The sequence below is a fragment of the Streptomyces hesseae genome, assembly GCF_031845785.1.
Classification (GTDB): Bacteria; Actinomycetota; Actinomycetes; order Streptomycetales; family Streptomycetaceae; genus Streptomyces; species Streptomyces hesseae.
Genome location: NZ_JAVRFI010000025.1, coordinates 1 through 57456 on the forward strand (window position 1 = coordinate 1; position 57456 = coordinate 57456).

General features: G+C 72.7%; 49 protein-coding genes and 2 tRNA genes. 32 read left to right on the plus strand and 19 right to left on the minus strand.

Annotation, left to right across the window (positions count from 1 at the left end; all coding sequences use genetic code 11):
- The 4 genes from RM609_RS28125 to RM609_RS28140 form a co-directional block, all read right to left on the minus strand.
- A partial coding sequence (locus RM609_RS28125; protein WP_311614392.1) for an ABC transporter permease occupies window positions 1-973 on the minus strand: 973 nt, incomplete at its 3' end.
- Window positions 970-1737 carry a molybdate ABC transporter substrate-binding protein gene (gene modA, locus RM609_RS28130; protein ID WP_311614393.1) on the minus strand — a complete coding sequence of 256 codons (768 nt, stop codon included), beginning with the start codon at window positions 1735-1737 and terminating at the stop codon, window positions 970-972. The genes RM609_RS28125 and modA, both read right to left, overlap by 4 nt.
- A 12-nt stretch (window positions 1738-1749) precedes the next feature.
- Window positions 1750-2145, minus strand: a complete 396-nt coding sequence (locus RM609_RS28135; protein ID WP_126915918.1) for a TOBE domain-containing protein — start codon at window positions 2143-2145, stop codon at window positions 1750-1752.
- 101 nt (window positions 2146-2246) lie between these two features.
- Window positions 2247-4874, minus strand: a complete 2628-nt coding sequence (locus RM609_RS28140) for a flippase-like domain-containing protein (protein WP_438828558.1) — start codon at window positions 4872-4874, stop codon at window positions 2247-2249.
- Window positions 4875-5137: 263 nt separating this feature from the next.
- Here RM609_RS28140 and RM609_RS28145 point away from each other — a divergent pair, with 263 nt between their 5' ends.
- The 5 genes from RM609_RS28145 (at window position 5138) to nudC (ending at window position 14750) form a co-directional block, all read left to right on the plus strand.
- The gene (locus RM609_RS28145) at window positions 5138-5482 is read left to right on the plus strand and encodes an MGMT family protein (RefSeq protein WP_311614395.1); all 345 of its coding nucleotides are present in this window, start codon (window positions 5138-5140) and stop codon (window positions 5480-5482) included.
- A 212-nt stretch (window positions 5483-5694) separates the two neighbouring features.
- Entirely contained in the window at window positions 5695-9012 is a 3318-nt protein-coding gene (locus RM609_RS28150; protein ID WP_311614396.1) for an ATP-dependent helicase, read from the plus strand.
- A gap of 31 nt (window positions 9013-9043) precedes the next feature.
- Entirely contained in the window at window positions 9044-12256 is a 3213-nt protein-coding gene (locus tag RM609_RS28155; protein WP_311614397.1) for an ATP-dependent helicase, read from the plus strand.
- Window positions 12257-12303: 47 nt separating this feature from the next.
- Window positions 12304-13743 carry a dipeptidase gene (locus tag RM609_RS28160; protein WP_311614398.1) on the plus strand — a complete coding sequence of 480 codons (1440 nt, stop codon included), beginning with the start codon at window positions 12304-12306 and terminating at the stop codon, window positions 13741-13743.
- 65 nt (window positions 13744-13808) lie between these two features.
- Entirely contained in the window at window positions 13809-14750 is a 942-nt protein-coding gene (nudC, locus tag RM609_RS28165) for an NAD(+) diphosphatase (RefSeq protein ID WP_311614399.1), read from the plus strand.
- Window positions 14751-14838: 88 nt separating this feature from the next.
- Here the strand turns inward: nudC and RM609_RS28170 are convergent, their stop codons facing one another.
- Window positions 14839-15081: a mycoredoxin gene (locus RM609_RS28170; RefSeq protein ID WP_311614400.1), complete on the minus strand. Its 243-nt coding sequence runs from the start codon at window positions 15079-15081 to the stop codon at window positions 14839-14841.
- Window positions 15082-15257: 176 nt separating this feature from the next.
- Between RM609_RS28170 and RM609_RS28175 the strand changes: the two genes are divergently transcribed.
- The 5 genes from RM609_RS28175 to RM609_RS28195 all read left to right on the plus strand — a co-directional run bounded on the left by RM609_RS28175 (window position 15258) and on the right by RM609_RS28195 (window position 19021).
- Window positions 15258-17465 (plus strand): ATP-dependent DNA helicase UvrD2, encoded by a 2208-nt coding sequence (locus tag RM609_RS28175; protein WP_311614401.1) that lies wholly within the window; start codon window positions 15258-15260, stop codon window positions 17463-17465.
- A gap of 146 nt (window positions 17466-17611) precedes the next feature.
- On the plus strand, window positions 17612-17905 hold the full coding sequence (locus RM609_RS28180; RefSeq protein WP_311614402.1) for a hypothetical protein: 294 nt from the start codon (window positions 17612-17614) through the stop codon (window positions 17903-17905).
- A 131-nt stretch (window positions 17906-18036) separates the two neighbouring features.
- Window positions 18037-18399, plus strand: a complete 363-nt coding sequence (locus RM609_RS28185; protein WP_311614403.1) for a WhiB family transcriptional regulator — start codon at window positions 18037-18039, stop codon at window positions 18397-18399.
- Window positions 18396-18716 carry a putative WhiB-interacting protein gene (locus tag RM609_RS28190; RefSeq protein ID WP_311614404.1) on the plus strand — a complete coding sequence of 107 codons (321 nt, stop codon included), beginning with the start codon at window positions 18396-18398 and terminating at the stop codon, window positions 18714-18716. Before RM609_RS28185 ends, RM609_RS28190 begins: the two co-directional genes overlap by 4 nt.
- Window positions 18717-18808: 92 nt before the next feature.
- The gene (locus RM609_RS28195; protein ID WP_311614405.1) at window positions 18809-19021 is read left to right on the plus strand and encodes a hypothetical protein; all 213 of its coding nucleotides are present in this window, start codon (window positions 18809-18811) and stop codon (window positions 19019-19021) included.
- Window positions 19022-19053: 32 nt separating this feature from the next.
- Here the strand turns inward: RM609_RS28195 and RM609_RS28200 are convergent, their stop codons facing one another.
- Both RM609_RS28200 and RM609_RS28205 read right to left on the minus strand, forming a co-directional pair.
- On the minus strand, window positions 19054-20418 hold the full coding sequence (locus RM609_RS28200) for an ABC1 kinase family protein (RefSeq protein ID WP_311614406.1): 1365 nt from the start codon (window positions 20416-20418) through the stop codon (window positions 19054-19056).
- The gene (locus tag RM609_RS28205) at window positions 20411-21616 is read right to left on the minus strand and encodes a ThiF family adenylyltransferase (protein ID WP_311614507.1); all 1206 of its coding nucleotides are present in this window, start codon (window positions 21614-21616) and stop codon (window positions 20411-20413) included. Before RM609_RS28205 ends, RM609_RS28200 begins: the two co-directional genes overlap by 8 nt.
- Before the next feature lie 253 nt (window positions 21617-21869).
- Here RM609_RS28205 and RM609_RS28210 point away from each other — a divergent pair, with 253 nt between their 5' ends.
- From RM609_RS28210 to RM609_RS28225, 4 genes are all read left to right on the plus strand, one after another.
- Window positions 21870-22466, plus strand: a complete 597-nt coding sequence (locus tag RM609_RS28210; RefSeq protein WP_311614407.1) for a M48 metallopeptidase family protein — start codon at window positions 21870-21872, stop codon at window positions 22464-22466.
- A gap of 105 nt (window positions 22467-22571) precedes the next feature.
- Window positions 22572-24365: a TerD family protein gene (locus RM609_RS28215; protein WP_311614408.1), complete on the plus strand. Its 1794-nt coding sequence runs from the start codon at window positions 22572-22574 to the stop codon at window positions 24363-24365.
- A 17-nt stretch (window positions 24366-24382) separates the two neighbouring features.
- Window positions 24383-25084, plus strand: coding sequence for an AIM24 family protein (locus tag RM609_RS28220; protein WP_438828559.1), 702 nt, complete (start codon window positions 24383-24385; stop codon window positions 25082-25084).
- Window positions 25085-25103: 19 nt separating this feature from the next.
- Complete coding sequence (locus RM609_RS28225; protein ID WP_311614409.1) at window positions 25104-25862, plus strand: AIM24 family protein; 759 nt, start codon at window positions 25104-25106, stop codon at window positions 25860-25862.
- A 94-nt stretch (window positions 25863-25956) separates the two neighbouring features.
- Here the strand turns inward: RM609_RS28225 and RM609_RS28230 are convergent, their stop codons facing one another.
- Both RM609_RS28230 and RM609_RS28235 read right to left on the minus strand, forming a co-directional pair.
- Complete coding sequence (locus RM609_RS28230) at window positions 25957-26478, minus strand: NUDIX hydrolase (RefSeq protein ID WP_311614410.1); 522 nt, start codon at window positions 26476-26478, stop codon at window positions 25957-25959.
- Window positions 26475-27908, minus strand: a complete 1434-nt coding sequence (locus tag RM609_RS28235) for a zinc-dependent metalloprotease (RefSeq protein WP_311614411.1) — start codon at window positions 27906-27908, stop codon at window positions 26475-26477. The genes RM609_RS28230 and RM609_RS28235 overlap by 4 nt, the downstream gene beginning before the upstream one ends.
- Before the next feature lie 204 nt (window positions 27909-28112).
- On the opposite strand from RM609_RS28235, the gene RM609_RS28240 reads away from it, so the two are divergent.
- The 4 genes from RM609_RS28240 (at window position 28113) to RM609_RS28255 (ending at window position 31477) form a co-directional block, all read left to right on the plus strand.
- Complete coding sequence (locus RM609_RS28240) at window positions 28113-29279, plus strand: SDR family oxidoreductase (protein ID WP_311614412.1); 1167 nt, start codon at window positions 28113-28115, stop codon at window positions 29277-29279.
- 217 nt (window positions 29280-29496) lie between these two features.
- Window positions 29497-29988: a molybdenum cofactor biosynthesis protein MoaE gene (locus tag RM609_RS28245; RefSeq protein ID WP_311614413.1), complete on the plus strand. Its 492-nt coding sequence runs from the start codon at window positions 29497-29499 to the stop codon at window positions 29986-29988.
- Window positions 29989-30129: 141 nt separating this feature from the next.
- Window positions 30130-30303 carry a hypothetical protein gene (locus tag RM609_RS28250; RefSeq protein WP_164737834.1) on the plus strand — a complete coding sequence of 58 codons (174 nt, stop codon included), beginning with the start codon at window positions 30130-30132 and terminating at the stop codon, window positions 30301-30303.
- A gap of 85 nt (window positions 30304-30388) precedes the next feature.
- A complete protein-coding gene (locus tag RM609_RS28255) occupies window positions 30389-31477 on the plus strand; it encodes a YlbL family protein (protein WP_311614414.1) in 1089 nt (362 codons plus the stop codon).
- A gap of 36 nt (window positions 31478-31513) precedes the next feature.
- Here the strand turns inward: RM609_RS28255 and RM609_RS28260 are convergent, their stop codons facing one another.
- The gene (locus RM609_RS28260; RefSeq protein WP_311614415.1) at window positions 31514-32098 is read right to left on the minus strand and encodes a PPA1309 family protein; all 585 of its coding nucleotides are present in this window, start codon (window positions 32096-32098) and stop codon (window positions 31514-31516) included.
- A gap of 191 nt (window positions 32099-32289) precedes the next feature.
- On the opposite strand from RM609_RS28260, the gene RM609_RS28265 reads away from it, so the two are divergent.
- The 4 genes from RM609_RS28265 (at window position 32290) to RM609_RS28280 (ending at window position 37687) form a co-directional block, all read left to right on the plus strand.
- Window positions 32290-35178, plus strand: a complete 2889-nt coding sequence (locus tag RM609_RS28265; protein ID WP_311614511.1) for a UPF0182 family membrane protein — start codon at window positions 32290-32292, stop codon at window positions 35176-35178.
- Between the two features lie 45 nt (window positions 35179-35223).
- Window positions 35224-35297, plus strand: a tRNA-Met gene (locus tag RM609_RS28270).
- Between the two features lie 247 nt (window positions 35298-35544).
- On the plus strand, window positions 35545-37518 hold the full coding sequence (locus RM609_RS28275) for a tetratricopeptide repeat protein (protein WP_311614416.1): 1974 nt from the start codon (window positions 35545-35547) through the stop codon (window positions 37516-37518).
- Between the two features lie 95 nt (window positions 37519-37613).
- A tRNA-Met gene (locus RM609_RS28280) sits at window positions 37614-37687 on the plus strand.
- 42 nt (window positions 37688-37729) lie between these two features.
- Here RM609_RS28280 and RM609_RS28285 read toward each other — a convergent pair.
- Window positions 37730-38146, minus strand: coding sequence for a Fur family transcriptional regulator (locus RM609_RS28285; protein ID WP_311614417.1), 417 nt, complete (start codon window positions 38144-38146; stop codon window positions 37730-37732).
- Between the two features lie 160 nt (window positions 38147-38306).
- Between RM609_RS28285 and RM609_RS28290 the strand changes: the two genes are divergently transcribed.
- Window positions 38307-39782: a catalase gene (locus RM609_RS28290; protein WP_311614418.1), complete on the plus strand. Its 1476-nt coding sequence runs from the start codon at window positions 38307-38309 to the stop codon at window positions 39780-39782.
- A gap of 105 nt (window positions 39783-39887) precedes the next feature.
- On the opposite strand, the gene RM609_RS28295 is transcribed toward RM609_RS28290, so the two are convergent.
- Together RM609_RS28295 and hisN are read right to left on the minus strand one after the other, a co-directional pair.
- A complete protein-coding gene (locus RM609_RS28295) occupies window positions 39888-40295 on the minus strand; it encodes a CBS domain-containing protein (RefSeq protein WP_311614419.1) in 408 nt (135 codons plus the stop codon).
- Window positions 40296-40505: 210 nt separating this feature from the next.
- Window positions 40506-41312, minus strand: coding sequence for a histidinol-phosphatase (gene hisN, locus RM609_RS28300; RefSeq protein WP_311614420.1), 807 nt, complete (start codon window positions 41310-41312; stop codon window positions 40506-40508).
- A 137-nt stretch (window positions 41313-41449) separates the two neighbouring features.
- Here hisN and RM609_RS28305 point away from each other — a divergent pair, with 137 nt between their 5' ends.
- Complete coding sequence (locus RM609_RS28305) at window positions 41450-42067, plus strand: TetR/AcrR family transcriptional regulator (RefSeq protein WP_311614421.1); 618 nt, start codon at window positions 41450-41452, stop codon at window positions 42065-42067.
- An 18-nt stretch (window positions 42068-42085) separates the two neighbouring features.
- On the opposite strand, the gene RM609_RS28310 is transcribed toward RM609_RS28305, so the two are convergent.
- The 4 genes from RM609_RS28310 to RM609_RS28325 form a co-directional block, all read right to left on the minus strand.
- On the minus strand, window positions 42086-42409 hold the full coding sequence (locus RM609_RS28310; protein ID WP_311614422.1) for a DMT family transporter: 324 nt from the start codon (window positions 42407-42409) through the stop codon (window positions 42086-42088).
- A gap of 114 nt (window positions 42410-42523) precedes the next feature.
- Window positions 42524-43531 carry a ribosome small subunit-dependent GTPase A gene (rsgA, locus tag RM609_RS28315; RefSeq protein ID WP_311614423.1) on the minus strand — a complete coding sequence of 336 codons (1008 nt, stop codon included), beginning with the start codon at window positions 43529-43531 and terminating at the stop codon, window positions 42524-42526.
- A 16-nt stretch (window positions 43532-43547) separates the two neighbouring features.
- A complete protein-coding gene (gene aroA / locus RM609_RS28320) occupies window positions 43548-44894 on the minus strand; it encodes a 3-phosphoshikimate 1-carboxyvinyltransferase (protein ID WP_311614424.1) in 1347 nt (448 codons plus the stop codon).
- A gap of 27 nt (window positions 44895-44921) precedes the next feature.
- On the minus strand, window positions 44922-45638 hold the full coding sequence (locus RM609_RS28325) for a M50 family metallopeptidase (protein ID WP_311614425.1): 717 nt from the start codon (window positions 45636-45638) through the stop codon (window positions 44922-44924).
- A gap of 41 nt (window positions 45639-45679) precedes the next feature.
- On the opposite strand from RM609_RS28325, the gene RM609_RS28330 reads away from it, so the two are divergent.
- The 8 genes from RM609_RS28330 (at window position 45680) to def (ending at window position 53783) form a co-directional block, all read left to right on the plus strand.
- On the plus strand, window positions 45680-46525 hold the full coding sequence (locus RM609_RS28330) for an SOS response-associated peptidase (protein ID WP_311614426.1): 846 nt from the start codon (window positions 45680-45682) through the stop codon (window positions 46523-46525).
- Between the two features lie 26 nt (window positions 46526-46551).
- On the plus strand, window positions 46552-47193 hold the full coding sequence (locus RM609_RS28335) for an alpha/beta hydrolase family protein (RefSeq protein ID WP_438828555.1): 642 nt from the start codon (window positions 46552-46554) through the stop codon (window positions 47191-47193).
- A gap of 272 nt (window positions 47194-47465) precedes the next feature.
- Window positions 47466-48146 carry a sigma-70 family RNA polymerase sigma factor gene (locus RM609_RS28340; RefSeq protein WP_438828560.1) on the plus strand — a complete coding sequence of 227 codons (681 nt, stop codon included), beginning with the start codon at window positions 47466-47468 and terminating at the stop codon, window positions 48144-48146.
- On the plus strand, window positions 48143-48466 hold the full coding sequence (rsrA, locus tag RM609_RS28345; protein WP_311614429.1) for a mycothiol system anti-sigma-R factor: 324 nt from the start codon (window positions 48143-48145) through the stop codon (window positions 48464-48466). Before RM609_RS28340 ends, rsrA begins: the two co-directional genes overlap by 4 nt.
- A gap of 166 nt (window positions 48467-48632) precedes the next feature.
- On the plus strand, window positions 48633-49970 hold the full coding sequence (locus RM609_RS28350; protein ID WP_311614431.1) for an HD-GYP domain-containing protein: 1338 nt from the start codon (window positions 48633-48635) through the stop codon (window positions 49968-49970).
- A 587-nt stretch (window positions 49971-50557) separates the two neighbouring features.
- Window positions 50558-51823 carry an HD-GYP domain-containing protein gene (locus RM609_RS28355; RefSeq protein WP_438828556.1) on the plus strand — a complete coding sequence of 422 codons (1266 nt, stop codon included), beginning with the start codon at window positions 50558-50560 and terminating at the stop codon, window positions 51821-51823.
- 234 nt (window positions 51824-52057) lie between these two features.
- Window positions 52058-53050 carry a tetratricopeptide repeat protein gene (locus RM609_RS28360; RefSeq protein ID WP_229357584.1) on the plus strand — a complete coding sequence of 331 codons (993 nt, stop codon included), beginning with the start codon at window positions 52058-52060 and terminating at the stop codon, window positions 53048-53050.
- Between the two features lie 91 nt (window positions 53051-53141).
- Window positions 53142-53783, plus strand: coding sequence for a peptide deformylase (gene def / locus RM609_RS28365; protein WP_311614434.1), 642 nt, complete (start codon window positions 53142-53144; stop codon window positions 53781-53783).
- 115 nt (window positions 53784-53898) lie between these two features.
- Here def and RM609_RS28370 read toward each other — a convergent pair whose 3' ends face one another.
- The gene (locus tag RM609_RS28370; protein WP_311614435.1) at window positions 53899-54915 is read right to left on the minus strand and encodes a ribonucleotide-diphosphate reductase subunit beta; all 1017 of its coding nucleotides are present in this window, start codon (window positions 54913-54915) and stop codon (window positions 53899-53901) included.
- Complete coding sequence (locus tag RM609_RS28375; protein WP_311614436.1) at window positions 54915-57323, minus strand: ribonucleoside-diphosphate reductase subunit alpha; 2409 nt, start codon at window positions 57321-57323, stop codon at window positions 54915-54917. Before RM609_RS28375 ends, RM609_RS28370 begins: the two co-directional genes overlap by 1 nt.
- Window positions 57324-57456: the final 133 nt, after the last annotated feature.

Sequence of the window (57456 nt, forward strand, 5' to 3'; positions counted from 1 at the left end):
GAGTCCGGCGGGTGGTGTGGAGGGCCACCGGGTCGGGGGCGCTCAGGGCGCGGCCGGGTCGGGGAGGGCCCTCGGGGACTGCATGATTTACGGCCGTTGCCGTACTCGGTTCTGGGCACTCCGCACTTGGCCGCAAATCACGCTTTACGTCCCTTGCCGGGCCCTCCCCGCCCCGGCCCCGCCCTCCCGTCGTCGGCGTCTGCGGCCAGCGGCCCCGGAGGGTGAGGAGGACCGCTGTCGCGATGGCGAGGAGGAGAAGGCTGACCGCCGTTGCTCCTTCCGGGTCGTCCTGGAGGAGCAGGTAGACCTGGAGGGGGAGCGTCTGGGTGATGCCGGGGAGGTTGCCCGCGAACGTGATCGTCGCCCCGAACTCGCCCAGCGCGCGCGCCCAGCAGAGCGCCGCTCCGGCGAAGAGGCCCGGCGCGATCATGGGGAGGGTGATCGTGCGGAAGGTCCTCAACGGCGACGCTCCCAGGGACGTCGCCGTCTCCTCGTAGCGGGGGTGGAGGCCGCTGAGCGCGCCCTCCAGGCTGATCACCAGGAAGGGCATGGCCACGAAGGTCGACGCCACGACCGCCGCCGTGGTCGTGAAGGGGATCGTGACGCCGAACCATTCGTCCAGCCAGGCCCCCAGGACGCCCCGGCGGCCGTAGCCCTGGAGGAGGGCCACGCCCGCGACGGTCGGCGGCAGGACCATCGGGAGCATCACCAGGGAGCGGACGAGCGCTTTGCCCGGGAAGTCCACCCGGGCCAGCAGCCAGGCGAGGGGCACCCCGAGGGCGAGGGAGAGCGCCAGGGAGTACGCCGAGACCGTGAGGCTCAGGGTGAGGGCCTGGGTGACCTCGCCGGAGGTGAGCCGGGACGGGAGGGTGCCCCATGGCGTGCGGGTGAGGACGCCCGCCAGGGGGAGGAACAGGAAGCCGACGGCGAGGGCGGAGGGGATCGCCAGGGTCAGGGGCGTGCGGGCCCTCATGGCTGCTGGAAGCCCGCCTCGCGGAGGAGCTTCCGGGCCTCGGACGAGCTGAGCCACTTCACGAAGTCGGCCGACTCCTTGGTGTGCTTCGAGCCCTTTAGGGTCGCGGCGGGGTAGGCGGCCACGGCGTTCTGGGCGTCGGGGATGGTGACGGTCGCGACCTTGCCCTTGGCGGCGGTGGCGTCCGTGACGTACACGATGCCCGCGTCCGCCTCGCCCAGCGTGACCTTGCTCAGCACGGCGCGGACGCTGGGCTCCTGGGAGACCGGCTTGACGTCGACGTGCTGCTGGTCGAGGACCTTCTTGCTGTAGCGGCCCGCGGGCACCTCGGGGGCGGCCAGGACCACCTTGAGGCCGGACCGGGAGAGGTCGGAGAGGCCCTGGACCTTCTGGGGGTTGCCGGGGGCCGTGGCGATCGTCAGGCGGTTCTTCGCGATGGTGGTGGGGGCGTTCGTCTGCTGGGCGAGGCCGTCCATCGTCTTGGCGTCGGCCGTCACCAGCGCGTCGGCGGGCGCGCCCTGGCGCACCTGGGCGGCGAGCTCCTGGGAGCCGGCGAAGGAGAAGTTCACCTTGGTGCCGGGGTGCTCCTTCTCGTAGACGGCCTTGGCTTCCTTGAAGACGTCCGTGAGGGAGGCGGCGGCGAGCACCGTGAGGGTGGTCTGCTGCTTGGCGTCGTCGCTCTTGTCGCCGCTGCCGCCGCAGGCCGTGGCCAGGGGGAGGAGAAGCGCTGCCGCCAGGGCCGTGCGTGCGAGGGTGCGGGGCATTGTCTCTCCTGGTCAGGCGCGGTCGATGTGCACGTTGGTGGCCTTCACCCGGGCCACGGCCTCCATGCCCACGGCCAGGCCCAATTCCTCCACGGCCTCGCGGGTGAGGAGGGAGACCAGCCGGTGCGGCCCGGCCTGGATCTCCACCTGCGCGGCCACGTCGCCGAGCTTCACGGCGGTGATGATCCCCGGGAAGGCGTTGCGCGCGCTGGTGTGCGGCTCGTCGTCGCTCTCGTTCGCCTCGGCGGCGAGGCTCACGGAGAAGGCGGCCAGATCAGGGCCCTCGACGATCCGCTTGCCGGCCTCGTCACGACGGGTGGGGATCCTGCCCGCGTCGGCCCAGCGGCGGACGGTGTCGGGACTGACGCTCAGGAGGCGGGCTGCCTGCCCGATGGTGTACGACCGCATGTGCGGCACGGTATGTCGATTCAGCTCGCATCTGCAAGGCTTGGCCTGCAGCCCCTCCGGCGTTTGAGGAGCGGGGTCCGGGGCGGCGCCCCGCAAGCCCCCTAGATCGCACCCTTCCGCGTCAGGTGACTGAACGACGCCCACCCCGGCAGCACCGGCAGCCACAGCGTCATGAGACGGAACAGCAGCACGGCGGGAGCCGCCTGCTCCGCCGGCAGCCCCGCGAAGGTCAGCGCACCCGTGAGCGCGAACTCCACCGCTCCCACGCCACCCGGCGTCGGCGCCGCCGACCCCAGTGCGTTGGCGGTGAGGAAGACGACCGCGATGCTCGCGTAGCTGAGGTCGCCCCCGAAAGCCCGGATCGACGCGTCCAGGCACATCACGTTCGTCGCCGTCAGCAGCAGCATTCCGCCGATGCCGAAGCAGAGCTTCTGCGGCCGCTGGAGCACGTCCAGCATGCGCGGCACGACGCCCGCGAACAGCGACCGCACCCGGGTCGAGACGAACTTCCGCAGCACCGGGATCGCGGCGACCACCAGCACCAGGACCGCGGCCGTCAGCAGGCCGCCGATCACGGTCCGGGAGGGGCCCAGGGAGGAGCTGCGTTCCGTGCCGGTCACATAGCCGAAGGACAGCAGCAGCATGATGTGGCAGGCCAGGCTGAAGAGCTGGGACGCGCCGACGCTCGCCACGGCCAGGCCCGGGCGGATGCCCGCCCGCTGGAGGAAGCGGGTGTTCAGGGCCACGCCGCCCACCGCGGCCGGGGCGACGATCTTCACGAACGAGCCCGCGACCTGCGCCAGGACCGTCCGGCCGAAGGTCACCTTCTCCGGTACGAAGCCGAGGAGGCTCATCGCGGCGGCCACGTAGGTCAGCGCCTGGAAGGCCACGGCCATCGCGACCCACGCCCAGTTGGCCTTGTCGACGAGATCGCCGAACTTGATGTGCGTGAGCTGGGACAGCAGGAAGTACGCGGCGATCGCGCCCGCGGCGAAGCTGATCAGCGTCCGGGGCTTGATGCGCTCCAGGCGGACCGGCTCTATCGGCGCCTGCGGCCGGATGAGCAGGACCTGGCGGCGGATCTGGGCGAGCAGGTCCTCCTCGCGGGCCTCCTCGATGGCCTCGTCGATCGCCTTCTTCTCCGCCTGGCGCTCGGCCTTGAGCGCCTTGCGGCTGGCGTCGGCGGGCTCGGCCTCGGCGGCGCGGGTGGCGTCCCGGGTCTCCTTGGCGAGGCGGGCGTTCTCCAGCACCCGGTCCCGTTCGCGCTGCGCCCGCTCGCGGGCGAGCTGCCGCAGGGTCGCGCGGTTGACGCGGGTGAGGGCGAGGGGCTGGAGGAGCGGGAGGCTGTCGGCGACGGCGTCCGGGCCGAGGACCTCCACGGCCGTGGCCACCGCCCGCTCGGCGCCGACCCGCAGGCCGAGGGTGACGAGGAGCTGGGCGACGTCCATGCGGAGCACCAGGTCGCCGGCCGCGATCTCGCCGCCGCGCAGGTCCGTGAGGACCACATTGCCGGAACGATCCACCAGAAGGGCGTCGCCGTCGAGTCTGCGGTGGGCGATACGGCGTGACTGGAGCGCCTTGAGCTGGTGCCAGGCGCCCCGCATCAGCTCGTCGGTGATCTCCTCGGTGGGGACGGAGACCAGGGGACGGCCGCCGATGTGCTCGTAGATGAGCATCACGGCGTCCGGGCCCAGCTCGGAGGTGGCGATGAGCTTGGGCGCGTTCGCGCCGGCGGCGATGGCCGCGTAGGCGAGCAGCGCCTCCTGTTCGAGGGCCTGGCGCAGCGACTGGAGGCTGCGGCGCTGGGTGATCCCGCGCAGGGCCAGGCGCTGCCAGACGCGGTAGAAGAAGCCCTGGGCCTGTTGCTCGCGGTCGACGACGGTGACGTCGAGGGGTGGCCCGTCCTCCATGGTGACGATGTAGCGGCGGCCCCGGTCGGGGTGCTGCTCGGCGGTCTCGTTGTCCTCGGCGCGCAGCGCGGTCTCCGGCCGGAAGCCGACGCGCCGCAGCCCGGCGAGGAGGTGCTGGCCGGTGGGGCGGACGTTGGGGGAGCCGACGGCGTAGAGGGTGGCGTAGGCGACGGTCCAGCCGATCAGGACGGTGATGGCGATGGAGAACGGCGTGGTGTAGCCGTTGACCAGCACCGCGAAGGCGTCCAGGAGGAGTACGGCCCACATGGCCACGCGCCAGCGCGGCCGCCGGGACATGCCGACGGCCGTCATATAGGCGATCACGGGCGCGAGATAGCCGTGCACCGGGTCGGTGAAGCCGCCGCCGGGGGCGCGCTGGGTGAGCGCCGCGCGGATGGATTCGGGTGCCGACTCGGCCACCCACAGGTCGGTGGCCAGGGACACGCCGTGGGCCAGCACGGCGGCCAGGACGCCGTCGGCGATGCGCAGCCCGTCGCGTTTGATCAGCCGTTCGATGGCGAAGGCCACCGGGACGATGAAGACCGCGATGTTCGCCGTGAGCCCGGCGAAGCTGGCCAGCAGATGGGGCGCCTTGCCGGTGCTCGCGCTGATGTCCTGCGCCAGGCCGGAGGTGGTGGCGTGGGCGAAGGCGGCGAGCGCGAGCACGAGGGCGATGCCCACGATGCCCAGGAAGAGCCGGACCAGGTCGGCCGGGCGGTGGACACGGGCGGGGAGCAGCGGCTCGTCGCCGGAGACCTTGTCGATGTGGCCCTCACCGTCCTCGCACGGATACGCGCCGCGGTCCCTGTCGCAGGGCAGCACGTCGCGGGCGCGGGCCTCGTCCGGAGGCTGCGCGCCCTGCTGCTTGTCGGTCTCTTCTCGGTCTCGTATCACCAGTCACCGCCCGGAAGATGGTGGCATGGCCCGGCCGGGCAAGGGGGTATCAGGGTGCATTTCGGGGGGCGCGGACTCCGGATCGTACGCCCTGTAGTGCGATGACGCACTCTGGGTGATCTTGCGGACGGCCTGGTTCCGCTGGTCGGGACGGCCCGTCCGGGGTGCGATGCGGCAGTATGCACCGGATGGACGAGCTTCCCGAGTACGCGGAACGGGTGCTGGCCGTCGCCGAGCTGATTCCGGCGGGCCGGGTGATGACCTACGGAGACGTCGCCGAATGGCTCGAAGAGGGCGGCCCCCGGCAGGTCGGCCGCGTCATGGCCCTCTACGGCGGGGCCGTGCCCTGGTGGCGTGTCGTCCGGGCGGACGGGGTGCTGCTGCCGGGCCATGAGCGGGAGGCCCTGGCCCACTACCGCGCCGAGGGCACCCCGCTGCGGGAGCCGGGCCGCGCGGCCGACGGCCGGATGCCCCGGCTCGTCATGACCCGCGCCCGCTGGGACGGCGGTGCGGATGTGACTCCGCACACCTGACGGCCCGAGGACCGCCGCCGCCGGGCCGCGCCCCGGCCCGTGACCGCAAGGCGTTACCCGAACGGATGAGATCACCGAAGAGGGACGGAGGCTCTTGGGACGCACTGCGCCACACGGGTCTCCTGGCGTAGCGTCGGGGGTCGCCCTTCTCGCCGTGACGCGTCCCGGCCGACCGACCACCCGTACCTCCCCCCTCAGGACCGGCAACACACGTGAGCTCCTCGTCGTCCCACCAGCGGCCCGCCACTGGCGCGTACCGCCTCGTGCGCACGCCGCCGGGCCCGGTCGTCCCTCCTGAGCTGGACGCGTGCCAGCGCGCGGTGGTTGACCACGGGCGGGGACCGCTGCTGGTGCTCGCCGGTCCGGGCACGGGCAAGACGACCACGCTCGTCGAGGCGGTGGCCGAACGGGTACGGCGGGGTACCGACCCCGCGCGGATCCTCGTGCTGACCTTCAGCCGCAAGGCCGCCGTCGAACTGCGCGACCGGATGACGGCCCGCCTCGGCGGCGCCCAGGGCCCGCAGGCCACCACCTTCCACTCCTACTGCTACGCGCTGGTGCGCGCCCACCAGGACGTCGAGCTGTTCGTCGAGCCCACCCGGCTGCTGTCCGGCCCGGAGCAGGACGTCATGGTGCGCGAGCTGCTGGAGGGCGAGCTGGAGCTGGGCAAGGAGGGCCGCGGCCGGGTCCGCTGGCCCGACGAACTGCGCGCCTGCCTGACCACCCGCGGCTTCGCCGACGAGATGCGCGCCGTCCTCGCCCGCAGCCGGGAGCTGGGCCTGGGCCCCGGCGAGCTCGACGCCTTCGCCCGCCGCGCGGGCCGCCCCGACTGGCGCGCGGCCGCCTCCTTCCTCGCCGAGTACCTGGACGTCCTCGACGCGCGCGGCGTCCTCGACTACGCCGAGCTCGTCCACCGCGCCGTCCTCCTCGCCGGGCGCCCCGAGGTCGCGGCAGAGCTGGGCCGGAGCTACGACGCGGTCTTCGTCGACGAGTACCAGGACACCGACGCCTCCCAGGCGCGGCTGCTGCGCGCGCTGGCGGGCGGCGGCCGGACCCTGATCGCCTTCGGCGACCCCGACCAGTCCATCTACGCCTTCCGGGGCGCGGACGTCGGCGGCATCCTCGAATTCCCGCACGACTTCCCGCGTACCGACGGCACGCCCGCCCCGGTCGCGGTCCTCACCGCCTCGCGCCGCTCCGGCGCCGCCCTGCTCGCCGCCACCCGGCTGCTCACCCACCGGATGCCGCTGACCCGGCTGCCGGCCGCCGCCGTACGGGCCCACCGCGAGCTCGCGGCCGTACGGGACGGGGGGCGGGTGGAGGCGTACACCTACCCGACGGCGGGCGCCGAGCTCGACAACATCGCCGACATCCTCCGCCGCGCCCACCTGGAGGACGGCGTCCCCTGGCAGGACATGGCCGTCCTCGTCCGCGCGGGCTCCCGCTCGATACCGTCCCTGCGCCGCGCCCTGACCTCGGCGGGCGTCCCCATCGAGGTCGACGGCGACGACATCCCCCTGCGCCACGAACCGGCGGTGGCGCCGCTGCTGACGGCGTTGCGGGCGGTGGCGGAGTCGACCGCCTCGGCCACAACGGCGCCCATGACGGATGCCGCAACGGTTGGGCGGGTGGGAGATACCGCGCCGGAGGCGCGGAACTGGCTCACGCCGGAGACGGCGCTGCACCTCCTCTCATCGCCCCTGGGCGGCATGGATGCCGCAGACCTCCGCCGTCTCGGCCGCGCCCTCCGCGAGGAGGAACGCGCGGCGGGCGAGGGCATGCCGCGCCCCTCGGACACCCTCATCGCCGAAGCCCTCGCCGAGCCCGCCCGCCTGGTCGCGCACGACCCGTCGTACGCGCGCCCCGCCCAGCGCCTGGGCGCCCTCCTGGCAGGCGCGCGCGCCCTCCTGGCACGCGGCGGCACGGCCGAGGAAGCCCTCTGGCACCTCTGGGACGGCACCCCCTGGCCCACCCGGCTGCGCCGCGCCGCACACCGCGGCGGCCCGGCCGGCCGCAACGCCGACCGCGACCTCGACGCCGTCTGCGCCCTCTTCGAGACCGCCGCCCGCGCCGAGGAGCGCACCGGCGGCCGCGGCGCCCTGAACCTCCTCGACGAGCTGGACGCCCAGGACATCGCCGCCGACACCCTCACCCGCAGGGCCGTGCGCCCCGACGCCGTACGGCTGATGACCGCGCACCGCTCCAAGGGCCTGGAGTGGCGGCTCGTCGTCGTCGCGGGCGTCCAGGAAGGCCTCTGGCCCGACCTGCGGCGCCGCGGCTCGCTCCTGGAGGCCGACCGCATCGGCCGCGACGGCATCGCCGAGCCGCTGGGCGCGGGCGCCCTCCTCGCCGAGGAGCGCCGGCTGTTCTACGTGGCCGCCACCCGCGCCCGCGACCGGCTCGTGGTCACGGCGGTCAAGGCGGCCGCCGAGGACGGCGACCAGCCCTCCCGCTTCCTGGCCGAGCTGGGCACCGAGCCCGTCGACGTCACCCAGCGCCCGCGCCGCCCCCTGGCCGTCGCCGCGCTCGTCGCCGAGCTGCGCGCCACCACCGTCGACCCCGCCGCCTCCGACGCCCTGCGGGCCGCCGCCGCCGAACGGCTCGCCCGGCTCGCCGCCCTGCGCGACGAGGAGGGCCAGCCGCTCGTCCCCGCCGCGCACCCCTACCGCTGGTGGGGCCTGGACGAGCCCACCCACAACGAGGTGCCGCTGCGCGACCCGGGGCGGCCCGTCGCGCTGTCCGGCTCCGCCCTCGGCCAGCTCACCGAGGACGGCTGCTCCCTCCAGTGGTTCCTGGGCCGCGAGGTGAAGGCGGACGCCCCCGCCACCGCCGCCCAGGGCTTCGGCAACGTCGTCCACGTCCTCGCCGACGAGGTCGCCTCCGGCCGCACCCCGGCCGACCTCGCCGTGCTGATGGAGCGGCTGGAGACCGTCTGGGAGTCCCTGGCCTTCGACGCCCCCTGGAAGTCGCGGCAGGAGATGGAGCAGGCCCGCGCCGCCCTGGAGCGCTTCCTGCGCTGGCACGTGATGGAGCGCGCCCGCGACGCCGTCGCCACCGAGCACCCCTTCGACGTCACCCTCAAGGCCCAGCAGTACCAGGTGCGCGTCCGCGGCTCCATGGACCGCGTCGAGCAGGACGCCCAGGGCCGCGCGTACGTCGTCGACTTCAAGACCGGCAAGAGCGCGCCCTCCGCCAAGGACGTCGAACGCCACCCCCAGCTCGCCGTCTACCAGCTCGCCGTCGCCGAGGGTGCCGTGGACAACGCCTTCGGCGGCGTCCGGCCCCGGCCCGGCGGCGCCGAACTCGTCCACCTGCGCCAGGGAGCGGCCAAGAAGGACGGCGGGGAGACCCTCCCCAAGGTCCAGGCGCAGGAGCCCCTCGACGGCGAATGGGTCGGCGATCTGCTCGCCGAGGCCGCGGGCCGGGTCCTCGAGGAACGTTTCACCCCCCGTCCCGGCCAGCAGTGCGCCCACTGCTCGTTCCGCGCCTCGTGCAGTGCCCGGCCCGAGGGCCGGCAGATCGTGGAGTGAGATGTCAGTGGCTCCCTCTAGCGTTACCGGCGTGACCCCGCGCCTGACCGATCCCGAGCAGCTCAAGGAGCTCCTCGGCATCCCCTTCACCCCGGAGCAGACGGCCTGTATCACCGCGCCGCTCGCCCCGCAGGTCATCGTGGCCGGAGCCGGGTCCGGCAAGACCACGGTCATGGCCGCGCGCGTCGTCTGGCTGGTCGGCACCGGGCAGGTCGCGCCCGAGGAGGTCCTCGGCCTGACGTTCACCAACAAGGCGGCGGGCGAGCTCGCCGAGCGCGTCCGCAAGGCCCTCGGCCGGGCCGGTGTCGACACGGAGCCTTCAGAGAAGGAGACCGGCGGCGAGCCCCGGATCTCCACCTACCACGCCTTCGCCGGCCAGCTCCTCAAGGAACACGGCCTGCGCATCGGCCTGGAGCCCACCTCCCGCCTCCTCGCCGACGCCACCCGCTTCCAGCTCGCCGCCCGCGTCCTGCGCTCCTCCCCGGGCCCGTACCCGGCCCTCACCCGCCCCTTCGCCGACCTGGTCACCGACCTGCTGGCCCTCGACGGCGAACTCGCGGAGCACCTGGTCGAGCCGAAGGGCCTACGGGCGTACGACCGCGAACTCCTGGAGACCCTCGCCGGCGCCCGGCTCACCAACGCTGACCTGCGCAAGATCCCCGAGACGGCGCGCGCCCGCCTGGAGCTCCTGGAACTCGTCGAGGCGTACCGCCGGGAGAAGCGCTCCCGCGACCTCCTCGACTTCGGCGACCAGATCGCCCGCTCCGCCGAGCTGGCCCGCACCCGGCCCGAGGTGGGCCGCGTCCTCCGCGAGCAGTTCAAGGTCGTCCTCCTCGACGAGTACCAGGACACGTCCGTCGCCCAGCGACTGCTGCTGGCCGGCCTCTTCGGCGCCGGCACGGGCCACGCGGTGACCGCCGTCGGCGACCCCTGCCAGGCCATCTACGGCTGGCGCGGCGCCTCCGTGGCCAACCTCGACGACTTCCCGCAGCACTTCCCGCACACCGACGGGCAGCCCGCCCGGCGCTACTCCCTCAGCGAGAACCGCCGCAGCGGCGGCCGCCTCCTGGACCTCGCCAACACCCTGGCGGCCCCCCTCCGCGAGCGCCACGAGGGCGTCGAGGCCCTGCGCCCGGCCCCGGGCGCCGAGCGCGACGGCGTCGTCCGCTGCGCCCTGCTGCCCACCCACGCCGAGGAGCTCGACTGGCTCGCGGACTCCCTCGCCCACCTCGTCCGCACCGGCACCCGCCCGGGCGACATCGCCGTCCTGTGCCGCACGGCCACCGACTTCGCCGAGATCCAGGGCGCCCTCGTCCGGCGCGACGTCCCCGTCGAGGTCGTCGGCCTCTCGGGGCTGCTCCACCTGCCCGAGATCGCCGACCTGGTCGCGGTCTGCGAGGTCCTCCACGACCCCACCGCCAACGCCTCCCTGGTCCGCCTGCTGACGGGCCCCCGCTGGCGCGTCGGCCCCCGGGACCTGGCCCTGCTGGGCCGCCGCGCCCGTACGCTCGTGCCCTACGGCCCCACCGGCGCGGACCCGGACCGCCGCCTCGCCGAGGCCGTGGAGGGCGTGGACCCCACGGAGACGACGTCCCTGGCCGACGCCCTGGACACCTTCCTGTCGGCCGACCCCGGCGACGACCTGCCCTTCTCCGCCGAGGCCCGCGTCCGCTTCGCCCGCCTGGCGGCCGAGCTCCGCGACCTGCGCCGCAGCCTCGGCGACCCGCTGATGGACGTCCTCCACCGTGTCCTGGCCACCACGGGCCTGGAGGTCGAGCTGTCGGCCTCCCCGCACGCGCTGGCGGCCCGCCGCCGCGAGACCCTCACCCAGTTCATGGACGTCGCCGCCGGCTTCGCCGCCCTGGACGGCGAGGTCACCCTGGTCGCCTTCCTCGGCTTCCTGCGCACGGCCGCGCAGTACGAGAAGGGTCTCGACAACTCCCTGCCCGGCGGCGAGGACACCGTCAAGATCCTCACCGCGCACAAGTCCAAGGGCCTGGAGTGGGACGTGGTGGCGGTCCCGGGCCTGGTGGCGAAGACCTTCCCCAGCGAGCAGTCCCGCGACTCCTGGACGTCCCAGCCCAAGGTCCTCCCGCACGCCCTGCGCGGCGACACCGACACCCTCCCCGACGTCACCGACTGGACCGCCAAGGGCCTGACGGCCTTCAAGGGCGCGATGAAGGCCCACCAGCACACCGAGGAACTGCGGCTGGGCTACGTCACCTTCACCCGCCCCCGCAGCCTCCTCCTGGGCTCCGGCCACTGGTGGGGCCCGAACCAGAAGCGGACGCGCGGCCCGTCGGAGTTCCTGGAGGCCCTCCGCGCCCACTGCGAGGCGGGCCACGGCGAGATCGAGACCTGGGCGGACGCCCCGGCCGAGGACGCCGAGAACCCGGCACTCCACCAGGAGACGGACCACGCCTGGCCCCTGCCCCTGGACGGGGCTTCCCTGGCCCGCCGCCGAGAGGCGGCCGGGGCGGTCCTGGCGCACCTGAAGGACCTGGAGGAGGGCTCCGCCGGCCCCACTACGCAATCGCTCCCCCCGGAGGAGACCCGCGCCGTCGCCTCCTGGGACCGCGACCTGAACGCCCTCGCCGGCGAGCTCCGGCGCACCCGCGCCAAGGTCCACGACGTGCTGCTGCCGTCCAGCCTGACCGCCACCCAGCTGATGCACCTGGCCGCCGACCCCGACGGTTTCGCGAGCGACCTCGCGCGCCCCATGCCGCGCCGCCCCCAGCCCGCCGCCCGCCGGGGCACCCGCTTCCACGCCTGGCTGGAGTCCCGCTTCGAGGCCCTCCCGCTGCCCTTCCTGGGCCCGGAGGAGCTCCCGGGGGGCGTCGACCCGGGCGAGATCGCCGACGAGCGGGACCTGGCCGAGCTCAAGGAGGCCTTCCAGCGCACCCCGTACGCGCGCCGCACCCCGTACCGGGTGGAGGCCCCCTTCCAGCTCACCCTCGCGGGCCGCACGATCCGGGGCCGCATTGACGCGGTGTACCGCGAACGGAACACGAACGACGCCGGCGGCGACCGCTACGAGATCGTCGACTGGAAAACCGCCCGCGCGCAGACCGCCGACCCCCTCCAGCTGGCGATCTACCGTCTGGCCTGGGCGGAGCAGCACGGACTGCCGCTCTCCTCCGTGACGGCCGCTTTCGTGTACATCCGCGACGGCGAGAAGGCGATCCCGCCGGACCTGCCGGACCGCGCCGGGCTGGAACGGATCCTCCTGGGGGAGGACGTGTGAGGAAACCCGGTCCTGGTCGCCCCGCGTGTCCGGATAGGCTCGATGGCATGAGCAATGCCCCGGACAACGCCGTCCGCGCGTACATCGACGAGCACCGCGCCGCCTTCCTCGCCGACCTGGCCGAGTGGCTGCGCATCCCTTCCGTGTCGGCCGACCCGGCCAACGCGGGCGATGTGCGCCGCAGCGCCGAGTGGCTGGTGGCGAAGCTCAAGGAGACGGGCTTCCCGACGGCGGAGCTCTGGGAGACGGGCGGCGGCGACGGCGCCCCCGCCGTGTTCGCGGAGTGGCCCTCCGGCGTGGCGGACGCCCCCACGGTCCTGGTCTACGGCCACCACGACGTCCAGCCCGCCGCCCGCGAGGACGGCTGGCACACGGACCCGTTCGTGCCGACGACGATCGACGGCCGGCTGTACGCGCGCGGCGCGGCCGACGACAAGGGCCAGGTGTTCTTCCACACCCTGGGCGTCCGCGCCCACCTGGCGGCCACCGGCCGTACCGCCCCGGCCGTCAACCTCAAGCTGATCATCGAGGGCGAGGAGGAGTCGGGCTCGCCGAACTTCCCCGCGCTGATCGCCGCGCACGCCGACCGGCTCGCCTGCGACGCCGTGATCGTCTCGGACACGGGCATGTGGTCGGAGGACACCCCGACGGTGTGCACGGGCATGCGCGGCCTGGCCGAGTGCCAGATCGACCTGTACGGCCCGGACCAGGACATCCACTCCGGTTCCTTCGGCGGCGCCGTGCCCAACCCGGCCACGGAGGCCGCCCGCCTGGCGGCCGCCCTCCACGACGAGGACCGCAGGGTGACGATCCCGGGGTTCTACGACGGGGTCGTGGAGCTGACCGACCAGGAGCGCGAGCTGATCGCCGAGCTGCCGTTCGACGAGAAGCGCTGGCTGCGTGCCGCGCACTCGCACGGCACCCTCGGCGAGGCGGGCTACACCACACTGGAACGCGTGTGGGCGCGCCCCACGGCGGAGGTCAACGGCATCGGCGGTGGCTACCAGGGCCCCGGCGGCAAGACGATCGTCCCGTCGTCGGCCCGGCTGAAGCTGTCCTTCCGGCTGGTCGCGGGCCAGGACGCCGACCGCGTCCAGGAGTCCGTGCGCGACTGGGTGGCGGCCCGCCTCCCACAGGGCGGCGGCATCCGGCACGAGATCACGTTCACCGGCTCGACCCGCCCCTGTCTGACCCCGCTGGACCACCCGGCGCTCCAGTCGGTCGTACGGGCCATGGCCAAGGCCTTCGGCCAGAAGATCCGTTTCACGCGCGAGGGCGGCTCGGGCCCGGCGGCGGACCTCCAGGACGTCCTGGGCGCCCCGGTGCTGTTCCTCGGCATCTCGGTGCCGTCGGACGGCTGGCACGCGCCGAACGAGAAGGTCGAGCTGGACCTGCTCATGAAGGGCGTGGAGACCGCGGCCCACCTGTGGGGGGACCTGGCCGAAACGGCCCGCACGGGCACGGGCACCGGCCGCGCCGGCGCCTAGTGGCGCCGCGCGGGCCCGTGCCCGAGAAGCACAAACACTGTCAAGAGGGGGAGTTGGAAGCAGCCGTGACCACCTGGACCGAATTCACCGCCACCCGGCCCGATACGCTCGACGTCGCACTGAGCGGCGCGAGCGGCATCGACCGTGCCGCGCACCACCGTCTGGACGAGGCGTGGCTCGCCGCGGCGTGGAGCCACCCCACGACGCGGGTCTTCGTGGTCTCCGGCGGTCAGGCGCTGATCGACGACACCCCCGACGGCCGCACCGAACTGGTGATGACGCCCGCCTTCGAGGCGCCGGTCACCGAGACGCACCGCTACTTCCTCGGCAAGGACGAGGACGGCGTGGCCTACTTCGCGCTCCAGAAGGACGCGCTGCCCGGCCGCATCGACCAGTCCGCGCGCCCGGCGGGCCTGCGGGAGGCCGGCCTGCTGCTGTCCCCGCGCGACGCGGGCCTGCTCGTCCACGCCGTGGCCCTGGAGAACTGGCAGCGCCTCCACCGCTTCTGCTCGCGCTGCGGCGAGCGTACGGTGATCGCGGCCGCGGGCCACATCCGCCGCTGCCAGGCCTGCGGCGCCGAGCACTACCCCCGTACCGACCCGGCCGTGATCATGCTGGTCACGGACGCGAAGGACCGGGCGCTGCTGGGCCGCCAGATGCACTGGCCGGAGGGCCGTTTCTCGACGCTCGCGGGCTTCGTGGAGCCGGGGGAGTCCATCGAGCAGGCGGTGCGCCGTGAGGTCGCCGAGGAGGCGGGCGTCGTCGTCGGCGACGTGGAGTACGTCGCCAGCCAGCCCTGGCCGTTCCCGTCCAGCCTGATGCTGGGCTTCATGGCCCGGGCGACGTCCTCGGACATCCAGGTGGACGGCGAGGAGATCCACGAGGCGCGCTGGTTCTCCCGCGACGAGCTGCGAGCCGCGTTCGAGAGCGGCGAGGTCCTGCCCCCGACCGGCATCTCCATCGCCGCCCGCCTGATCGAGCTCTGGTACGGCGAGCCGCTCCCGTAGGAAGCGCCGCCGGCGAGGGCGGGGCAGGTGCCGAGCGCGAGGAAGCCCCCGCCGTGGCGGGGGCTCCTTGCCTCGGGAGACCGGGGGATCAGGCGCTGATCTTCGCCTTGACCTGCGCCAGCGAGGGGTTGGTGAGCGTGGAGCCGTCGGCGAAGAGCACGGTGGGGACCGTCTGGTTCCCGCCGTTGGCCTTCTCCACGAAGGCGGCCGACTCGGGGTCGAGCTCGATGTTGATCTCGTTGTAGGCGATGCCCTCGCGGTCCAGCATGGTCTTCAGACGGCGGCAGTAGCCGCACCAGGTGGTGCTGTACATCGTCACGGTGCTCGACATGCGACCCGCGCTCCTTCTTCCTCGGGGGAGATTCCGGAGGAAGAACGCACACCTGGGGCGCAGCATTCCCGAGCGTTCCTGAGCGTTCCCGGCGCATCCCCGGATTAGTACGACCGCCCTGCCCCGCCTGTGGACGACATTCCCGGTTGCCCCGCCGGACCTGGCAGCATGGCGGGGTGACAGCAGCAACGCACTCCACTCTCTTCCCCCAGGTGCCGGACTCGGCCGACGCGGTGCTCGACGGGCTCGACCCCGAGCAGCGCGAGGTCGCCACGGCCCTGAGCGGTCCGGTGTGCGTGCTGGCCGGCGCCGGTACGGGCAAGACGCGTGCGATCACCCACCGCATCGCCTACGGCGTCCGGTCCGGTCTGCTCCAGCCCTCGAGTGTGCTCGCCGTCACCTTCACCAACCGGGCGGCGGGCGAGATGCGCGGCCGGCTGCGTCAGCTGGGCGCGGGCGGCGTCCAGGCCCGTACGTTCCACTCGGCCGCCCTGCGCCAGCTCCAGTACTTCTGGCCCAAGGCCGTGGGCGGCGAGCTGCCCCGGCTGCTGGAGCGCAAGGTCCAGGTGGTGGCGGAGGCCGCGGCCCGCTGCCGGATCCGGCTCGACCGCAATGAGCTGCGCGATGTGACGGCCGAGATCGAGTGGGCGAAGGTCACTCAGACCGTTCCCGAGGACTATCCGGCCGTCGCCGCCAAGACCGGCCGGGAGGCCCCCCGGGACCCCGCCGAGATCGCCCTGGTCTACGGGACGTACGAGCAGCTCAAGCGCGAGCGCGGCGTGATCGACTTCGAGGACGTGCTGCTGCTGACCGTGGGCGTCCTCCAGGACCGGCACGACATCGCCGAGACCGTCCGCCGCCAGTACCAGCACTTCGTGGTCGACGAGTACCAGGACGTCAGCCCGCTCCAGCAGCGGCTGCTCGAGCTGTGGCTGGGCGACCGCGAGACTCTGTGCGTGGTCGGTGACGCCAGCCAGACGATCTATTCGTTCACCGGCGCCACCCCCGACCACCTGCTGAACTTCCGGGTCCGGCATCCCCACGCCACCGTCGTCAAGCTCGTCCGGGACTACCGCTCCACCCCCCAGGTGGTCCACCTGGCCAACGGGCTGCTGGCCCAGGCCCGCGGCCGGGCCGCCGAGCACCGGCTGGAGCTGGTCTCCCAGCGCGACCGCGGCCCCGAGCCGGTCTACGGGGAGTACGCGGATGAGCCCGCCGAGGCAGAGGGCACCGCCCGCCGGGTCCGGGAGCTGATGGACTCCGGGGTGCCCGCGAGCGAGATCGCGATCCTCTACCGCGTCAACGCCCAGTCCGAGATCTACGAGCAGGCCCTCGCCGACGTCGGGGTGCCCTACCAGCTGCGCGGCGCCGAGCGCTTCTTCGAGCGCCCCGAGGTGCGCGAGGCCGGGCTGCTGCTGCGGGGCGCGGCCCGCGCCGGCGGCCACTCCGACCCCCAGCTCGCCGGTGTCGACGACGTGCCCTCCCAGGTGCGCGCCGTTCTCGGCACGCGGGGCTGGACGCCCGAGCCCCCGGCGGGCTCGGGGGCGGTCCGTGAGCGCTGGGAGTCCCTGGCGGCCCTGGTGCGCCTTTCCGAGGACTTCGTCCGGGCCCGCCCGGCGGCCACCCTCGCCGACCTGGTCGCCGAGCTGGACGAGCGGGCGAGCGCCCAGCACGCGCCCACGGTGGAGGGTGTGACGCTCGCCTCACTCCACGCCGCCAAGGGTCTGGAGTGGGACGCCGTCTTCCTGGTGGGGCTCGCCGAGGGCATGATGCCGATCACCTACGCCAAGACCGACGAGCAGGTGGAGGAGGAGCGCCGGCTGCTCTATGTCGGCGTCACCCGGGCCCGGGCCCATCTGTCGCTGTCCTGGGCGCTGTCCCGGACACCCGGCGGCCGGCCCTCCCGGCGGCCCACCCGCTTCCTCAACGGCCTGCGGCCGGGCTCTGCGGCCGTCCGCCCGGCCTTCTCCGCCACGGCCGGGCAAGGAGGCGTCGAGCGGGGCGCCGGGGCGCGCAGACGGCGCGGCTCCGCCCGGTGCCGGGTCTGCGGCCGGACCCTGACCGACGCGGGCGAGATCAAACTGATGCGCTGTGAGGACTGCCCCTGCGAGCTCGACGAGGCGCTCCACGAACGGCTGCGCGACTGGCGGGCCGAGCAGGCCCGCCTGCTGGGCCAGCCCGCCTTCTGCGTCTTCACCGACAAGACGCTCCTCGCGATCGCCGAGGCCGTTCCGGGAACCGAAGCGGAGCTCGCGAGCATCTCAGGTGTCGGAGGACGGAAGCTCGGGAAGTTCGGAGCCGACGTTCTCGCCCTGTGCGCGGGCGAAGATCCGGGCTCGACGGATGTGTCTCAGGACACCTCCCAAGAAACTCCGGAAAAATAGTTTGCGCGTGTGGAGGCAGTGCCCATAGCCTTCCGAGCAGGGAAGCGACGGGCCTTTCAGGTTCCGTTGATTCCGTGCTGTACTGAAACCGAAGACTTGGACCGTGTCACAGCGGTCCCCCGAGACGCCGAGAGGAGGCGGAGACAATGATCAGCTTTATGGCCAGCGACAAAATGACCGATCGCCAGATCGGCTCCGCCGCCATGCTCGGCTTCCTCGGCTCCTTCCAGGGCACCGGTCTGTCCGGCGCCACCCAGGTCCGGCCGGAACAGCGACCGACCAAGGGATCCGAGGTAAGGGCAGCAGCTGAGGCACAGGCGCACCAGGCCTATGCCGTCGCGGCGGTCGCCAATGGCGCCGGATCCCTGAACGCAGCAGCGCACCACCTTCCCAAGACGTGGGCCTTCCGTGGGCTCGAACCCTGGAGAGATCCAGCCTGATCGGCATGATCAGGTCGGCACCTTCCAGGGCCGCGGAACCCACACCGGGATCCGCGGCCCTTTTGTTTGCCCCCCAGCCGGGGGAAACCAGCCCGGCCACCAGCCGGAACAACAGACGAGGAAACACCACCGTGCAACTCAAGGCGCACACCCCGTCCGTAGCGACCGACCTGATCCCCCCGCCCGTCCCCACGGAGGACACCTTGACCCCGCTGACCGCCCTGACCGACCTCGACGAGGCCATTGAGAACCTCGGCGTCCCGGTGCCCTGCCGCAGCTATGACCCGGAGGTCTTCTTCGCCGAGTCCCCGGCCGACGTCGAGTACGCCAAGTCCCTCTGCCAGACCTGCCCGCTGCGCGCCGCCTGCCTCGCCGGGGCCATGGACCGTCGCGAGCCCTGGGGTGTCTGGGGTGGCGAGCTGTTCGTCCAGGGTGTGGTCGTCGCCCGCAAGCGGCCCCGTGGCCGTCCGCGCAAGAACCCGGTCAGCGCATGACCGCCATCGGCACCATCGACCGCCCCTCGACGCACGACCCGAAGAAGCAGGACCCGACGATGCACCCCACCTCCGAGCCATTCGCCCCCGGCACCACCCATGAACGCACCGGCGCGACCGCCTCGCGTCAGAACAGGAACCACGCCATGCAACTCATCCCAGAAGCCCTGGCCAGGGCTCATATGCACGACCGGCTGAGGGAGGCCGAGTCCCAACGGAGGGCCGTGCGGCTGGCCGCCGCCCGCCGGATGCAGCGCCGCGCCGAGCGCGCCTCGCTGCGTGCCCGCCGGGCCCTGGCCATGGCCGTGATGCAGTGAGTCACCGCGGGGCCGGTCCTTTTGGACCGGCCCCGCACCCCGTTCGGGTGCGCCACCCACGCCGGGCCCGCTCACGGGGATATCGTCTGGGAGTGGACCGCAAGACGCATGAATCCGCGCGGCTGGACCCCGAGGCCGACAGGCCCGTAGCGTGCGCTCGCTGTGGCGCCCGGGCACCGGGTGGGACACCGCCGCCGACCTGGATCTGCTCCGTCGAGAACGGCAGCCGCCACTACTTCTGTGACGACTGTGCCCGCGCCAACCTCAGAGCCATCGAAGGGCGCCTCGACTCGTCCTGGTGGTGAGCCGGGACGCACCGGGGCGCCCCGGATCGTCCTCAGGCGGAAGTGCCCTGACTACGCTCGTCGATGGTGAAACCGGGCACCCACGCCTCCATTTCGTCACGCAGCCGTACCGTGGCGCCCAGCTGGCAGAGCACCCCGATGGTGCTCATCGTCACCCGGTGTATCAGCAGATAGGCCGGGGGGAGATTGAGCTGCCTGGCCAGCTGGTACGCGGGGGAGCGGGGATCGGCGATCCGGGTCGCCTGCGCCCGCAGCCAGTCCCGGGTGAAGGTGAACTCCTCCACCTGTGCCGGCTCGATGATGGGCAGGAGATAGTCGAGCACCGCCCCCGGGTCCAGCTCGATCTCCGGCTTGACGAAGCCCTCGTCGCGCAGCAGTTCGTGGACCGCGTCCGCCTGGCCGTCGAGAGTCAGCCGCAGCGCCGTGCCGATCTCGACGGGCAGCCCTCTCGGCAGCCGGTCGACCGTGCCGAAGTCCAGCACCCCCAGTCGCCACTTCTCCGGCGGGCCGTCGGGCGCGTCCCCGGTCAGCAGCCGGAAGTTGCCCGGATGCGGGTCGGCGTGGAGCAGCCCGGTGCGGGCCGCGCCGGAGAAGAGGAAGCGCGCCAGCAACTGCCCGGCCCGGTCCCGCATCTCCTGGCTGCCGTCCGCTATCACCTCGGACAGCGGCACCCCGTCGAGCCACTCCGTCACCAGCACCTGATCCCCGTGATGGACGACGTCCGGCACCGTCACATCGGGATCCCCGGCGAACTCCCGGGCGTGGGCGCTCTGGGCCCGCGCCTCCAGCTCGTAGTCCAGCTCCTCCGACACCCGGTCGCGCAGCTCGGAGATGAGCGGCTTGAGGTCCATCCCGGGCACCAGCGGCCCCAGCAGCTTGACGAACCGGCCCAGTTGCGTCAGGTCCGAGAGCAGCGCGTCACCCGCTCCCGGATACTGCACCTTGACGGCCACCTCGCGCCCGTCGTGCCAGACGGCCCGGTGCACCTGCCCGATGGAGGCGGCCGCCGCCGGTTTGTCCTCGAACTCCTCGAACAGCTCGCGCCAGTCCTCGCCGAGCCGTTCCGTCAGCGCCGCGTGCACCGAGGCCACCGGCATCGGGGGAGCCGCCTCCTGAAGCTTGGTGAGCGCCGCCCGGTAGGGCCCGGCGATCTGCTCGGGGAGAGCCGACTCGAAGACGGACAGCGCCTGCCCCAGCTTCATGGCACCCCCCTTGAGCTGCCCCAAGGTCGAGAAGAGCTGCTCCGCCGTGCGCTGCTGCAGCTCGGCGGCGATCATCTCCGCCGGGCGGCCACCGATGCGCTTCCCCAGCCCGAGCGCCGTGCGCCCCGCGAACCCCAATGGCAGCGCGGCCAACTTGACGGTACGCGTGACCGCCTTGCGGGGTAGATCAGACATGCGCCCCTCCAACTAGCTGAACAGCCACGCCTCGGACGGCGGTTACCGGGTCATTCTCCCGTGCGCCGCCTTCGCGACCCCTGGACATCCCGTCGTCCCGGGCCGCGGCACCGCACGGACACCGCGGATGCGGTGCGACGGGCCGGGGATGCCAGACCGGATCCGGCAGCGCCAGCTCCAGCCGGACCCCGGCGCCCGGCGCGGCTCCACCGTCGAGAAGGGCGAGCGCCCACGCAACGGTCAGCCCCGCCACGACCGTGGCCAGTGCCATGTCGCAAGACGGTACCCCCGAGACGCGCCCGGACCTCCACTGGGCGAGCATCCGCGGCCATGCCGCGTCCCGTTCGGCCCGTTCCCGCTCGATACAGCCCGCGCACGCCGACCCGCCCGGCAGCACCAGCGGACCCACCAGCCCGGTGGCCTCCAGCACCCCCGCGTACAGATGCGGGGTCCCGGCCGCCATCAGCTCCTCGGCCGCCGCCGGGTCCGGCGCGAAGGCCGCCAGGCCGTCACGCGGCGCGAACACCACCAGCCCCAGCGGCTTCTCCTCGCCCTCCTCCGCCCGTTCCCCGCGCTCGCCCCGGGAACCGCCCGACCGGCCCCGGGGCGGAGGCACGGGCGCGGCCTGCCGTACGGCGTGCCGCGCGGCGACGTCCCGCCGCTCCCCGGTCCGCTCGGCACCCACACCCCCGGGCGCCACGTCCCACGGCTCCACACAGCCGCCGTCCCGCACATCGACCCGGCCCACTCCCGACGAGGACAGCAGCGCCGCGACCGTCGCCCCCACCCGCCCCGCGCCCCGCACCTGCACCCGCGCTCTCTGGCGCGCGGCCATCACCCGCAGCGCCGCACCGGGCTCGGGATGGCGCACGGACAGTGCTGCCAGGTCAGGCCGCAGCCGCTCCAGGCCGCCGCCCCGGCCCCGCAGCGCGGCGGCCTCCGCGCCACCCCCGCGTGGATCGTCCAGCAGCCCGGCCGCCGCCAGCCGCCCCACCAGCTCGTCGGCCCGCCCCTCCGGCAGCCCCATCCCCCGGGCCTCCTCGCGGAGCAGGGGCATCCCCCGCGTCCCGTCGAGCAGCCCGAGGAAGGAGCCCGTCGCCGTGTCGACCGGCCCCAGCAGCACCGCGTGCGCGTGGGCCACCCCGAACTGGACCGTGTCCCGGCTGCGCCAGGCCCGGCGCAGCGCGGGCTTGAGCATCGGATGCGTGATCCCGGTCGGCCCGATCAGGGTCGGCCCGATCCCGGTCGTAGTCGTGATCGTGGTCGTGGTCGTCGTCCGCATGGTTCCCCCCTCGTCCGTGCCACAGCCTGCCCGCCCCGGCCGTCGGCCGCGCGGCGTTGTCCACAGGAAGGGGGCGTTAGTCGTACAAGCCGTGCGCTCCTTGGGGTCTTTCCCCGACAACCGACGGAGGGGCGGGACTTCCCGTACCGCCAGCGGGTAACGTCGGGGCGTGCCCGTCGACCCCCTGCACAGTGCCGCGAGACCACCGCGCAGCGCCCCGAGCCCGCTTTCCCGAGGCCAGGAGGCCGACGCGGTCGAGGTCCGGCGGAGCACGCGCCGCAGGAGGACGGTCTCCGCGTACCGCGAGGGCGACCGCACGATCGTGCTCATCCCCGCCCGGATGTCGGACGCGGAGGAGCGGCGCTGGGTGGGCGTGATGCTCGACAAGCTCGCGGCGCAGGAGAGCCGGCGGATGCTGGGCGACACCGAGCTGGCCGACCGGGCCCGTCGCCTCTCCGAGCAGTATCTGGACGGCCGCGCCCGGCCCGCCTCCGTGCGCTGGGTCACGAATCAGAACACCCGCTGGGGCTCGTGCACCCCCGCCGAGGGCAGCATCCGTCTCTCGCACCGGCTCCAGGGCATGCCCGAGTACGTCGTCGACTACGTCCTCCTCCACGAGCTGGCGCACCTTCTCGTCCCCGGCCACGGCCCCGAGTTCTGGCGGCTCCTGGAGGCGTACCCGCGCACCGAGCGCGCCCGGGGCTACCTCGAGGGCGTGGTCGCCGCCGACCGGCTGCCCCACCTCCCGGCCGCCCGCAGCGAGTGACGGGTCCGTGAGCGGGGCCGCCCCGGGATCGGCGGCTGTCGCCGCCAGCGGTTAGCCTGGCGCAACGCATTCACCACGGGTACGGATGGGGGACGGGCGTCACGCATGTCCAGGGAATTCCAGCGCGGCCACAAGGCCAAGATCAGTGACCTGACGGCGGGGACGGATCTGTATGTGGGAGTGCAGATCGGCGGCCCCGGCCTGACCTTCGACGTCAGCTGTTTCGGCCTCGACGCCGCCGAGAAACTTTCGGACGACCGTTACTTCGTCTTCTTCAATCAGCCGAAGTCGCCGGAGGAGGCCATCCAGCAGCTGGGCGCGCAGGCCGGTGACACGGAATCCTTCCGGGTCACGCTCGACCGCGTCCCGGCCCACATCCGCAAGCTCAGCTTCACGGCGACGCTGGACGGCGCCGGCCAGATGTCGCAGGCCGGCCCGGGCTACCTCCGGGTCGTCGCGGGCGGCGTGGAGGTGGCGCGCTACTCCTTCACGGGCACGGAGTTCACCACCGAGCGCGCGGTGATGCTCGGTGACATCTACCTCAAGGACGTCTGGCGGTTCGCCGCCGTCGGGCAGGGCTTCGACGGCGGCCTAGAGGCGCTGCTGACGAACTTCGGCGGCGAGGTCCTGGAGGAAGAGGAGCCCGCTCCGGCCGAGGCCCCCGCCCCGGCCGCCGCCGCGCCCGCATTCGCGCCCCCGGCGCAGGCCAGTGCGCCCCCGGCCTTCGCACCCCCGTCCGGGCAGCAGCCCCTGTCCGCCCAGCAGGCGCCCGCCCCGGCGCCCCAGCCCCCGGCGCCCGCCCAGGGGTTCGCGCCCCCGCAGGGCAGCACCCCGCCCCCGGCGGCCCAGGTGCACGCCGCCCCCACCCTCGCCGCGCCCATCGCCCCGCCCGGCTACTTCTCCGGCGCCGGCCACCCGCCCACGGGCCCCTCACCCTCCGGCCACGCGCCCGGTGGCGGCCACACGCCCCCCGGCGGCGTCGTCCCGCCGCCCGGCCCGCCCGGCGTTCCGGGGCAGCACGCCTCGTACGGCCGACAGGCCGCCGCCCCGGCCCACGCGTACCCCGCGCAGCAGCCGTACGGCGCGCCGCCCCCGCCCCCCGGGCAGCCCGGCGCACCCGCGCAGCCCTACCCGGGCGCCCCGCAGGCCCCGTACGGCCAGCAGCCCCACGCCCCCGCCCAGCAGGGCCACCCCGGCCCGTACGCCCCGGCGGCCCCCGGCACGCCCCCGCCCGTCGTGCCCGGCGTCCAGGCGGCGCTGGACAAGTACCGCGAGGTGCCCACCGGACAGCGCTGGACGCTCCAGAACTCCAAGCTCATCCGCGTCGACCTCGGCGCCGACCCCCAGCCCGTGCTCGCCCGGCAGGGCAGCATGGTGCTCTACCAGGGCAAGGTCGACTTCGGCTACAAGGGCGCCGGCTTCATGGGCCGCATCGTCGGCGGCGCCACCGGCCAGGAGATGCAGCTGATGCGCTGCACCGGCCGCGGCCAGGTCTTCCTCGCCGAGAACTCCGCGCACGTCCACCCCATCCAGCTGGAGAACGACGCGATCTGCGTCAGCGCCGACGCGGTGCTCGCCTTCGACGAGTCGCTGCACCACGAGGTGCGCCGGATCGAGGGCCACGGCATCCCCGGCGGGGCGCTGTTCACCATGCAGTTCCAGGGCACCGGCACCGTCGTCGTCAAGACCCACGGCACGCCCGTGGTGCTGCCCGTCACCCCCACCACCTTCGCCGACAGCAACGCCATCGTGGCCTGGTCGGCGGGCGCCCAGGTGATCATCTCCAGCCAGGTGCGACTGCGCCGCGCCGCCTACGCGGGCCACAGTGGAGAGGCCGTGAACCTCCAGTTCCGGGGCGCGCCCGGCAACTTCATCGTCGTCCAGCCCTACGAGGTCTGAGGGAAGTCGAAATGACCATGCATCAGATGCCGATGGGCCAGCCGCCGTTCCCGGGCCACGCCGCCCCCGTACCGTCGGGGCCGCGCATGGAGAACCACGGCAGCAGCATGCTCAAGGTCGCCATGATGACCGGCCAGGACCTCTTCGCCCGCACGGGCTCGATGGTCGCCTACGAGGGCTACGTCCAGTACGACCCGAACCCGCCCGCCGTCCGGCAGATGGCCTCCCAGTGGCTCACCGGTGAGGGAGTCCCCCTCATGCGCTGCCACGGCGACGGTCTGCTCTACCTCGCCGACTACGGGGCGGACGTCGTCTGCCTCCAGCTCAACGGCGAGTCCCTCTCCGTGAACGGCACCAACGTCCTCGCCTTCGACGCCCAGCTCCAGTGGGGCGTCGAGCGCGTCAAGGGCATGGCGAAGTTCGCCGGGCAGGGCCTGTTCAATGTGGGCATCAGCGGCACCGGCTGGGTGGCACTGACCTCCCGCGGCACACCGATCGTCGTCGACTGCGGCCGCGGCGACGACGAGACCTACGTCGACCCCGACGCGCTCGTCGCCTGGTCCAGCAACCTCCGGATGAAGGGCAAGCGCAGCTTCAAGGCGTCCTCCCTGATCGGCCGGGGCAGCGGCGAGGCCTACCAACTGGGCTTCTCCGGCGAGGGCTTCGTGGTCGTCCAGCCCAGCGAGGACAGCACCGACCGGCTCCGGGCCCGGGGCTGAGGGGGAGAACGAGAACATCATGCAGAGCCCGCTTTTCGCCTACGCCGAGACCCAGACACAGGACCGCTACGCCCTTCAGAACGCGCAGATGCTGCGGGTCGCCCTCACGGGTCACGAGGACGTCCTCGCCCGCAAGGGCTCGATGGTCGCCTACCAGGGCATGGTCGAGTTCGACGCCGAGTACCAGACGCGCGGTCAGCAGCAATCCCGCACCCACACCGGTGAGGGCCTGGACCTGATGCGCTGCTCCGGCCAGGGCACGGTCTACTTCGCCAACCTCGCCCAGCACGTCCACATCATGGACGTGGACCGGGATGGCCTGACAGTCGACGGCGCCTACGTCCTGGCCCTGGACTCCAGCCTCCACTGGGAGACCATCGCGGTGGACAGCCAGTACGGGATCTCGGGTACGGGCGCGTACCAGCTGAACATCTCCGGCCAGGGCAAGGTCGCGCTGATGACCTCCGGCCATCCGCTGATGCTCCAGGTCACCCCCGACCGCGTCGTCAGCGCCGACGCGGACGCGGTGGTCGCCTGGTCGGCGTCGCTGCGGGTGCAGATGCAGGCGCAGACGTCCTCGTCCGGTGTGTGGCGGCGCCGCGGCGGCACGGGCGAGGGCTGGGAGCTCAGCTTCTCCGGCCATGGCTACGCGCTGGTGCAGCCCAGCGAGCTGCTGCCGCCGCAGGGCACGGAGATCGGCCAGGGCCTCATGGCCCAGTACGGTCTGGGTCAGCACGGCGCCCACGCCCAGAACCAGGGCAACATCTGGACGAACTGAGCGGAAGCGCTCGGACGTGTAAGGGGCGGTCACCATGGGTGACCGCCCCTTACGTCGTCCGCGACACATCGTCCGCGAGTGAACGCCGTGTCGCCTACAGGCGCTCGAGCGTCCGGCGCAGCAGCTCGACGACCGACGCGTCGGCCACCGAGCCCACCTCGTCGTACGGGAACCAGCGCAGGTCCAGCGACTCGTCGCTGATCGCCTCGACGGCCCCGTCCGGCACCAGCGCCGCGTACTGCACGTCCAGGTGCCAGTTGCACGGCGCCGGGATCGGGTGGCGGTCCAGCCGCACCGGGCCGCCCGGCAGCAGCGTCAGCCCCGCGATGCCGGACTCCTCCGTGGCCTCGCGCAGCGCGGCCTCCTCGAGCGTGGCGTCACCGGGCTCGCAGTGGCCGCCCATCTGGAGCCACATCCGGAGCTTGCGGTGCAGCGTGAGCAGCACCCTGCCGCGCGCGGGGTCGATCACCAGGGCGCTCGCGGTGACGTGCCCCGCCTGGCAGGGCTTCCACATGCCGTCCGGGTGGGCGGCGAGGTGGTCCAGGTAGACGTCGCGCAGCTCCGGCTGGTCCGCGTACTCCTTGAGGACGAGGACTGCGTTCTCGTGAAGGCTCACTTGTCGGACTCGCCCTTTTCGTCCCCAGACTCGCCCTTGCCGTCCTCGGGCTTCGAGGTCTCCGCCCCGCGGCCCTTGGCGGCCTCGCCGAGCATCTTGTCGAGCTCGGAGAAGTCCAGGTGCTCGCGGTGGACGAAGCCGTCCGGGTCGTCCAGGTCGGCGGCGGTGGGCAGCATGTCAGGGTGCTCCCACAGGCCGTCCCGGCCCTCCAGGCCGCGCGCGTCCGTCAGCGACGCCCAAAGGCGGGAGGCGTCCCGCAGCCGGCGGGGGCGCAGCTCCAGGCCGATCAGCGTGGCGAAGGTCTGCTCCGCCGGGCCGCCGGAGGCGCGGCGGCGGCGCAGCGTCTCGCGCAGCCGGTCGGCGGACGGCAGATGCGGGGCCGCCGCCGCGTGCACGACCGCGTCCACCCAGCCCTCGACCAGCGCGAGCGCCGTCTCCAGGCGGGCCAGCGCGGCCTTCTGCTCCGGGGTGTCCTCCGGCTGGAACATGCCCTGCTGGAGGGCTTCCTGGAGCTGCTCGGGGTGGGTGGGGTCGAGCTGGCCGACCACGTCCTCCAGCTTGGAGGTGTCGACCTTGATGCCCCGGGCGTAGCCCTCGACGGCACCGAACAGATGCGAGCGCAGCCACGGCACGTGCGCGAAGAGCCGCTGGTGGGCGGCCTCGCGCAGGGCCAGGTACAGCCGGACCTCCTCCTTCGGGACCTCAAGGCCCGAACCGAAGGTCTCGATGTTCACCGGGAGCAGCGCGGCCTTGCCCGCGGGGCCCAGCGGCAGGCCGATGTCGGTCGAGCCGACGACCTCGTTCGCGAGCACGCCCAGGGCCTGCCCGATCTGCGTGCCGAACATGGCACCGCCCATGCTGCGCATCATCCCGAGCAGCGGGCCGGCCATGGCCTGCATCTCCTCGGGCAGCACACCGCCCATGGCGGCGCCGACGCGCTCGGCGACCGGGTCCACCAGGTCCTTCCACACGGGCAGGGTCGCCTCGACCCACTCCGCGCGGGACCAGGCGACGGCCGTGCCCGAGCCGGACGGCAGGGACGTCACGCCGTCCAGCCACAGGTCGGCCAGGCGCACGGCCTCCTCGACCGCGGCGCGCTCGCCGTCCGTGACGCTCGCGTCCTTGGAGCCGTCGGCCGTGCCATGGGCGACGGTCTGGCGCGCGATGTCCTTGGCCATGTCCCAGTTCACCGGGCCGCCCTCGTAGGAGAGCATCTGGCCGAGCTGCTGGAAGGCGGCACCGAGATCACCGGGGTTCATGGAGCCGCCGAACATCGCGGCGAAGGGGTTGTCCCCGCCGCCGGGGAGTCCGCCGAACCCGAAGGGATTCGCGGGCCCCTGGCCGCCTCCCTGGCCACCGCCCTTCTTGCCGTCGTCGCCGTTCTCCGGCTCCTCCGGCGGAAGACCGAATCCGAATGGGGTGTCACTCACGGGTTTCCTCGGCTCGTAGGGCCGCCGGCTCCGGACCGGCGGCGAATGCCCGACAACACCACCAAGCGTAGACACCCCGCCGCTATCCGGGCTTGGTGCTCCGCTCGTCCGGGGCCTGCGGCAGGATGGACGTCACCTGGTACGTACGCGTCATGACAAACGTGATGGCACATACGTACTGAAGACAACCGCTGGAGACGCCCGGTGAGTTCCCCCGACCGAGAAGCCGACCGAGAAGTTCGCGCAGCGCGAAACGGTTCCGCGCGCGAGAGCGCGATCCCGCGCGCCCTGGCGCCGCGCGGCATGCCCGCGCGCGGCCGCCGGCCCGTCGTCGCGGTCACCGGTGCCGCACGCGGCGTCGGAGCGCTGCTCACGCGGCGCCTCGCCGCGTCCGAGGAGATCAAGCACGTGGTGGCGATCGACGAGCGCCGCGGCGACGTCACCGAGGCGCAGTGGCACGTCCTGGACGTCCGCGACCCGGCGATCGCCGAGAAGCTGCGGGGCGCCGACGTCGTCGTCCACCTCGCGCTGGACCTCGACCTGGAGGGCGACGCGGCCGCCCGCACCGCCTACAACGTGCGGGGCACCCAGACCGTGCTGACCGCCGCGGCGGCCGCAGGGGTGCACCGGGTGGTGCTGTGCACCTCGGCCATGGTCTACGGAGCGCACCCGGACAACGACGTTCCGCTCGCCGAGGACGCCGAGCTGCGCGCCACCGCCGAGGCGACGGGCGTGGGGGACCTGCTGGAGATAGAGCGGCTGGCCAGGCGCGCGCCCCGGGCGCACCCCGGCCTGAACGTCACCGTGCTGCGGCCCGCCGTCCTGGTCGGCGGCACCGACACGGCCCTGACCCGCTACTTCGAGTCGCCCCGCCTCCTGGTGGTCGCCGGATCCCGGCCGACCTGGCAGTTCTGCCATGTGGAGGACCTGGTGAGCGCGCTGGAGTTCGCCGCCCTGGAGAAGGCGGAGGGGGAGCTGGCCGTCGGCTGCGACGGCTGGCTGGAGCAGGAGGAGGTCGAGGAGCTCACCGGCATCCGCCGCATGGAGCTGCCCTCGGCGGTCGCCCTCGGCGCGGCCTCCCGGCTGCACCGGCTGGGGCTGACCCCGTCCCCCGCGGGCGACCTCGCGTACACGATGCACCCCTGGGTGGTCAGCGGCCACCGGCTGCACGACGCGGGCTGGCGGCCGCGCTGGACCAACGAGGAGGTCCTCGCCGAGCTGCTGGAGGAGGTCGCCGGCCGCCACACCGTCGCCGGTCGCCGCCTGGGCCGCAAGGACGCCACAGCGGCGGGCGCCGCCGGTGCGACCGTCGCGCTGCTGGGCACCGCGGCCCTGGTGCGCAGGGCCCGCAAGGCCCGCCGCCGGTTGTAGCGGTTGTAGCGGTTCGCACGGGAGCCCGCGGGCACGGATGTACGGGCGTGCGGGCGTACAGGCCCGGGGAAGGGTCCTGCGCGGCCGGAAGGGGCGTGGGCGACTTCCCGGTCCGGGTGGGGCCTCCGGGGCCCGTAGAACCGCACAGGGCGCCTCGCGCGGGCGCTGGTGGAATCGCCACGATGGCCGGCCGCGGGCATACGGCACGATTGGCTCCATGGCACCTCACCCGCCCTCCGGCACGCCCTGCCCCCGTACGCACGACGACCACCCCGGCGAGCTCGCCGCAGGGGACCCCGTACGCCTCCTGGCGGTCAGGGAGACGCCGCTGTCCGTGGACGAGGTCTTCGCGGCGGTCGGCGACGCCGCGGCGGGTGGCACCGCCCTCTTCGTGGGTACGGTCCGGGACCACGACGGCGGCGCGGACGTCACCGGGCTCGGCTATTCCGCGCACCCGACGGCCGAGGCCGAGCTGCGCCGGGTCGCGGAGAAGGTCGCGGCCGACTTCCCGGTGCGGGCGCTGGCCGCCGTCCACCGGGTGGGGGAGCTGGCCGTGGGGGACCTGGCGGTGGTGGTGGCGGTCTCGTGCCCGCACCGGGCGGAGGCCTTCGAGGCGTGCCGACGGCTGATCGACGACCTCAAGAGCGAGGTGCCGATCTGGAAGCACCAGACCTTCGCGGACGGCACCGAAGAGTGGGTTGGCGCGTAGCGGCGGCCTCGGTGTCCGAAGCTGGCCACTATTGGGCCGTCCCTGGTTGCGTAACCGGCCCCCTGACGTAAGCGTTGAGACCGAAGATGATTAATCTGCTCATCGGTTCAATGGCGATTGCGTAAGGGGTCGGAGGCCGGCATGGCGGCGCTCGCTTGGTTGCTGATTCCCGCTGCGGCGGCCGTGGTGGCCGCGCTCTGGGGAAGCTGGGCAGCCAGAAACCGCAAGTCCGGGGATGTCGCGGAGCTGGCGGGTTACGCCAAGTTCCGTGAGGCGATGGAACGGGCCGAGTCCGGATCCGGTCCGGCGAGCTGACGCGAATCGTCGGAGAGTTCCCATATCTGCCCCGGACGGACCGCCCCGGGAGGGGGCTGTCGGACCGGTCCCGTACTGTCGTTCCATGCCCCGCCGGACAGCGACGATGCTCGCCTCCCTCCTGATGCTGATCGCGCTGCTCTGCGCAGGCGTGCTGATCCCCGTGCCCTACGCGGAGATGTCCCCGGGGCCGACGGTGAACACCCTGGGTGAGCACGGCGGTGAGCCGGTGCTCCAGATCTCCGGGCGCAAGACGTATCCGACCACCGGTCATCTCAATATGACGACGGTCCGCGTCACCGGCTCGCAGTACCGGATGAATCTGGTGGAGGCGGTCTGGGGCTGGCTCGCCCACGACAATCTGGTCGTCCCGCACAGCACGCTCTACCCGGACGACAAGTCCCCCGACGAGCTGAACCAGGAGACGGCGGAGGAGTTCAGCCAATCCCAGGAGAGCGCCAAGGTCGCCGCCCTGAAGGAGCTGAACATCCCGGTGGGCTCGCGGATCGTCGTGTCGTCCGTCGTCAAGGGCAGCCCCGCCGAGGGGACGCTGCACGCCGGAGACGTGATCAAGTCCGTCGACGGCACGGAGATCAAGCAGCCCGGTGACGTGGCCAAGCTGGTCACCCGGCACAAGCCCGGCGAAAAGGTGACGTTCCGGGTCGTTCCCGCCAAGGAGGCGGCCGCCGCGGAGAAGGAGAAGCGGGAGCCGAGGACCGAGGACACGGTCACCCTCGTCACCAACAAGGCACCCGACGACAACAGGGCCATCGTCGGCATCCAGGCCGGTACGGACCACACCTTCCCGTTCGCGATCAACATCAAGCTGGCGGACGTGGGCGGTCCCAGCGCCGGGCTGATGTTCGCGCTGGGGATAGTCGACAAGCTCACGCCGGACGATCTGGCCGGCGGGAAGTTCATCGCGGGCACGGGCACGATCGACGACGACGGCAAGGTCGGCCCGATCGGCGGCGTGGAGATGAAGACGGTCGGGGCGCGCGACAAGGGCGCCCGCTACTTCCTCACGCCCAAGGACAACTGCGCGGCCGCCGCCAAGGACACCCCGTCGGGCCTGACCCTGATCAAGGTCGACACGATCAAGGACGCCCTCCAGTCGCTGGAGAAGCTCCGCAAGGGGGACACGGCCGGCCTGCCCCAGTGCAAGACGGGCTGATCGGCCCCCTCACAGAGCCTCCGAGCGCTTGGCTTTCTAGTCCTCGAAGGTGGCGGCCAGCGCCTCGGCCAGGCCCGGCACCAGGTCGGCACCGGTGAGGACCTCGGTCGGCGAGTCCTTCTCGCGCAGCCGGATGGCGGATTCGCGCGCGCCGTCACGCAGCACGGCCACCGTCATCCGGACCTCCTGGCGGTCCGGGTGCTTGGCGACCCACGCGGCGAGCTGCTTCTCCTTCAGGCCGTGGGGTACGGACGTCTCGGCGGACGGCGGGAGCATCAGCCGCTCCACGGTCAGGGCGCACCCCACCACGGCGTCGGGCCAGGCGATGGTGCCCAGGAACTTGTCGAGGGCGGTGCCCTTGGGCAGCTCCTCCTGCTCGATGGGGGTGTAGGAGGCGCTGGCCGACGCCTCGTCGTCGAGGCCGAGCTGGGCGGCCAGGCCGGGCTCCTGGGAACGCAGCCGGGCCGTGTCGACCAGGGCGAACAGGCGCGCGGGCTGGTCCCAGCCCAGGGTGGAGGCGTACTCGTCGATCTCGAGCACGGCACGGGTGAGCGGGCTGGCCGCCATGGGGACGCTGGGCTCCTGGGAGCCGGGAAGGTTCGAACCGGTATTGCTGGACATGGTCAATATCGTGCCCTGACCGAGCCCGAAAACGGGAACCGAGTAAAGCGTCGGTAAGTTGCCACAGTGGGTCCTACTATCGCGTGGGCCTGATCGACAGCTCGTTCCCCCAGCTTCACAGCGGCTCGGTCGAGCTCGATCGACAAGCTTCATCGACAGCGAACTTCGAGGTGCGCACCTTGGCTTTCCAGATGCCGGACCGCGGCGGAGGCCCGTCCGGGCCACGGATCAGAGTCGGCCGACCGTCCCGGCGTGTCCGGACCCTGCTGATGACCCTGGGCGTGCTGGCGGTGCTGGCCATGCTCTTCGTCATGTTCGCCGGGTTCTGGACCGACTGGCTCTGGTACCGCTCGGTCGACTACTCCTCCGTTTTCACCACCACCCTCGGCACCAAGATCGGCCTGTTCGCCGTCTTCGGCCTGCTGATGGCCCTGGCGGTGGGAACGAACATCTGGCTGGCGCACCGGCTGCGGCCGCCGCTGAGCGCGATGTCCATGGAGCAGCAGAGCCTCGACCGCTACCGGATGAGCATCGCCCCCTACAAGCGGTGGGTGCTGCTGGCGGTCACGTCGCTGGTGGGCCTGGTCGCGGGCGCGTCCGCCGCCGGCCAGTGGCGTACCTGGCTCCAGTGGGTCAACGGCGTGTCCTTCGGGCAGCGGGACCCGCAGTTCCACAAGGACATCTCCTTCTACACCTTCGACCTGCCCTGGTACCGCTTCCTGCTGAGCTTCGGCTTCGCGGCGGCGGTCCTGTCGCTGATCGCCGCCGCCCTGGTGCACTACCTCTACGGCGGTCTGCGGCTCACCAGCCCGGGCGGCCGGGCCACGGCGGCGGCCACGGGGCACCTGTCCGTGCTGCTCGGCGTCTTCGTGACGCTGAAGGCCGTCGCCTACTGGCTGGACCGCTACGGGCTCGCCGTGAAGTCCAGCGGCCTGAAGTCCACCGAGGGCTGGACCGGGCTGCGCTATGTGGACGCCAACGCCTATCTGCCGGCCAAGACGATCCTGTTCATCATCGCGCTGATCTGCGCCGTGCTGTTCTTCGCGACGCTCTGGCGGCGCACCTGGCAGCTGCCGGTGATCGGCTTCGGCCTGATGGTGCTCTCGGCGGTGCTGATCGGCGGGCTCTACCCGGCGATCGTGCAGAAGTTCCAGGTCCAGCCGAACGAGCAGGCCAAGGAAGCGCCCTACATCAAGAAGAACATCACCGCGACCCGTGAGGCCTATGGCATCGACGGGTCCGAGGTGACGGACTACGTGGGCAAGAGCGACCTGAAGGGCAAGAGCCAGCAGGACAAGGAGCGGCTGCGCGCCGCGGCGGACTCCACCGCCAGCATCCGCCTGCTCGACCCGAACATCGTCTCGCCCACCTTCCAGCAGCTCCAGCAGGTGAAGGGCTACTACCAGTTCCCCTCCACGCTGGACGTCGACCGCTACAAGGTCGACGGCAAGGAGCAGGACACGGTCATCGGTCTGCGCGAGCTGAACATCAACGGCATCCCCGAGCGCAACTGGATCAACGACCACTTCAAGTACACCCACGGCTACGGCGCCATCACCGCCAAGGGCACCACCGCCGTCGGCGAGGGCGACCCCGCCTTCACCGAGCGGGACCTGCCCACCAAGGGCGCGCTCGGAAAGTACGAGCAGCGGGTGTACTACGGCGAGAAGACCACCCAGTACTCCATCGTGGGCGGCCCGCAGAAGGAGCTGGACTACTCCGGCGACAGCGGCGAGAAGAGCTACAGCTACGAGGGCAAGAGCGGCGTCAGCCTCGCCAATCCGGTCAACCGGGCCGCCTACGCGGTGGCGTTCGGCGAGCCGCAGATCCTCTATTCGGGCGCCATCGGCGACGGCTCGCGGATTCTGTACAACCGCACCCCGAAGGAGCGCGTCGAATCCGTCGCCCCGTGGCTGACGATCGACGGCGACGCCTATCCGGCGGTGGTCGACGGGCGCATTCAGTGGATCGTCGACGCGTACACCACGACCAACGGCTATCCCTACGCCTCGCGCACCACGCTCGGCGACTCCACGGCCGATTCGCTGACCACCGGGCAGCGTGCGGTGGTGGCTCAGCAGAATCAGGTCAACTACATCCGTAACTCCGTCAAGGCGACCGTGGACGCCTATGACGGCACGGTGAAGCTGTACCAGTGGGACACCAAGGACCCGGTGCTCAAGACCTGGATGAAGGCATTCCCGGGCACGGTGAAGGCGAAGAGCGAGATCAGCGCCGGTCTGCTGGACCACCTGCGCTACCCGCAGGACCTCTTCAAGGTGCAGCGCGAACTGCTGACCCGCTATCACGTCACCAACCCCGGCACGTTCTACACCGGCAGTGAGCGCTGGCAGGTCCCGGACGACCCGACCAACAAGTCGGGCAACGCGGTCCCGCCGTACTACCTGAGCATGCGGATGCCGGGCCAGCCGGCGTCGGCCTTCTCGCTGACGACGACGTTCACGCCGAAGAGCCGGGAGAACCTGGGCGCCTTCATGGCCGTCGACGCCGATGCCAAGAGCTCCGGTTACGGAAAGATCAGAATTCTGAAGCTGCCGTCGGAGACCACGACCTCGGGTCCCCAGCAGGTCCAGAGCAAGTTCAACGGCGACCCCGAGATCGCCAATAAGATCAATATTCTGAAGCGCGGCGATTCCGAGATCGAGTACGGAAATCTGCTGACCGTGCCGCTGGACGACGGCCTCCTGTATGTGGAGCCGGTCTATGTGCGCGGCGCGGGCTCCAACTTCCCGCGTCTGAAGAAGGTGTTGGTCACCTACGGCGACAAGACCGCCTTCGAGGACGACCTCGGCAAGGCCCTCGACGCCGTGTTCGAGGTGAAGAGCCCCGAGCCCGGCACCAAGCCGCCCACCGAGGGCCCCACGCCTCCGGCCAGTGAGAACCCCACGGTCAAGCAGGCCGTCAAGGATGCTCAGGACGCCTTCGACGCGGGACAGAAGGCGCTGGAGAGCAAGGACTGGGCCGCCTACGGCAAGGCCCAGCAGGATCTGAAGGCCGCCCTCGACCGGATCGCCAAGGCCGAGGCCGCGGCGCCCGCCGGCACCAAGCCCGGCAGCTGACGTCGCCGCCCCCCGCGTCGTCGTGGTACGGTTGTGCCACAACGACGCGGGGTGGAGCAGCTCGGTAGCTCGCTGGGCTCATAACCCAGAGGTCGCAGGTTCAAATCCTGTCCCCGCTACTCAAAGGCAAGGCCCGGAGTCCTCGGACTCCGGGCCTTGTTCGCGTACCGGGCCGCCTGACGGCCGCCCGAGTGCCGTGCGCGAGACCGCTGTCGGCTGTCCGGGTGGTCTGTGCGGGTTGTGTGCGGGGCTTTTGATTAGAGTTTGGGGCACCGCCGTGTCGGGAAGTCGGGAAGTCGACAAAACGCTGAAGTGACCTCACTGACTGCGGTATTCGTGGTGTACGCAGGTTGCGGGAGTGCGACGATGGGACTTATGGGGGACAAGGCGAGGCTGTTGGAAACACGTCGGCTTGTAGAGGCTCCCGGGGACGGGAGCCACCGGGATGATCAGGACCCGTCGTCGTCCGGCCCGGGGGGGCCGGTGGGGACCGCCGGGACGCGGGAGGGATCCGAGTCCTCCTGTGCCACCGAGGCGGCCGACCTGGAGCTGGAGACGGCCCGCCGCCGTGCCGCCGAGTCCGGGGACCCCGCATCCCTGAGCAGGCTCGGCGCCCTCCTGCTGCGCCGCGGCGACCTCGACGGCGCCGAGCGTCATCTGCGCGCCGCCACCGCCGAGGGCGACCGCTCCGCCGCCAACAACCTCGGCGTCCTGCTGCACCAGCGCGGCTACGCCGACGAGGCCGCCACCTGGTGGCGCGTCGCCGCCGTCGCGGGCTCCGCCGCGGCCGCCCACGCCCTGGGCCGCTACCACCGCGAGCGCGGCGACGAGCCCGCCGCCGAGTACTGGCTGCGGCAGTCCGCCGAGTCCGGGCACGCGCTGGGCGCGTACGCCCTCGCGGACCTGCTGGAGCACCGCGGCGACGTGGGCGCGGAGCGCTGGTTCCGCTCCGCCGCCGAGCGCGGCCACCGCGAGGCCGCGTACCGGCTGGCGCGGATACTCGACGGCCGGGCGCCACGAGCCGCCCAGGACGCCGCGAACGGCCTCGCCGCCGGCCTCGGCCCGCCCACCGGCGGCCGCCATGTGAACGTCGCCGGCGGTGACACCTCCGTGCGCGAGCTGCGCGCCGCGGCCGCGGGCGGCCGCCGCCAGGACGGCCCCGCCGGCGAGGCCGAGCAGTGGTACCGGCAGGCCGCCGCCCGCGGCCACCGCCGTGCCGCCCTCCACCTGGGCACCCTGCTGGAGGGGCGCGGCGAGACCCAGGAGGCCGCGCGCTGGTACCTCACCTCCGCCAAGGACGGCGAGCCGCGCGCCGCCTGCGCCCTGGGCTTCCTGCTGCGCGACGCCGGGGACGGCGACAGCGCCGCCGTCTGGTGGCGCCGCGCCGCCCAGGAGGGCGACGGCAACGCCGCCAACGCCCTGGGCGCCCTCCACGCCGACCGGGGCGAGCCCCAGCAGGCCGAGCGCTGGTACCGCGCCGCGCTGGACGCCGGCGACATCAACGGCGCGTACAACCTCGGCCTGCTCTGCTCCGAGCAGAGCCGCACCGCTCAGGCCGAGCAGTGGTACCGCCGCGCCGCCTACGCCGGGCACAAGGAGGCCGCCAACGCGCTGGCCGTCCTGCTGCTCCAGAACGGCGACCCGGCCGGCGCCGAGCCGTGGTTCTCCAAGGCCGCCGAGGCCGGCAGCGTGGACGCCGCCTTCAACCTGGGCATCCTCTACACCGGCCGCGACGAGGAGCACCTGGCCTTCCAGTGGTACGAGCGCGCCGCGGCCGCCGGGCACACGGACGCGGCGCTCCAGGTCGCCATGGCCCTGCTGCGCGACGGCGCCGCCGAGGACACCTACGAGGCGGAGCGCCATCTGCGGATCGCCGTCAGGGGCGGCAACGCCGAGGCGGCCTTCCGGCTGGGTGCCCTGCTCGACCGCGACGACGAGACCCGTGGCGAGTGCGAGGAGTGGTACGAGCGCGCCGCCCGGCACGGCCACCGGCGGGCCCAGGTGCGTCTGGGCATGCTGGTCGCCCAGCGCGGTGACGCGGCCGCCGCCGCCCACTGGTACCGGGAGGCCGCCCAGAACGGCAGCCGCAACGGCGCCTTCAACCTCGGGCTGTTGCTGGCCCGCGAGGGCAGGGAGCAGGAGGCCGCGCTGTGGTGGGCCCGGGCCGCCGAGGCCGGGCACGGCCGGGCCGCGCTGCGGCTCGCCCTGCTGGCGGCGCGGCGCGGCGACCTCGCCGAGGGGCGGCTGTGGTGCGCGCAGGCGGTCGAGCTCGGCCCGGCGGAGGTCGCCGAGCGCGCGGCCCGGCTGCGGGACGCGCTCCAGCAGGAGCTCAGTGCGTAGGCCGGCGCCCGGCGGCCCGGCCGGACCGCGACGTAAGCGGGCTCGTAAGGGCGTTTGCATCAGCGGTCACGGACGGGTTAGAGTAAGCGCATCGACGCGGGGTGGAGCAGCTCGGTAGCTCGCTGGGCTCATAACCCAGAGGTCGCAGGTTCAAATCCTGTCCCCGCTACTGAAAACGAAAGGCCCGGATCCTTAGGATCCGGGCCTTTCGTCATGCCGTGGCGCAGTTCGGGCAGATGCCGCGGTAGGTCACCTCGACGGCGGAGACCTGGAAGCCGAAGCGCTCCTCGGACGGGAGGTCGCCCAGCAGGTCGCCGGAGGGGTGGACGTCGCGGATCGTGCCGCACCGGGAGCACACCAGGTGCTGGTGGGCGTGGTGCGCGTTGGGGTCGTAGCGCTTGGCGCGGCCGTCCGTGCTCACCTCGAGGACCTCGCCCAGGGAGACCAGCTCGCCGAGCGTGTTGTACACCGTGGCGCGCGAGATCTCCGGCAGCAGACCGGCGGCCTTGGCGTGCACCTCGTCGGCGGTGTAGTGCACATGGTCTCCGTCGAGCACTTCGGCGACGACGCGTCGCTGCGCGGTCAGCCGCCAGCCGCGGCCCCGGAGCCGTTCCAGCAGGTCACTCATGCCATTCACCTATCAGTCAGATAGGACCAGCGTAGCAGCGGGCCTTGTCCACCACTGGATCCCATATTTGTGTCGTCCACATCTTGACTTAGACAAAGTCCAATGTAGGATCGATCTCGGCTCAGGCCAAGGGACAGACGATCTGACGACGGAGGCGTACGTGTCGACGAACGGCGAGGCGGCAACGGTGACCGGACCGCTGACCACGGAGTCCGGTGCTCCGGTCGCGGACAATCAGAACAGCGAGAGCGCGGGCGCCGGCGGCCCCATGCTGATCCAGGACCAGCTGCTGCTGGAGAAGCTCGCGCACTTCAACCGCGAGCGGATCCCGGAGCGCGTCGTGCACGCCCGTGGCGCCGGTGCCTACGGCACCTTCACCGTCACCGCCGACGTCACCCGCTGGACCCGGGCGAAGTTCCTCTCCCGGGTGGGCAAGGAGACCGAGACCTTCCTGCGGTTCTCGACGGTCGCCGGCAACCTCGGCGCGGCGGACGCGGTCCGTGACCCCCGCGGCTTCGCGCTGAAGTTCTACACCGAAGAGGGGAACTACGACCTCGTCGGCAACAACACCCCGGTGTTCTTCATCAAGGACGCCATCAAGTTCCCCGACTTCATCCACACCCAGAAGCGCGACCCGTACACCGGCTCTCAGGAGGCGGACAACGTCTGGGACTTCTGGGGCCTGTCGCCCGAGGCCACCCACCAGGTGACCTGGCTCTTCGGTGACCGCGGCATCCCCGCCTCGTACCGCAACATGAACGGCTACGGCTCCCACACCTACCAGTGGAGCAACGAGGCCGGCGAGGTCTTCTGGGTCAAGTACCACTTCAAGACCGACCAGGGCATCAAGAGCCTCACCCAGGACGAGGCCAACAAGCTCGCGGGCGAGGACCCCGACAGCCACCAGCGCGATCTGCGCGAGGCCATCGAGCGCGGCGACTTCCCGACCTGGACCGTCCAGGTGCAGATCATGCCGGCGGACGAGGCGGCGAACTACCGCTTCAACCCGTTCGACCTGACCAAGGTCTGGCCGCACGAGGACTACCCGCCGATCGAGATCGGCAAGCTGGAGCTCAACCGCAACCCCGAGAACATCTTCGCCGAGGTCGAGCAGTCGATCTTCTCGCCGGCCCACTTCGTGCCGGGCATCGGCCCGTCCCCCGACAAGATGCTCCAGGGCCGGCTCTTCGCCTACGGCGACGCCCACCGCTACCGCGTCGGCGTCAACGCCGACCACCTGCCGGTGAACCGCCCGCACGCCACCGAGGCGCGCACCCACTCCCGTGACGGCTTCCTCTACGACGGCCGCCACAAGGGCGCGAAGAACTACGAGCCGAACAGCTTCGGCGGCCCCTTCCAGACGGACCGGCCGCTGTGGCAGCCGGTGCCCGTCGCCGGGGCCACCGGCAACCACGTCGCTCCCTCGCACGCCGAGGACGACGACTTCGTCCAGGCGGGCAACCTCTACCGCCTGATGTCGGAGGCGGAGAAGGAGCGCCTGATCGCCAACCTCGCCGGCTTCATCGCCAAGGTGTCGCGCGACGACATCGCCGAGCGCGCGATCAACAACTTCCGCCAGGCGGACCCCGACTACGGCAAGCGGTTGGAGGCCGCTGTCCAGGCCCTGCGCGGCTGACGACCCTGGACGCTTGCCGTACAAACCGAAGAGGCCGGACGCCAAGGGGCTCCGGCCTCTTCGGCCTGCTCCCGGCATCCTCCGCGTCGGCTCATGTCCCTCCGCTCAGGCGGAGACCGTCGCCGGCTGAGCGCGCCGGCGCGCGGGCAGCCAGCAGCGGATGATGTCGCGCACCGAGACCACCCCCACCGCCTCGCTGCGGTCGAGGACGATCAGGTGCCGGAACTCGCCGCGCGTCATCGCGGCCGCCGCCTCCTCCAGGGTCCACTCGGGGGTCGCGAAGACGACGTCGGTGGTGGTGTGGCCGTGGGCGGTCTCGCGGTCGGGATCCTGGCCCGCCCCGACCGCGTCGAGTATGTCCCGCTCGGTGAGGATCCCGAGCCCATAGGTGTCGGGGTCGAGGACGACCGCCGCGCCCACCCTGCGGGCGGACATCAGCCGGGCGGCCTGGCGGAGGGTGTGCGCGGGGCCGATGGTGAGGACCACCGTGCTCATGGCGTCGCGGACGAGCATGGCCGTAGCCACCTCCTTGGTGGACTGCGATGCGTTCCCGGAACGTTCCCGGAACCGTGAACTCCAGCAGGAAACACCGGACTTCACAAGTTCACAAACCGGGGAGGCTGTCATCGTCACACACCGTCAAGAGCGCTAACAAGCTCTGAACGAGGGTGATTTTTGCCAGATTTTTACGACGGCCTGTGGGTTTAGGACGCTCCCGAGTGCTTACCGCCGCAGGTAGTTCAGCATCTCGTCGTGGAGCAGCCCGTTCGACGCCGCCGCGTTGCCGCTGTGCGGCCCCGGACGCCCGTCCAGCCCCGTGAAACGGCCGCCCGCCTCCTCGACGATGACGACGTTCGCCGCCATGTCCCACAGCGACAGCTCCGGCTCGGCGCAGATGTCCACCGACCCCTCGGCGACCATCATGTACGGCCAGAAGTCGCCGTAGCCGCGCGTCCGCCAGCAGGCGCGCGTCAGCTCCAGGAAGCCCGGCAGCATCCCGCGCTCCTCCCAGCCGCTCAGCGAGGAGTAGGCGAACGACGCGTCTCCCATCCGGCCCACCCGGGAGACCTGGAGCCGGTTGGCCGACGTCAGGCTGCGCCCGGTGTAGGCGCCCGCCCCCTTCGCCGCCCACCAGCGCCGGCCCAGCGCCGGCGCCGACACCAGGCCCACCACCGGCTCGTAACCGATCTCGCCCTGATACTCCGTCTGCACCATCAGGGAGATCAGCGTCGCCCAGACCGGCACTCCGCGGACGTAGTTCTTGGTGCCGTCGATCGGGTCGATCACCCAGCGGCGCGGGCCCGAGCCCTCGATGCCGAACTCCTCGCCCATCACCGCGTCACGCGGCCGGGCGCGATGGAGCTGGCCCCGGATCAGCTCCTCGGCGGTCTTGTCCGCCTCGCTCACCGGGGTCATATCCGGTTTGGTCTCGACCTTGAGGTCGAGAGCCTTGAACCGGTCCATGGTGGCCGCGTCGGCGGCGTCCGCCAGGACATGGGCCAGACGCAGATCATCGTGGTAATCGGACATGCCACGCACACTACCCGTGGCCAAGGCCGGGGCGTGCGCGGCGCGACCTGTGAAGGCTCTTGACACCGTCCGGCGGCGCGTCAATTCTGTGCCCTGGCCATCCACTGTCGTGCGGCCGTACGGCCGGGGAGGCGACGATGCCCGCGGCACGAGAGCTCTTGCTGGACGCGGCCTTCACGGCGCTCGCCACCCGGCCCTGGCACGGGGTCCGGATGGTCGACGTCGCGGCCGCGGCCGGGGTCTCCCGGCAGACCCTCTACAACGAATTCGGCAGCAAGGACGGCCTCGCGCGCGCCCTGGTGCGCCGGGAGGCCGAGACGTTCCTCGCCGGGGTGGAGCACTCCCTCGCCGCCGCGCCGGACACCGCCGACGCCGGGGACCGCTGCGCCGCCGCGGCCCTGTGGACGCTCCGGACGGCACGGGCGAACCCCTTCGTCCGCGCCGCGCTCACCGGCTGCCGCGGCGACCGGCTGCCGCCCGCCGCCGCGCCGTCCGTACCGGCGCCCCGCGCCGGGCGCGAGGCGCGACCGCCCAGGGGCGCGCTCGCACCGGGCGCCCTGGTCGAACGGATCCGCGACAGCGTGGCCGGTGCCGTGGGCGCCGACGCGCCCGGCCTGCCTCCCGACATCGTGTCGCGCGCCTGCGAGGCGGCGGTCCGGCTGACCCTCTCGTACGTCATCGCCCCGGCAGCCCCGGACGAGGAGGTCGCGGCGGAGATCGCCGGGCTGGTCCGGGCGTTGCTGGCCGAGGGGTGAGCGCGGGACGGGCCGTACTCAGTGCGAGGAGCCGGACAGCTGGAGCCCGATCACCCCGACGATCACCAGGGAGATGGAGATGATCTTGAGGGTGGAGACCAGGTCGCCCAGGAAGACCATGCCGTAGATCGCCGTCCCGGCCGCGCCGATGCCCGTCCACACGGCGTAGGCCGGGCCCACGTCCAGCTTCTTCAGCGAGAGCGTCAGCAGGCCGAAGCTGCCGAGGGCGAAGGCCGCGAACGCGATCGTGGGCCACAGCCGGGTGAAACCGTGCGAGAGCTTGAGACAGACGGCGAAGCCGGTTTCCAGGATTCCGGCGACGACGACCAGCAGCCACGCCATCAGATTGCCTCCCGTTCCGCGGACCGCCCCGTGCGCACCGGTGCTCCGCGTGTCCTTGCATGCCCTTGCCGCTGGAGGTCACTCGCAAACGTGGGCGATCGCGAACGCGGTCGGTCAGTCGCCCTCGCGGCGCTCCCGGGTCGCCAGCAGCCGCCGCAGGGAGTACAGCCGCTGGGGGTCGGCGTGGCCGTCGGCCACCCACTGGTCCAGCGCACAGTCCTGCTCGTCGTGGCTGCACGCGCGGGGGCAGCCCTCGGTGCCGGGCTCCAGGTCCGGGAAGGCGTGGATGACCCGCGCCGGGTTCACGTGGTGCAGCCCGAAGGACCGTACGCCCGGGGTGTCGATCACCCAGCCGGAGCCGTCGGGCAGCGGCAGGGCCAGCGCCGAGGTGGTGGTGTGCCGGCCCCGGCCGGTGACCCGGTTGACATGGCCGGTGGCCCGCTGCCGCTCCGGTACGAGCGCGTTGACCAGCGTCGTCTTCCCGACGCCGGAGTGCCCGACGAACGCGGTGACGCGCCCCGCGAGCTGCTCGCGGACCCGGTCGGCGGCGTCCCCGTTCGCCAGCTCCTCGCGGTTGGTCACCAGATAGGGCACGCCCAGCGAGCCGTAGGACTCCATCAGCGTCTCGGCGGACGCCAGGTCCGACTTGGTGAGCACCAGCAGCGGCTCCAGCCCGGCGTCGTAGGCCGCCACCAGACAGCGGTCGATCAGGCGCGGACGCGGCTCGGGGTCGGCGAGGGCGGTGACGATCGCCAGTTGGTCGGCGTTGGCGACGACCACTCGCTCGTACGGGTCGTCGTCGTCGGCCGTCCGGCGCAGCACGGAGCTGCGCTCCTCGACACGCACGATCCGGGCGAGGGTGTCCTTGGCGCCGCTGAGGTCGCCGACGACGGCGACCCGGTCGCCGACGACGGCGCTCTTGCGGCCCAGTTCGCGGGCCTTCATCGCGGTGATCTTCCGGTCCTCGACCAGGACGGTCAGCCGGCCGCGGTCGACGGTGAGGACGAGGCCCTCGGCGGCGTCCTCGTGCTTGGGCCGGATGCTGGTGCGGGGGCGGTTGCCCTTGCGGTTGGGGCGGACGCGGACGTCGTCCTCGTCGGTGTGCTTGCCGTAGCGGCGCATGGTGCTTCCAGGTCTCTCAGCTTCTCGGCGCCGTCGTCGCCCCCGCGACGGATCCGAGCATCCCGGTCCACAGCTCCGGGAAGTCGGGCAGGGTCTTGGCGGTGGTGGCCACGTTCTCCACCTGGACGCCCTCGACGGCGAGGCCGATGACGGCGGCCGCGGTGGCCAGCCGGTGGTCCTCGTAGGTATGGAAGACGCCGCCGTGCAGCGGGCGCGGGCGGATGTGCAGGCCGTCCTCGGTCTCGGTGACGTCGCCGCCGAGCTCGTTGATCTCCTTGGCCAGGGCGGCGAGACGGTCGGTCTCGTGCAGCCGGAGGTGGGCGATGCCCCGCAGGACGGACTCGGAGTCGGCCAGCGCGGCCACCGCGGCGATCACGGGCGAGAGCTCACCGACGTCGTGGAGGTCGACGTCGATGCCGGCGATCCGGCCGGTGCCGGTGAAGGTCAGGCCGGCGTCGGTGAGCTCGCAGCGGCCGCCCATGGCGGTGAAGATCTCCCGGAGGGAGTCGCCGGGCTGGGTGGTGCGCTCGGGCCAGTCCGGGATGGTGACCCGGCCACCGGTGATCAGGGCGGCGGCCAGGAACGGCGCGGCGTTGGAAAGATCCGGCTCGACGACCAGGTCACGGCCGAGGAGGGCGCTGGGGGAGACCCGCCAGACGTTCGCCTCGCCGCCGGACTCCGGGGTGTCGACCTGGGCACCGGCCGCGCGCAGCATGTCCACGGTCATCCGGATGTGCGGCAGCGACGGCAGGGACGCGCCCATGTGCCGGACCTCGACGCCCTGGTTGAAGCGCGGACCCGAAAGCAGCAGCGCGCTGACGAACTGCGAGGACGAGGAGGCGTCGATCTCCACCGGGCCGCCGTCCAGGGCGCCGGAGCCGTGCACGGTCAGCGGCAGGGCGCCGCGGTCGTTGTCGTCGATGCGGGCGCCCAGCGCGCGCAGCGCGTCGATCACGCCGTGCAGGGGGCGCTCGTAGCTGCGGGGGTCGCCGTCGAAGCGGACCGGGCCGTCGGCGAGGGCCGCGACGGGCGGCAGGAAGCGCATGACGGTGCCGGCGTTGCCCACCAGGACCTCGGCCGGGCCGTGCAGCCGGGCGGGGATCACACGCCAGGCCTCTCCGGTGCCGTCCGGGCCCACGCCCTCCTCGATGCCGACGCCCATGGCGCGCAGCGCGTCGGCCATGAGGACGGTGTCGCGCGAGCGCAGCGGGCGGCGCACCCAGCCGGGCTCGGCGGCGAGAGCGGCCAGCACCAGGGCGCGGTTGGTGACGGACTTCGATCCGGGCACGGTGACGGTCGCGTCGACGGCCCCGTTCGCGACGGGGGCGGGCCAGAGGTCGGTGTGCACGGGGCTCTCGGTCATGCCCTCACCTTAGTGGTTCGCCGCCGGTCACCGTCCGAGCAGCCAGCGGCCTCCCCCGGCCAGGGAGCACAGGGAAACGACGTGGAAGAGGCCCAGCCACACCACCGGGGGGACGTGCGTCAGCCGTGCCAGTTGGTCCGCGTCCGAGTCGGGGGCGCCGCCGTGCCGCCGCTTGCGCTGGAGCTCGAAGGCCGGCCGGACGCCGCCCAGCAGCAGGAACCACACCACCCCGTAGGCGAACGCCGCCTGCACCTGCGGCCCGGCCAGCCAGGACACCAGGACGAACGCCGCCCCCGAGAGCACCACGGTCAGCGCCCCGTAGGCGTTGCGGATCATCACCAGCATCGCGGCGAGCAGCGCCGCCGCGCCCCACAGCAGCGCGGTGGTGTGCCCGGCCGCCAGCAGGGCGGCCCCGGCCAGGCCCAGCAGGGAGGGCGCCGGATAGCCGGCCGCCGCGGTGAGGATCATGCCGAGCCCGGTCGGCCGGCCCCGGGAGACGGTCAGCCCCGAGGTGTCGGAGTGCAGCCGGATGCCGTCCAGCCGGCGCCCGCTGAGCAGGGCGACGATCGCGTGGCCGCCCTCGTGGGCGATGGTGATCGCGTTGCGGGTGACGCGCCAGACGCCGTAAGGGGTGACGGCGGCGAGGGCTATGACGCCGGTGGCGAGAACCAGCCACAGTGAGGGGTGGGGCTGGGTGCCGACGACGCGGTTCCACAGGTCGGTGGCGGTGGTGCTGCTGTCCATCTGTGAGCCGCTCCTAGCGTCTTCGTGGCAGTGTGGCACCCATGTGCGGGCGATATGCGGCGAGTCGGCGGCCGGAGGACCTGGCCGGGCTCTTCGAGGTGGAGAAGTGGGTACCGGAGGAGACGCTGGCTCCGGACTGGAACGTGGCGCCGACGAAGAGCGTGTACGCGGTGCTCGAACGTCCTCTGAAAGACGCAGCGGACCGGCGTCCGGTTCGCCAGCTCCGGGCGCTGCGGTGGGGGCTGGTGCCGTCGTGGGCGAAGTCGCCCGAGGGCGCGGCGAAGATGATCAATGCCCGGTCGGAGACGGTCCACGAGAAGCCGTCCTTCCGGCGGGCCTTCGAGTCCCGGCGCTGTCTGCTCCCGGCGGACGGCTATTACGAGTGGGTCACCGGCGCGCAGGAGCGCGAGCTGGAGGAGAAGGGGCGCCGCAAGCGCACCCGGAAGCAGCCGTACTTCGTCACGCCCGTCGACGGCTCGGTGATGGCGATGGCCGGGGTGTACGAGTTCTGGCGCGACCCGACGCTGCCGCCGGACCATCCGCAGGCGTGGTGGGCGACCTGCTCGGTGATAACCACCGAGGCGGAAACGGAGCCGTTCGCCATGGCGACACCCTCCGGTTCTGTCGAAAGGGGGGCTGTCGAACCCGGTCCCCGCTCCCTGGCGGAGATCCATCCGCGGATGCCGTTGCTGCTCACCCCCGACCGCTGGGAGGCCTGGCTGGATCCCGCCCGTACGGATCCGGAGGAGCTGCGGGGGCTGCTGGCGCCGCCGCCTCCCGGGCTCGTCCGGGCGTACCCGGTCGCCACGGCGGTCAGCGACGTCCGCAACAACGGCCCCGAGCTGTTGACCGAGCTGGCGGCGCCGGAGGAGTCGACGCTGTTCTGAAGGGGGCGGGGCGGCAGGATGGAGCGGTGACGACAAAGATCGCTGAGACCGCGCAGGACGTGCCGACCCCCGCCGGGGACGCCCGCGTCCACTGGTACCTCGCGCCGGACGCCCGCCTCGTGCTCGCCCTGGGCCATGGCGCGGGCGGGGGAGTGGAGGCCCGTGACCTCCAGGCGCTCGCCGCCGCCCTGCCCCTGGACGGGGTCACCGTGGCCCTCGTCGAGCAGCCGTGGCGGGTGGCCGGCAAGAAGGTGGCCCCGGCGCCCAAGGCGCTCGACGAGGCATGGCGGGCGCTGTGGCCCGCGCTCGCCGCCCCCGGGCTGCCCGTCGTGGCGGGCGGCCGCAGCGCGGGGGCCCGGGTGGCGTGCCGGACGGCCGCGGAGCTGGGCGCGGCGGCCGTGCTCGCGCTGAGCTTCCCGCTGCACCCGCCGGGCAAGCCGGAGAAGTCCCGGGCCGGTGAACTGACCGGCGCGGGCCTGCCCACGCTCGTGGTGCAGGGCGCCCGCGACCCCTTCGGCCGGCCGGAGGAGTTCCCGCCGGGCACCGAGCCGGTGACGGTGCCGGCCGGGGACCACGGCTTCGCGGTGCCCAAGAAGGCGGACGTCACCCAGACGGAGGCCCTGGCCGTGATCACCGACGCCGTGGGGATGTGGCTCAAGGCGATCTGAGGGCCTTCCGGAGAAGTTTCCTACCGCCGGGAATGATCCACGGGGGCGTGCTGTTGTGCGGTCTGTAGTCAGGTACCGGCACAGACGAAGGAATGGGAGCTCCCCGCATGGGTTCGATCGCATGCCCGTCCCGCCCGCACACGGCCGACCCGGGATGGGCGGTCATGAGCATGGCGGATCCGGCCGTGGCTGGAGCGGCGGGCGGACCGGATCGTCGTCTATTCTCCGATTCGAGCGGGTCCGACAAGGGCGCCGCCATGGTGTTGGAGGAGGTGGGTCCGGTCGCTGGGACCGACGCGGAGAACACCGCGAGCGGACGGGATGCCGAGACCGTGGCGGAGCGCAATGCCCGCTTCGAGCGGGACGCCCTGACCTTCCTCGACCAGATGTACTCGGCCGCGCTGCGCATGACGCGCAACGCCGCCGACGCCGAGGACCTGGTGCAGGAGACGTACGCCAAGGCCTACGCGTCCTTCCACCAGTTCCGTGACGGCACCAACCTCAAGGCCTGGCTGTACCGCATCCTGACCAACACGTTCATCAACTCCTACCGCAAGAAGCAGCGCGAGCCGCTGCGCAGCGCGTCGGAGGAGATCGAGGACTGGCAGCTCGCGCGTGCCGAGTCGCACATGTCGACGGGACTGCGCTCCGCCGAGTCCCAGGCGCTCGACCACCTCCCCGACTCCGATGTCAAGGAGGCCCTCCAGGCCATTCCGGAGGAGTTCCGCATCGCGGTCTACCTGGCGGACGTCGAGGGCTTTGCGTACAAGGAGATCGCGGACATCATGGGTACCCCCATCGGCACGGTGATGTCCCGGCTGCACCGCGGCCGTCGTCAGCTGCGCGGCATGCTGGAGGACTACGCCCGCGAGCGCGGACTGGTCCCGGCCGGTGCCGCCCCCGCGCCGAACGGGCCCGACGCGTCGCACAACCGGAAAGGGTCGGACTCATGAGCTGCGGAGACCCGCACGAGACGGACTGCTCTGAAGTCCTCGACCATCTCTACGAGTTCCTCGATCACGAGATGCCCGACGGCAAGTGCGCCGAGTTCGAGGTGCACATCGACGAGTGCTCGCCCTGCCTGGAGAAGTACGGGCTGGAACAGGCCGTGAAGAAGCTCGTCAAGCGCTGCTGCGGCCACGACGACGTGCCGGCCGACCTCCGCTCCAAGGTCATGGGCCGGATCGAGCTGATCCGCGCCGGGGAGGCCGTGCCGGACCAGGACGTGGTCGCCGAGGCGCGGGCGGCCGAGGCCGCCGCGAAGCGGGACTGACCACCGGTCCGGCGTCGGCGGTAGGCCGACGCCGTTGATCCAAACCACCGCACCCGGGAACGTCACCCGAACGGACGGCGCAATACCAACGGGGCGGTTTTCCCGGCTCGGCTGAGCCTATTCTCCCCATCCAGACGCCAGGTCCAAGGGTCGGGGAGGACGCGCCATGGGGGCACTTCCGGCGGCGGCTCGCGTGTATATCGCGGGGGCCGTGCTCGCCGCCGCGCTGTGCGCCGTGCCCGCTATGCGGGACGCCTCCGCCGTGCCCTGGGGGGCGGTCGCGCTCCTCGCGGGCCTCTGCGTCGTCTCCGAGCGACTGCCGCGCTGCCCGCTGACCGTGCCCGTACTGCTCGCCGGGGCCTTTCTGCTGCCGCCCGGGGCCGCCGGGCTGGTGGCCGTGCCCGGCGCGCTCCTGGGACGGGTCGGCCGGCGGCCCGTGTGGGTACGGCGGCTGTGGCACGCGGCGCAGTTCTCCCTCGCCGCGAGCGCGGCCTCCTACGTCCACGGGCTGGGCGCCCCGGCGTCGCATGCCCTCCCGTACGCCCTGCTGCCCGCGCTCGCCGCGGCGCTGACGCTCGCCCTGGTCGTCACCGCGCTCGACGGCGGCGTCCTGGTCGCCGCCGAGGGCCGCTCCCCGCGCGCGGCCTGGGGCGCGCCGCTGCCGGCAGCGCTGGTGCCGCCGCTGCTCCACGGGCCGACGGGCCTGATGACGGCGCTCTTGTGGCACAGCGCGTACGGGCCTGTGGCGGCCCTGCTGGTGCTGCTCCCCATGTCCGTCTCCTCCTGGGTCCTGGACCGCTGCCGCCGTGAGCGCGCCGCGCACCAGGCGACGGTCCGGGCGCTGGTCCAGGCCGTCGACCTCAAGGACCGCTACACGCGCGGCCACAGCGAGCGCGTCGGCCGCGCGTCCGTGCTGATCGCCCGGGAACTGGGCATCACCGGCGACCGCCTGGAGGCCGTCCGCTTCGCCGGCACCCTCCACGACGTCGGCAAGCTCGGCGTCCCCACCCGGCTGCTCCGCAAGGACGGCCCGCTCACCGCGGAGGAGCGCCGCGTCATCGAGCTCCACCCCGAGTACGGGCACGAGATGGTGCGCGGCATCGGCTTCCTCGGCGAGGCGCGTGACGCGATCCTCCACCACCACGAGCGCCTGGACGGCAGCGGCTACCCCTATGGCCTGATGGGGCATCAGATCCCGGAGTTCGCCCGGGTGGTGGCCGTGGCGGACGCCTTCGACGCGATGACCTCCACCCGCAGCTACAGCCGCGCCCGCCCCGTCCCGGTGGCCCTGGCCGAGCTCCACCGCTGCTCGGGCTCCCACTTCGACCCCCGCATGGTCGCCGCCCTCTCCCGCGCCCTCGACCGCCACGGCTGGCGCCCCGCGAGCCCTCGCGAACGCTGTCCGGAAGACATCATTCCGCCCAGCCGAAACGTCCCTGTTGATCACTGTTCGCCGGCGACCTCGCCTGCGGCGGGCTTCGCGCACCCGGGTGGCCCGGCATGACGGCGGGCCACCCCGGGGGCGGGGGGCCACGCCCATCGGCCCCTGCGGAGGGGGTTGTGCCGGGGGCGCGCCGGGGGGCGGGCGCGGGGCCCGGGGGCGCGTCGGTGCCCCGCGACCGGGACGGGCGCCCGGCGCGGAGCCGCCCAGGGGCGGCGCAGGCGCCGGACGCGGCGCCCGGCGGTGCGCCGACGGCTGGTGACGGCGGGGAGGGGCGCCTGCCGGGAGGCCACGGCACACCGGGGGAGCGCTCTGGAGCGAGCCGTCCGCAGAGCGCGGACGCCGCGCCCTCTGCGGCCGCGCCGAATAGGAGCGGGCGCCCGGCGTGGGGCCTGCCCGGGGTGGGGCAAGCACCGGGGACCGTGCCTGGCAGCGTGCAGGCTCCCGATGGTCAGGACGGACACCCCGCACGGGCGCTGCCGCGTGCGGGGCAGGTGTCGGGGGCCGCCCCCGGAAGTGGACCGGCGCCCGGCGGGCGGGACGGGCGCCCCGCGCGGGGCACCGGCCCCGCGCCGTCTCCGTCGGCCACCGGCCCGGCCCACCCCGGCCGCCGCCGTCGGCCCCCCTCGCGGGGCCGCCCGGCAGGTGCCGTGCCGGTTGTGCGGGGGGTGCACGCGCTTGCCGGGGGCGCCGCGCTCGGGGCGCTCGTGTGGACCGCGTGGTGGGGGGTCGCGCAGCCGCAGGTGGCTCTCGCCTATGGGGCGCTCATCGCGCTGGGGGAGGCCGCGCGGCGGCGGCCGGCCGGGGGCGGCGGGGTGCGCGAGACCGCGCCCGTCGGATCGGCCGGAACCCTCGCGTACGCGCTGCTCGGCGAGATCGGCGGCGAACCCGCCTCGCACGGCGCCGCGCAGGTCGTGGCCGTCGTGCTGGGCGCGACCCTCGCGGGAGCCGTCGGCCGGCCCCCCGCGCTGGACCGGCTCGCCCGCCGTGTCCTGGGCGCCGGGTTCGCCGCCCTCTGCTTCCAGCCCCTCCACGCCTCCGGCGCCCTCGGCCCCCGGTTCGCCCACAGCCCGTACTACCCCCTGTTCCTGCTCCTTCTCCTCGCCCTCACCGCCCTCTGTGACGCCGTCCTGGCGGCTGCCCTGACCCGCGCCCGCACCGGCGGCCCGTACGGCCCGGCGCTCCGCGAGGAGCTGCGCGCCCTGCCCGGCATCGGCTCGGCGATCGGCGCCACCGGCGTCGTACTGGCGCTGGCCGTGGCCGTTGCCGGCCTCTGGGCGCTGCCCGTGTTCTGCCTGCCGCTGCTGGTCACCCAGCTGTCCGTGCACCGCTACGAGGCCGTACGGGCCACCCGCCGGCAGACCGTCGCCTCCCTCGCCCGCGCCACCGAGATCGCCGGCTACACCCCCGCCGGGCATGCCCGCCGCGTGGCGACGCTCGGCCGGGCCGTCGGCCGGGAACTGGGCCTGTCCGCAGCCGGCCTCGCCGTCGTCGAGGAGGCCGCGCTGATGCACGACATCGGCCAGCTCTCCCTCCTCGAACCCGTGCCCGCCGGCGCCACCGAGCCGCTGCCCGCCGAGGAGCGCCGCCGGATCGCCCTGCTGGGCGGCGCCGTGGTGCGGCAGACCGGCGTACCGCCAGAAGTCGCACTGGTGGTCGAGCGCCAAGCGGATCCATACCGGGACCAGCCGCTCACCGCCCGTATCGTCCGGACGGTCAACGCCTACGACGACCTCGCGGGCAACCCGGCGTGCGGTCCGCTGCGCGCGCTGGAGCGGCTGCGCCTGGCCACCGCGCACGACCACGAGCCCCGGGTGGTGGAGGCGCTCGCGAGGGTGCTCGCGCACGGCGGCCCGCACCACCGCACTCGCGGGAGTGCGGGCGAACCGGGACTAGCCCGCCGAACCCACGGGTAATGAGCGGGCGTCCGGAAGGGCATGGTTGGATGCGAAGAAGACAAAGAGAATGGCGAGAACGCGGAAATCGGGGGGTGTCATGCGCGCCGTCGTCGGCAAGGAGACGGTGAGGGCGGCAGTGCTCCCCGGAACCCATGGGGTGTGGCCGGCAGTCGTCAGGGAGGACGGCGGTCGCCACCCGGTCCATCCGGCGTGGTCGCACGCGGAACACGCAGAAACCGGCAGGCGGGAATCGTGAGGATCTTCGGCAGGGTACGGCACCGGCCTTCCGCCTCGTGGCGGCAGGCCACCGACCGTGCCTTCACGCTCATCGGCGACGGCCGGTACGAGGACGCGGGCGCGCTGCTGACGCGGGCCGCCGACATGGAGCCCTGGCTCTCCGAGTCATGGTTCAACCTCGCCCTGCTGCACAAGTTCCGGCACGACTGGGAGCAGGCCCGCGCCGCCGGCCTGCGCGCGGTGGCCCTGCTCGACCGCGAGGCCGGCGCTCCGGACTGGTGGAACGTGGGCATCGCCGCCACCGCCCTCCAGGACTGGCCGCTGGCCCGCCGCGCCTGGCAGGCCTACGGGCTCAAGGTGCCCGGCGAGGGCGGCCCGGCCGGTGAGCCGGCCGGCATGGAGCTGGGCAGCGCGGCCGTGCGCCTCTCCCCGGAGGGCGAGGCCGAGGTCGTCTGGGGCCGCCGGCTCGACCCGGCGCGCATCGAGGTGCTCTCCATCCCGCTGCCGTCCTCCGGCCGCCGCTGGGGCGAGGTCGTGCTGCACGACGGCGTCCCGCACGGCGAGCGCGTCACCGCCGCCGGGCCCGCCTACCCGGTCTTCGACGAGATCGAGCTGTGGGCCCCCTCGCCCGTCCCCACCTGGGTCGTACTGCTGGAGGCCGCCACCGAGGCCGACCGGGACGCCCTGGAGCGGCTCGCGGCCGACGCGGGCTTCGCCGCCGAGGACTGGTCCTCCTCCGTGCGCCTGCTGTGCCGTACGTGCTCGGAGAGCCGGATGCCCAGCGACGAGGGCGACGGCGAGCACCTCGACCCCCACGACCACAGCGAGCCCGGCCACCCCGGCCCCCTCGGCCACCGCACGGCAGGCTCCGGCTCCGGATCCCTGTGGGTGCCCGAGCGGGAGTGCGGCATCGCGGCCCCGCCCGGCCTGGTGCGCGGCCTGCTGGACGGCTGGGTCGCCGACAGCCCCGACACCCGCGAGTGGCGGGATCTCGAAGAGGTCTGCTGAGCTCGCGCCCCGGCCCCCGTACCCTGTATGGGGCCCTATGGGTTCAGGGCAAGATATTGCTTTCGGGTTGTGAGAGAGGCGTACGGCGGAGATGTCGCAGCAAGACACTGAGCAGTCGGTGAACGACGAGCCGAAGAGCGAGTTCATCGTGGACACCGAGAACTGCGAGGAGCGCGAGCTCGCGCACCGCGAGCGGGGCACCTCCCGTCCGATCACCGTCGTCGGCAACCCGGTCCTGCACAAGGAGTGCCGGGACGTCACCGAGTTCGACGAGAAGCTCGCGCAGCTGGTCGACGACATGTTCGCCAGCCAGCGCACCGCCGAGGGCGTCGGCCTGGCCGCCAACCAGATCGGCGTCGACCTCAAGGTCTTCGTCTACGACTGCCCCGACGACGAGGGCGTCCGCCACGTCGGCCACGTCATCAACCCCGTCCTGGACGACCTGCCGGCCGACCGCCGCATCCTGGACGACTCCAACGAGGGCTGCCTGTCCGTGCCGACGGCCTACGCCGCCCTCGCCCGCCCCGACTACGCCGTCGTGCGCGGTCAGGACATCCACGGCAACCCGATCGCCGTCGAGGGCACCGGCTACTTCGCCCGCTGCCTCCAGCACGAGACGGACCACCTGTACGGCTACCTGTACATCGACCGTCTGTCGAAGCGGGACCGCAAGGACGCGCTTCGCCAGATGGCGGAGGGTACGCCGCGGTATCCGGTCGTCGCCAACGACTAGTCGTCATGACGAAGGGCCCGTACGGAATGTTTCCGTACGGGCCCTTCGCCGTGTTGTCAGAACCTGCGGACCGGCCGTGGCCGGTCGCGCAGTTCCCCGCGCCCCTTACAGGGGCTTAGAACTCCTCGTCGAACCCGACCGTGCCCTCGACCGCCACCTGGTACGCGGACGCGCGGCGCTCGAAGAAGTTGGTCAGCTCCTGGACGTTCTGGAGCTCCATGAAGGAGAAAGGGTTCTCCGAGCCGAAGACCGGGGCGAAGCCCAGGCGCTGGAGGCGCTGGTCGGCGACGCACTGGAGGTACTCGCGCATGGACTCGGTGTTCATGCCCGGCAGGCCGTCACCGCACAGGTCGCGGCCGAACTGGAGCTCGCACTCCACGGCCTCCTTCAGCATGTCGGTGACCTGCTGCTGGAGCTCGTCGTCGAAGAGCTCGGGCTCCTCCTGGCGGACGGTGTCCACGACCTCGAACGCGAAGTTCATGTGCATGGTCTCGTCGCGGAAGACCCAGTTGGTGCCGGTCGCCAGGCCGTGCAGCAGGCCGCGGCTGCGGAACCAGTACACGTAGGCGAAGGCGCCGTAGAAGAACAGGCCCTCGATGCAGGCCGCGAAGCAGATCAGGTTGAGCAGGAAGCGACGGCGGTCGGCCTTCGTCTCCAGGCGGTCGATCTTCTCGACCTCGTTGATCCACTTGAAGCAGAACTGCGCCTTCTCGCGGATGGAGGGGATGTTCTCCACCGCGTCGAACGCCGCGGCGCGGTCGTCCGGGTCGGGCAGGTAGGTGTCGAGCAGCGTCAGATAGAACTGGACGTGCACGGCCTCCTCGAACAGCTGCCGCGACAGGTAGAGGCGCGCCTCGGGCGAGTTGATGTGCTTGTACAGCGTCAGCACGAGGTTGTTCGCCACGATCGAGTCGCCGGTCGCGAAGAACGCGACCAGGCGGCCGATCATGTGCTGCTCGCCCGGGGACAGCTTGGCGAGGTCGGCGACGTCCGAGTGGAGGTCGACCTCCTCGACGGTCCAGGTGTTCTTGATCGCGTCGCGGTAGCGGTCGTAGAAGTCCGGGTACCGCATGGGGCGCAGCGTCAGCTCGAAGCCCGGGTCGAGCAGGTTCTTCTGTTCGGTGGAGCTCATTACTGGCAGGCCTCGCAGGACTCGGGGTTCTCAAGGGAGCAGGCGATGGCGTCCTCGTCGGGCGCGACCTGCTGCACCGGGATGGTCGCGGCGGTCGCGGCGGCGGCACCGCCGGACGCCGCGCGGGCGATCCGGGTCGCCGGGCGGGAGCGCAGGTAGTACGTCGTCTTGATGCCCTGCTTCCAGGCGTACGCGTACATCGAGCTGAGCTTGCCGATGGTCGGGGAGGCCATGAACAGGTTCAGCGACTGGCTCTGGTCCAGGTACGGCGTACGGGCCGCGGCCATGTCGATCAGGGCGCGCTGCGGGATCTCCCAGGCCGTGCGGTACAGGTCGCGGACCTCCTGCGGGATCCACTTCATGTCCTGGACGGAGCCGTTGGCCTCGGTCATGGCCTCGCGGGTGGCGCGGTCCCACACGCCGAGCTTCTTGAGGTCCTCCACCAGGTAGGTGTTGACCTGGAGGAACTCACCCGAGAGCGTCTCGCGCTTGAACAGGTTGGAGACCTGCGGCTCGATGCACTCGTAGACGCCGGCGATGGAGGCGATGGTCGCCGTCGGGGCGATGGCGAGCAGCAGCGAGTTGCGCATGCCGACCTCGGCGATGCGGGCGCGCAGCGCCTCCCAGCGGTCCTCCCACGCGGCGACGGCGTTGGGGTAGTGGTCCGGGTGGAGCACACCGCGGGCGGTGCGGGTCGCGGCCCAGGCCGGGTGGGGGCCGTGGCGCTCGGCGAGGTCCGCGGAGGCCTCGTACGCCGCCAGCATGATCCGCTCGGAGATCTTGGTGGACAGCTCCTTCGCCTCGGCCGAGTCGAAGGCCAGGCGCAGCCGGAAGAAGACGTCCTGGAGGCCCATGAGGCCCAGGCCCACCGGGCGCCAGCGGCTGTTGGAGCTGCCGGCCTGCTCGGTCGGGTAGAAGTTGATGTCCACGACGCGGTCGAGGAAGGTGACGGCCGTACGGACCGTACGGTCGAGCTTCTCCCAGTCCATCTCGCCGTCGGCACCGAGGTGCTGCGCGAGGTTGACCGAGCCCAGGTTGCAGACCGCGGTCTCGCCGTCGTTGGTGACCTCGAGGATCTCGGTGCAGAGGTTCGAGGAGTGGACGACCGCGCCCTTCTCGGCCGTCTGGTTGGCCGTGCGGTTGGCGGCGTCCTTGAAGGTCATCCAGCCGTTGCCGGTCTGCGCGAGGGTGCGCATCATCCGGGCGTAGAGCACACGCGCCGGGATGGTCTTGACGGCCTTGCCCTCGGCCTCGTACTTGCGGTACGCGGCGTCGAACTCGTCGCCGTAGAGGTCGACCAGGTCCGGGGTGTCGGCGGGGGAGAAGAGCGACCAGTCCGCGTCCGTCTCGACGCGGCGCATGAACTCGTCCGGGATCCAGTGCGCGATGTTGAGGTTGTGGGTGCGGCGGGCCTCCTCACCGGTGTTGTCGCGGAGCTCCAGGAACTCCTCGATGTCGGCGTGCCAGGTCTCCAGGTAGACACAGGCCGCGCCCTTGCGGCGGCCGCCCTGGTTGACGGCGGCGACGGAGGCGTCGAGGGTGCGCAGGAACGGCACGATGCCGTTGGAGTGACCGTTGGTGCCCCGGATCAGCGAGCCGCGCGAGCGGATGCGCGAGTACGACAGGCCGATGCCGCCCGCGTGCTTCGACAGACGCGCCACCTGGTGGTAGCGGTCGTAGATGGAGTCCAGCTCGTCCAGCGGGGAGTCCAGCAGGTAGCAGGACGACATCTGCGGGTGGCGGGTGCCGGAGTTGAACAGCGTCGGGGAGGACGGCAGGTACGAGAGGGTGCTCGTCAGCCGGTACAGCTCCGCGACGTCGTCCAGGGCCCGCTCCGAGTGGTCCTCGGCGAGACCGCAGGCCACGCGCAGCAGGAAGTGCTGCGGGGTCTCGATCACGTCGCGGTGGATCGGGTGGCGCAGCAGGTAACGGCTGTGCAGGGTGCGCAGGCCGAAGTAGCCGAAGCGGTCGTCCGCGCCGTCCGTGAGGGCGGCCTCGACGAGGGCGTCCAGACGTGCGGCGTGGGTGCGGACGAAGGCGGCCGTGTCGTCGGCGATGAGCCCCTCGCGGTGTCCGACCTCGACAGAGGCGGAGAAGGAGGTGGCGCCCTGGCCGGCCGCCTCGTCGGCGATGGCCAGGGTGAGCAGGCGCGCGGCGAGCTTGGAGTACTCGGGCTCCTCCGAGATGAGGCCGGCGGCGGCCTCGGTGGCGAGGGAGCGCAGCTCGGCGTCGTCCGCGGCGGCGCTGCGGCCGCGGAGCGCGGCGGCGGCGACCTTGCCGGGGTCGGTGGCCGGAAGGTCGGCGGTGAGGTCGGTCAGGGTGCGCAGGAGCGCGGTCCCGGGGCCGCCGGTCGCTTCCGCGTTCGCTGAGACCGGAGCTGAAACCGGATCTGCGGGCGCGATGGTCACTGAGGCTCTCCCTCGCTCGGCTGGGTGGGCCGGGCGGGAGAGCGATGGCCGCGCACGCGCATGCCACTTGCACCAGGGCATGCCTCGTAGGCGTCCATCGGCCCAACCCGCGAGGCCCGGACGAATTCAACGC

Excerpts from the sequence above, each read along its gene's own strand:
- RM609_RS28215 (WP_311614408.1), top strand. The coding sequence starts at position 22,572 with ATGTCCAGGGAATTCCAGCGCGGCCACAAGGCCAAGATCAGTGACCTG.
- RM609_RS28135 (WP_126915918.1), bottom strand. The coding sequence starts at position 2,145 with ATGCGGTCGTACACCATCGGGCAGGCAGCCCGCCTCCTGAGCGTCAGT.
- RM609_RS28220 (WP_438828559.1), top strand. The coding sequence starts at position 24,383 with ATGCATCAGATGCCGATGGGCCAGCCGCCGTTCCCGGGCCACGCCGCC.
- modA (WP_311614393.1), bottom strand. The coding sequence starts at position 1,737 with ATGCCCCGCACCCTCGCACGCACGGCCCTGGCGGCAGCGCTTCTCCTC.
- RM609_RS28330 (WP_311614426.1), top strand. The coding sequence starts at position 45,680 with ATGTGCGGGCGATATGCGGCGAGTCGGCGGCCGGAGGACCTGGCCGGG.
- RM609_RS28160 (WP_311614398.1), top strand. The coding sequence starts at position 12,304 with ATGAGCAATGCCCCGGACAACGCCGTCCGCGCGTACATCGACGAGCAC.
- aroA (WP_311614424.1), bottom strand. The coding sequence starts at position 44,894 with ATGACCGAGAGCCCCGTGCACACCGACCTCTGGCCCGCCCCCGTCGCG.
- RM609_RS28310 (WP_311614422.1), bottom strand. The coding sequence starts at position 42,409 with ATGGCGTGGCTGCTGGTCGTCGTCGCCGGAATCCTGGAAACCGGCTTC.
- RM609_RS28200 (WP_311614406.1), bottom strand. The coding sequence starts at position 20,418 with ATGTCTGATCTACCCCGCAAGGCGGTCACGCGTACCGTCAAGTTGGCC.
- RM609_RS28295 (WP_311614419.1), bottom strand. The coding sequence starts at position 40,295 with ATGCTCGTCCGCGACGCCATGAGCACGGTGGTCCTCACCATCGGCCCC.
- RM609_RS28170 (WP_311614400.1), bottom strand. The coding sequence starts at position 15,081 with ATGTCGAGCACCGTGACGATGTACAGCACCACCTGGTGCGGCTACTGC.
- RM609_RS28190 (WP_311614404.1), top strand. The coding sequence starts at position 18,396 with ATGACCGCCATCGGCACCATCGACCGCCCCTCGACGCACGACCCGAAG.
- RM609_RS28225 (WP_311614409.1), top strand. The coding sequence starts at position 25,104 with ATGCAGAGCCCGCTTTTCGCCTACGCCGAGACCCAGACACAGGACCGC.
- RM609_RS28145 (WP_311614395.1), top strand. The coding sequence starts at position 5,138 with ATGGACGAGCTTCCCGAGTACGCGGAACGGGTGCTGGCCGTCGCCGAG.
- hisN (WP_311614420.1), bottom strand. The coding sequence starts at position 41,312 with ATGTCCGATTACCACGATGATCTGCGTCTGGCCCATGTCCTGGCGGAC.
- RM609_RS28245 (WP_311614413.1), top strand. The coding sequence starts at position 29,497 with ATGGCACCTCACCCGCCCTCCGGCACGCCCTGCCCCCGTACGCACGAC.
- def (WP_311614434.1), top strand. The coding sequence starts at position 53,142 with ATGTCGCAGCAAGACACTGAGCAGTCGGTGAACGACGAGCCGAAGAGC.
- RM609_RS28205 (WP_311614507.1), bottom strand. The coding sequence starts at position 21,616 with ATGCTCAAGCCCGCGCTGCGCCGGGCCTGGCGCAGCCGGGACACGGTC.
- RM609_RS28255 (WP_311614414.1), top strand. The coding sequence starts at position 30,389 with ATGCCCCGCCGGACAGCGACGATGCTCGCCTCCCTCCTGATGCTGATC.
- rsrA (WP_311614429.1), top strand. The coding sequence starts at position 48,143 with ATGAGCTGCGGAGACCCGCACGAGACGGACTGCTCTGAAGTCCTCGAC.
- RM609_RS28370 (WP_311614435.1), bottom strand. The coding sequence starts at position 54,915 with ATGAGCTCCACCGAACAGAAGAACCTGCTCGACCCGGGCTTCGAGCTG.
- RM609_RS28285 (WP_311614417.1), bottom strand. The coding sequence starts at position 38,146 with ATGAGTGACCTGCTGGAACGGCTCCGGGGCCGCGGCTGGCGGCTGACC.
- RM609_RS28180 (WP_311614402.1), top strand. The coding sequence starts at position 17,612 with ATGATCAGCTTTATGGCCAGCGACAAAATGACCGATCGCCAGATCGGC.
- RM609_RS28275 (WP_311614416.1), top strand. The coding sequence starts at position 35,545 with ATGGGACTTATGGGGGACAAGGCGAGGCTGTTGGAAACACGTCGGCTT.
- RM609_RS28265 (WP_311614511.1), top strand. The coding sequence starts at position 32,290 with ATGCCGGACCGCGGCGGAGGCCCGTCCGGGCCACGGATCAGAGTCGGC.
- RM609_RS28325 (WP_311614425.1), bottom strand. The coding sequence starts at position 45,638 with ATGGACAGCAGCACCACCGCCACCGACCTGTGGAACCGCGTCGTCGGC.
- RM609_RS28350 (WP_311614431.1), top strand. The coding sequence starts at position 48,633 with ATGGGGGCACTTCCGGCGGCGGCTCGCGTGTATATCGCGGGGGCCGTG.
- RM609_RS28250 (WP_164737834.1), top strand. The coding sequence starts at position 30,130 with ATGGCGGCGCTCGCTTGGTTGCTGATTCCCGCTGCGGCGGCCGTGGTG.
- RM609_RS28305 (WP_311614421.1), top strand. The coding sequence starts at position 41,450 with ATGCCCGCGGCACGAGAGCTCTTGCTGGACGCGGCCTTCACGGCGCTC.
- RM609_RS28260 (WP_311614415.1), bottom strand. The coding sequence starts at position 32,098 with ATGTCCAGCAATACCGGTTCGAACCTTCCCGGCTCCCAGGAGCCCAGC.
- rsgA (WP_311614423.1), bottom strand. The coding sequence starts at position 43,531 with ATGCGCCGCTACGGCAAGCACACCGACGAGGACGACGTCCGCGTCCGC.